We start from the raw sequence: 54,159 nt of genomic DNA, 5'->3' as shown, positions 1-54,159 counted from the left end.
GCCGGTGCGCTTGAGCGCCGCCGCGCCGAGGGCAAGCTGGTCAATCTGGAGACGCGCCTGCGCGACGAGCCGCTGGCCGGCACGATCGGCATCGCCCACACACGCTGGGCGACCCATGGTGCACCGACTGAGCGCAATGCCCATCCGCATTTTACCGACGGTGTTGCCGTCGTCCACAACGGCATCATCGAGAATTTTTCCGAGCTGAAGGACGAACTGATCGCCGACGGCGCCAAGTTCGAGACGCAGACCGACACCGAAGTCGTGGCGCACCTGCTGGCGAAATTCCGTCGCGATGGCCTTGGCCGGCGCGAGGCCATGCATGCGATGCTGAAGCGGGTGACGGGCGCCTACGCGCTAGCCGTCCTCTTCCAGGACGATCCCTCTACGATCATGGCGGCCCGCAACGGTCCGCCGCTGGCGATCGGCCACGGCAAGGGCGAGATGTTTCTGGGGTCAGACGCGATTGCGCTGTCGCCCTTTACCAACGAGATCACGTATCTGATCGACGGCGACTGGGCGGTGATCGGCGCCAATGGCGCCCATATCTTCGATCTCGCCGGCAATGCCGTCGATCGCCCCAGACAGATCTCGATGGCGGCCGCCTACATGATCGACAAGGGCAACCACCGGCACTTCATGGAAAAGGAGATCTATGAGCAGCCGGAGGTGATCTCCCACGCCCTCGGCCACTACATCGATTTTGCCGAAAACCGGGTGAAGGCACCCACGGGTGCGATCGACTTTGCCGGCGTACCCAGCCTAGCGATCTCTGCCTGCGGCACCGCCTATCTCGCCGGTCTTGTCGGCAAGTACTGGTTCGAGCGTTACGCCCGCCTGCCGGTTGAAATCGACGTGGCCTCCGAGTTCCGCTACCGCGAAATCCCGCTGTCGCCGCAGTCTGCGGCCCTGTTCATCTCGCAGTCGGGCGAAACCGCCGACACGTTGGCTTCGCTCAGATATTGCAAGGACCACGGCCTGAAGATCGGTGCGGTCGTCAATACCCGTGAATCGACCATCGCGCGTGAATCCGATGCCGTGTTCCCGATCCTTGCCGGGCCCGAGATCGGCGTCGCCTCGACCAAGGCGTTTACCTGCCAGCTGGCTGTGCTGGCGGCCTTGTCGATCGGCGCCGGCCGCGCCCGAGGCACGGTGTCTGCCGACGAGGAGCAGGCACTGGTTCGCCACCTCACGGAAATGCCGCGCATCATGGGGCAGGTGCTGAACGCCATCCAGCCGAAGATCGAGATGCTGTCGCGCGAGCTGTCGAAGTGCCGCGACGTGCTTTACCTCGGACGCGGCACCAGCTTCCCGCTAGCGATGGAAGGCGCGCTGAAGCTCAAGGAGATTTCCTATATCCACGCCGAAGGTTATGCCGCCGGCGAACTGAAGCACGGTCCGATCGCTCTGATCGACGAAAACATGCCGGTGATTGTCATCGCTCCGCATGACCGCTTCTACGAGAAGACCGTGTCGAACATGCAGGAAGTGGCAGCCCGCGGCGGTCGCATCATCCTGATCACCGACGAAAAGGGTGCCGCCGCCTCGAAACTCGAGACGATGGCGACGATCGTACTGCCGAACGTCGACGAGATCATCGCGCCGATGATCTTCTCGCTGCCGATCCAACTGCTTGCCTATCACACCGCCGTGTTCATGGGCACCGACGTCGACCAGCCCAGAAACCTCGCGAAATCGGTGACGGTGGAATGATCACCATACGGCCGGAAAGAGCGGGCGACGAGCAGGCGATCCATGACGTGACGGCAGCCGCCTTCGACGGGCACCCGCACAGCGACCAGAGCGAGCCTTTCATCATCGAACGCCTGCGGGTGCAGGGCGCGTTGACGCTATCGCTCGTCGCCGAAGACGAGGGCAATATCGTCGGCCATGTCGCCTTCTCGCCGGTGGCACTGACGCCGCCGGTGCCCGGCTGGTTCGGGCTCGGTCCTGTTGCCGTGTCACCGGACCACCAGGCGAAGGGTGTCGGCAGCCGGCTGATCCGCGAAGGACTTGCAATGCTTGTCGCCGACGGCGCCGCGGGCTGCGTGGTCATGGGTGATCCTGAATATTACCAAAAGTTCAGATTCCGAAACGAATCTTCGCTTGTATTCCCCGGTTGTGCGCCGCAATATTTCATGGCGCTGGCCTTCTCCGGCGCGGTGCCTGAAGGCACGGTTGCCTATCATCCGGCTTTCGGCGCGGAGTGAGGTTTAAACGGAAAAGGCATGAGCGAGAATTCGAAGAGCGGCTATATTGCGACCCGGTTGCGCAACTATTTCCTGACGGGGCTGATCATCTGCGCGCCGTTGGCGATCACCGTCTGGTTGGTCCGAACCTTCATCGAATGGGCCGATGGATGGGTGAAGCCCTACCTGCCGAATTTCTATAATCCGGACACCTATTCGCCGGTGGCGATTCCCGGCTTCGGACTTCTGGTCGCGCTCATCGTCATCACCCTGGTCGGCTTCCTCACCGCCAACCTGGTCGGGCGCTCGATCGTTGCCTTCGGCGAATCCCTCGTCAGCCGGACGCCGCTCGTCCGTACCATCTACAAGTCGCTGAAGCAGATTTTCCAGACGGTGCTGCAGGAGCAATCGTCCTCGTTCAAGAAGGCGGGCCTGATCGAATATCCGAGCCCCGGCCTGTGGTCGCTCGTCTTCATCGCCACGGATGTCAAAGGCGAGGTCGCCGCCAAATTTTCCGAACGCGGCATGGACATGGTGACGGTGTTTCTGCCGCCGACGCCAATCCCGACCGCCGGCTTCCTGTTGTTCGTGCCGCGCGACAAGATCATCCCGCTTGAAATGAGCGCGGAGGATGCAGCCAAGCTGTTGATTTCCGGCGGCCTCGTCGCACCGGACTACAAGCCTCTCGCCAACGCGCCGCCACGCAAGATTGCCCAGCAGAAGACGGCCTGATCTACTGGTTCTCGCGCATTTCCTGTAGGAAGCCGTCTCGCACCTTTTCTGGAAATGGGTCAGCCGGCGCGCAGGAAGCGGATCGCTTCGTCACGGCGATGCAGATAGAGCAGGGTGCGAAGTGCCTCGCCACGGGCTGTTGTGAGATCAGGATCCCGCTCGATCATATAAGCGGCGTCCTTACGGGCGATCTCAAGCAAGTCTCCATGCGCTTCGAGACTTGCGATGCGAAAACCAGGCGTGCCCGACTGACGCGTTCCGAGCAACTCGCCTTCGCCACGCAGCTTCAGGTCTTCCTCGGCGATCAGAAAGCCGTCTTCGCTGTCGCGCAGGATCGAAAGCCGCGCCCGACCGGTCTCACCGAGCGGGCTCTTGTAAAGGAGGATGCAGGTCGACGCTTCATCGCCACGACCGACGCGGCCGCGCAACTGGTGCAACTGCGCCAGACCGAAGCGTTCCGCGTGTTCGATCACCATGATCGTGGCATCGGGCACGTCGACGCCGACCTCGACGACGGTGGTGGCGACGAGCAGGCGGATTTCGCCGTTCTTGAACGCAAGCATGACGGCGTCCTTTTCCGCGCCGTTCATGCGACCGTGGACAAGGCCCACATGTCGACCGAAGCGCTGGGAGAGACCCTGATAACGCTCATCGGCCGACATCACGTCGATCGCTTCGGATTCCTCGACGAGCGGGCAGATCCAGTACGCCTTCTTGCCTTCCTTGAGCGCCGCGGCGAGGCGGTCGACGATCTCGTCGGTCCGCTCGGTCGGGATGGTGACCGTTTGGATCGGTTTTCGCCCGGCCGGCTTTTCCGTGAGCTTGGAAACGTCCATGTCACCGAAGGCCGCGAGCACCAGCGTGCGCGGGATTGGCGTCGCGGTCATGACCAGCATATGGGGTGAGATGCCCTTGGCGGTCAGCCGCAAGCGCTGGTGGACGCCGAAGCGGTGCTGTTCGTCGACAACCGCAAGGGTGAGTTCCCGATAGTTCACCGTATCCTGGAACAGGGCATGGGTGCCAACGACGATCCGCGTCTCGCCGGAGACGATGCGTTCCAGGATCGCGTTGCGCTCTTTGCCCTTGGTGCGACCGGTCAACACATCCATGGTGATGCCCGCGGGAGCCGCCATTTTCGACAGCGTGGCGAAATGCTGCCGCGCAAGGATTTCCGTAGGTGCCATCAGCACGGCCTGGCCGCCCGATTCGACCGCCGCCAGCATCGCCATCAGCGCGACCATGGTCTTGCCAGAACCGACGTCGCCCTGCAGCAGCCGCAGCATCCGCTCGTCCCCGGCCATGTCCTTGAGGATGTCGGCAATCGCCGTCGACTGGCTCGCTGTCAGCGAGAAGGGCAGTGCAGCGGCAACGGGGCCGGAGAGCTTGCCGGTCGCCTGCACCGGCGTACCGGCAACCTTGCGAAGGCGCTGGCGCACAAGAGCAAGCGACAGTTGGCCAGCCAGGAACTCGTCATAGGCGAGCCTTCGACGCGCCGGCGCCTGCGGGTCAATGTCCAATGCGTCGCGCGGCTCATGCAGGGCACGGAAGCTGTCGGCCGCGCTTTGAAAACCTTGCTGTGAAGCGAGCGTCTCGTCGATCCACTCCGGCATCTCAGGGACGCGGGCGACCGCCGCTTCGATCGATTTGCGCAGGATGCGGGCGGATAGCCCGGCCGTCAGCCCATAGACGGGTTCGACGAGGGGCAGGTTGTCCGCCTCGCTCGCCTTGACCATATAGTCCGGGTGAACCATCGACGGCCGACCGTTGAACCAGTCGACCTTGCCACTGACGATCACGGTCTCGTCGACTGGCAGCGATTTTTCCAGCCAGTTGCCTTTGACACGGAAGAAGGTGAGAGCCAATTCGCCGGTGTCGTCATGCAGGAAGATGCGGTAGGGCAGGTTCTGTTTGCCCGGCGGCGGTGGCTGATGGCGATCGACGCGGCCGGTAATCGTCACGACGACGCCTTGTGGCGCATTGGCGATGCCCGGCTGTTGCCGGCGGTCGATCAGCGAATGTGGCGCATGGAAAACCAAGTCGACGACGCGGCAGTCTTCGATAGTTTCCCGGCCAAGAAGTCGGGCATACAGCTCGCCGATCTTCGGACCGATACCGGGCAAAGTGTTGAGCGGTGAAAAGAGCGGGTCGAGCAGGGCAGGGCGCATGGCGATGAAATTGCGACGACAATTCGGAGTTTGGCAAGGCTGACAATCATCTATTCAGCGTTTATAGAGCCCATGGACGCAAACCGTACCTCCTCGGACGGCAGGAAGGAATCCCCATGACTGGCATCTCACGCACCAGCGCCGATCTTGATCCGCGTCGCCGCCGGATCTTGTTTCGCGCCTGGCATCGCGGCATCCGCGAAATGGATCTCGTCCTCGGACAGTTCGCTGAAGCGGAGCTGTCCGGCTTGTCCGAGGTTGAGCTGGATGAGCTTGAGATCATCATGGCCGAGGAAGACAACGATCTCGTCAAATGGATCATCGGCGAAAAGCCGGTGCCTGAGCGTTACCAGACGCCGATGTTCGAGCGCATCGCCGCCTACCGTCCAGATTTCGAGCGGCTCCCCGAAGAGATGAAGTAGATCGATGCTGGCTGGCCTTGACCCGAAGAAGATTGTCGCTGCAACGCGTGAAGTCACGATTGGCCCGGTTCCTTCAGGCGCCGAGGCGCTGGTGCTTGCCGATCTGGCGCGGGCCGGCACGCCGGTTGCCTACATTCTCTCGGACGGCCAGCGCATCGCCGATCTGGAGCAGGTCCTAGGCTTTGTCGCTCCCGATATTCCGGTGCTGACGCTTCCGGGCTGGGATTGCCTTCCCTATGACCGAGTATCCCCGAGTGCCGATACCTCGGCGCGCCGGCTTGCGGCGCTCAGCGCTTTGATCGCCCACCGCAAGAAACCGCATGCGGCCATCGTGCTGGTGACGGTCAATGCGGCCCTGCAGAAGATTTCGCCGCAGGACGTGATCGAGAGCCTCGCCTTTTCCGCGCGCCCGGGCAACCAGGTGCGCATGGATGACGTCGCAGCACGGCTGGAGCGCAACGGCTTCGAGCGTGTGCCGACCGTTCGCGAAGTCGGAGAATATGCCGTGCGCGGCGGCATTCTCGATGTCTTCGTTCCCGGCAGTGGCGATCCGCTGCGGCTCGATTTCTTCGGTGACACGCTCGAGACCATCCGCTCCTTCGATCCGGCCAGCCAGCGAACGACCGGCCAGGTCCGCTCCCTCGACCTCAATCCGATGAGCGAAGTGTCGCTGACGCCGGATACGATCAGCCATTTTCGTACGCGATATCTGTCGCTGTTTGGCGCCACGACCCGGGATGACGCGCTCTACCAGGCCGTCTCCGAAGGGCGGCGCTATGCCGGCATGGAGCATTGGCTGCCGCTCTTTTACGATCGCCTGGAGACCGTCTTTGACTATCTCCAGGGCTTCCGCATCGTCACCGATCATCTGGCGCGGGAAGCCGCAGCCGAACGGTCGAAGCTCATTCTTGACTACTACGATGCCCGTCACACCGCGGCATCGCCGGGCAGGTCGCTGGCGACCCAGGGCACACCCTATAAGCCCGTGCCGGCGGAGTTCCTGTATCTGAACTCTGAAGGATTTGCGGCCGCGCTCGCTGAGCGTAACGCTGTCCGCCTCACGCCCTTCAGCGAGCAGGAAGGCGAGGCTCGCCAGGTCGTGACCGTCGATGCCCGCCAAGGCGTGCGATGGGCAAAGGCGGCCGGTGAAGGTGAAGCCGAAGGCGATCGCGTCAACGTCTTCGATCAGGCGGTGACGTACATCGCGGAGAAGCGGGCCAAGGGCTCCAGGGTCATCGTCTCGGGCTGGAGCGAGGGTTCTCTTGACCGGCTGTTGCAGGTTCTGGTCGAACACGGTCTCGGCAACATCCGCCAGATCAAGGCACTCGCCGACGTCAAGACCCTGAAGCCGGGCGAAGCCGCATCGGCGGTCCTCAGCCTCGAAGCCGGTTTCGAGACGGGCGATCTCGTCGTTATCGGCGAGCAGGATATTCTCGGCGACCGCATGGTCCGTCGTTCCAAGCGGCGCAAGCGCGGTGCCGACTTCATCGCCGAGGTCGCGGGCCTCGACGAAGGCAGCTACGTCGTGCATGCAGAGCACGGTATCGGCCGGTTCGTCGGACTGCGCACCATCGAAGCGGTCGGCGCGCCGCATGATTGCCTCGAACTCGTCTATGCCGACAACGCCAAGCTCTTTCTGCCGGTCGAAAACATCGAGCTTCTTTCCCGCTACGGTTCCGAGGGGACGGATGCGATCCTCGACAAGCTCGGCGGCGTCGCCTGGCAGGCCCGCAAGGCGAAGCTCAAGAAGCGCCTGCTCGACATGGCGGGCGGTCTGATCCGCATCGCTGCCGAGCGCCACACCCGCCATGCCCATGTGCTGGTGGCGCAGGATGGCGTCTACGACGAATTTGTCGCGCGCTTCCCCTATGACGAGACCGAGGATCAGCTGAACTCGATCGACGCCGTGCGCGAAGATCTCGGCAGCGGCCGGCCGATGGACCGCCTGGTCTGCGGCGACGTCGGCTTCGGCAAGACCGAGGTCGCACTGCGGGCAGCCTTCATCGCCGCCATGAACGGGGTTCAGGTCGCCGTCGTCGTGCCGACGACGCTGCTGGCGCGGCAGCATTTCAAGACATTTACCGAGCGGTTCCGCGGTCTGCCGATCCGCATCCAGCAGGCATCGCGCCTTGTCGGCTCCAAGGAGCTGGCGCTGACCAAGAAGGAAGTGGCCGACGGCAAGACCGACGTCGTGGTCGGCACCCATGCCCTGCTCGGAACGTCAGTCAACTTCGCCAATCTCGGCCTGCTCATCATCGACGAGGAGCAGCACTTCGGCGTCAAGCATAAGGAACGGCTGAAGGACCTGAAGTCGGACGTGCATGTGCTGACGCTTTCGGCAACGCCGATCCCGCGCACGCTGCAGCTGGCGCTGACGGGCGTACGCGAGCTGTCGCTGATTACGACGCCGCCGGTCGACCGCATGGCGGTCCGGACCTTCATCTCGCCCTTCGATGCGCTGGTGATCCGCGAGACCCTGATGCGGGAGCATTATCGCGGTGGCCAGAGCTTCTACGTCTGCCCGCGCCTCAGCGATCTCTCGGAGATCCACGACTTCCTGAAATCCGATGTGCCGGAGCTGAAGGTGGCGGTTGCCCATGGCCAGATGCCGGCAACAGAACTCGAAGACATCATGAACGCCTTTTATGAAGGGCAGTATGACGTGCTGCTGTCGACGACCATCGTCGAATCCGGTCTCGACGTGCCGACGGCCAATACGTTGATCGTGCATCGCGCCGACATGTTCGGTCTCGCGCAGCTCTATCAACTTCGCGGCCGCGTCGGTCGTTCGAAGGTCCGCGCCTTCGCGCTGTTTACGCTGCCGGTCAACAAGACGCTGACGGCAACGGCCGAGCGGCGGCTGAAGGTGCTGCAGTCGCTCGACACGCTCGGCGCGGGCTTCCAGCTGGCGAGCCACGACCTCGACATTCGCGGCGCCGGCAATCTGCTCGGCGAGGAACAGTCCGGCCACATCAAGGAAGTCGGCTTCGAGCTCTATCAGCAAATGCTCGAGGAGGCTGTTGCCGAACTCAAGGGCGAGGAAGAGGTCCACGATACCGGGTGGTCACCGCAAATTTCCGTCGGTACCCCGGTGATGATCCCGGAACATTATGTGCCGGATCTGCATCTGCGACTTGGCCTCTATCGCCGGCTTGGCGAATTGACGGACCTCAAGGAGATCGACGGTTTCGGTGCAGAGATGATCGACCGCTTCGGTCCGCTGCCGATCGAGGTGCAGCACCTCCTGAAGATCGTCTACATCAAGTCGCTCTGCCGCACGGCCAATGTCGAAAAGCTAGATGCCGGGCCGAAGGGTGTCGTCGTACAGCTCCGCAACAAGGAGTTCCCGAACCCGGCAGCGCTGGTCGGCTACATCGCCAAGCAGGGCACGCAGGCAAAGATCAGGGCCGATCACAGCATCTTCTTCCAGCGTGAACTGGTGACGCCGGAAAAGCGCCTCTCGGGCGCGGCGATGGTGATGACCCAACTCGCAGGGCTGGCGAAGCAGGCTTGATCGCCTCCGCTCCAGGTGGCGGCGCGCGTGTCGATGCAGGAGATTATGCCGTGGCTTTCATCTGAGCGATTTCGCGCAGCGCATTGCTGAGCACGTCGACCGACTGCGCGCCCATCACGGCATATTGCCCGTCGATGATGAAACAGGGCACACCGGTCACGCCCATCTCGCGTGCCATGCCGATCTCTTCCTTCACCGCATCCTTGTCGGCATCCGAGTTGAGGAGCGCTGCGATGACTGGCCGGTCGAGGCCGGCCTCTGCAGCAATATCGAGCAGCACCGCGTGGTCGCCGACATTTTGGCCTTCCTCGAAGTTCGCCTTGAAGAGCAGGCTGACGACGGCCGACTGAGCCACGTCGCCATTGGTGGCTGCCCATCGAATGAGACGGTGCGCGTCGAGCGTATTCGGGCTGATCTTCACGGCATCGAAATCGAACGCGATACCATCGGCATGGCCGAGGGCGTTCAGCGTTTCATGCGCCCGGTCGACCGCTGCCTGACCACCAAGCTTGGCGGCCAGGTGCTGCTTGTGGTCCACGCCTTCAGGCGGCAGGTCGGGGTTGAGCTGATAGGGACGCCACTGCACTGCGACCTGCAGCTCCGAGCCGACATTGGCAATCGCTTGGTCAAGCCTGGCCTTGCCGAGATAGCACCACGGGCAGACGACGTCGGAGACGATATCTATGCTGACGGTTTGCATGATGCGGGGTGCCTTTCCTCTTGGACAAAGCTGCGAGATAAGCCAGTTTCCACCGGCTTTCAATGCGTTACCAAAAGGGAACCATCCCTTTACTGTACGTTCTCATCCCACCATGCTGGCAGCTGGTAGCCGTAGAGTGGCACAGCGGCGGGCCGCCCTATGTGTTTGCGCCTTGCGACCCACTGAGCATCCAGGTGGTAGAGAGGCACGAGATAGGAATTGTTGACCAGCAACCGGTCGTGGGCGCGAACGGCTGCGGTAAAATCCTCAGTCGTTCTGGCCTGCAGGATGTTCTCGACCAACCGGTCGACATCCTTGTCCGCAACGCCGGCGAAGTTGTCGCTTCCCTGGCGATCGCGCGACTGCGAGGTCCAGCGACCGACCTGTTCGATGCCCGGAGAGAGCGTGGACGGGAACGACTTGATGATGACGTCATAGTCGAATGACTGGCTGCGCTGCTGATACTGCGAATCGTCTACAGTGCGCACCGAGGCCTTGATGCCGAGCGGCGCCAGGAAGCGCTGGTAGGCAAGCGCGATTTTTTCCTGGCCGGCATTCTGGCTCATGATCTCGAAGGCGAGCGGCGCGCCGTTGGCGTCGACCATCTTGCCGTCCTTGATCTGATAACCGGCCTCGCGCAGCAGCGAGACGGCCACGCGCAGCACGTTGCGGTCGCGCCCCGATGCATCCGTCACCGGCAGGCGATAGGTGCCGTCGAGGATCGCCGGGTTGATATGCTCGCGTGCATCGCCGATCAAACCGAGTTCACGGTCATCTGCAGCGGCACCCAGAAACGAAAGCGTCGAGTTCTGCCAGTAGCTCTGGGTACGGGTGTAAGCGCTGTCGAACAGGTTCTTGTTGACCCACTCGAAGTCGAAGACCAGCGCCAAGCCCTGGCGGAGCTTGAGGTTGTCGAACATCGGCTTGCGTGTGTTGAAGACGATGCCAAGCATGCCCGATGGTGTCTTCGGCGTGAATGTCTCCTTGACGACATCACCGGAGCGAACCGCAGGAAAGTCGTAGCCGCGGGCCCATTTGGTGGCGCTGCCTTCGGGGTAGATGTCGATTTCGCCCTTCTTGAACGCCTCGAACAGGGAATTCTCCTGCAGGAAGTACTCGACGGAGATCTCGTCATAATTGTCGAAGCCGACCTTGGAAGGAAGGGTCTTTGCCCAATAGTCCGGGTTGCGGCGGTAGACGATGCGTTCGCCGGGCTTGACCTCGGCAACGCGATAAGGACCCGAACCAAGCGGGGCTTTCAGTGTCGTCTGGTCAAACGTCGCCACATCGGTCGCGTGTTTCGGCAGGACCGGAGAGAGCCCAAGCAGCAGCGGCAGTTCGCGATCGGCGTCTTCGGTGAAGGTGAAACGCACGCTGAGGTCGCCGACCTTCTCGAGCTTGGCCACCTTCGCCATGCGGTTGGCAAAGGGTACGCGACCCTTGTCGCGCATCAGCTCGAAGGTGAAGATAACATCGTCTGCGGTTACCGGCTGCCCGTCAGCCCAGCGCGCGGCCGGATTGATATTGAACTGAATGAACGTCCGATCGTCGTCCCATTCTACCGACTGGGCCAACAGACCGTACATCGTGAAGGGTTCGTCGCGGGAGCGCTGCATCAGTGATTCGTAGACGAGATTGCCGTATTCCGGATCCCACATACCGCGCGCCGTCGTGCGCATGCTCTTCAGGATGAATGGATTGAGGCTGTCGAAGGTCCCGACCACGCCGTAGGAGATCTTGCCGCCCTTCTTCACATCGGGATTAACGTAGGGGAAATGCTTGTAGTCCGCCGGCAGCGCGGGCTCGCCATGCATCGAGATGGCATGTACGGGAGCGGCCATCGCGGCATCGCCAAATGCGGTTGCGGCCAACAGGATGGCCAGACCGGAAAGAATTGTGCGCAACGTTATCTCCAGTAAAGTGGCAATTGGCCGATTCCTGGCACGTTACCAATGCCAGTCGACAATTCCAACCGACGCTATACCCAAATTCCGGCGGGCAAGAGGTCAAAAAAAAGCAAGAAACACTGGATAAACCGCACGAGCCAATGTAACAGGTGTTTCCGGAAACGGGGTCATGCATTTGCCTTATTTGGCCAACAGGACAACGGCGGCTGACGATACTCACCTGCGGAACGAATTGTTCCGTTACCGGATTTCAGGAGACGGAATCACAATGATCTTCAAGTCGAACTTCACCAAGCGTGCGGGACTGGCAACGCTGGCGCTCTCAGTAGCAGCTGCAGGTGTTCCGGGCGTTGCATCTGCCCAGCAGGCAGGTGGCAAGCCCCCGCAGGGTTGGTTCAAGGTCTGCACCAAGCAAGAAGACAACGATGTTTGCATCGTTCAGAACCTGCTGACGGCAAACAACGGTCAGCTCCTGACCGCAGTTGGCCTCATCACTGTATCGGGCAAGGTCAACCGCAAGGTTCTGCAGGTTTCCGTGCCGTCTGCACGATTGATCCCGACCGGTGTTCAGATGCAGATCGACGGCGGCAAGCCGGTCAAGCTCGACTACGCCATCTGCATGCCGGACAAGTGCGTGGCCGAAGCCCCGCTGTCCGACCAGCTGATCGCCAGCCTGAAGAAGGGCAACGAGGTGGTCTTCACCTCCGTCAACTTCCAGCGCGCACCGAACCCGATCAAGATGGGCCTCGAAGGCTTCACCGGCATTTTCGACGGCGAGCCGATCGAACAGTCGCAGCTCGAAGAGCGTCAGCGCCTGCTGCAGGAAGAAATGCAGAAGAAGGCCGAAGACGCGCGCAAGAAGCTTGAAGACGCCCAGAAGGCCGCCAAGCAGAACTAAGCGCTTCGGCTCTCTCATCAATAAAAGAAACGCCCGGACGATGTCCGGGCGTTTTTCATTTGAGCAAGTGCGACAGCACGATTGCTAGTGACGGAACGTCACCTTGGGCTTGTAATGGCCAATGTCGTCCTTTTCGAACAGGGCGTCGACCTGGGCGTGGCGTATCGGCCGATCGCTCTCGTCGGAAACCAGGTTCTGCTCGGACACGTAGGCGACATACTCGCTGTCGTCGTTCTCGGCGAACAGGTGGTAGAAGGGTTGATCCTTGCTTGGGCGGATCTCCTGCGGGATGGCATTCCACCATTCCTCGGTGTTTGCGTATTCCGGATCGACGTCGAAAACGACGCCGCGGAACGGGAAAACCCGATGGCGAACCACCTGTCCGATCTCGAATTTCGCGTTTCTCTGTTTCATGACGCAACACATCCTTTCAAGGGATTATCTGGGTTGCCAAACCCAAAACATCAATAGGGTGTCATGCACGGCTTCGTGTACGCCTTCCTTGCCTTCCTGTTTCTCGTGGCGACTTGCCCCTAAAAAACAAGCCGGCGGGGTCCCTTGAACTCCGCCGGCTTGCCACGTCGTTTCGCACCGGATGCGGCATTGCCGCCCGGCCCGTCGGTCTTAGACCGAGTAGTACATGTCGTACTCGACCGGGTGCGGGGTCATTTCGTAACGCATGACTTCCTGCATCTTCAGTTCGATGAAGGAATCGATCTGATCGTCGTCGAACACGCCGCCGGCGGTCAGGTACTTGCGATCCTTGTCGAGGCTTTCGAGCGCTTCGCGCAGCGAGCCGCAGACGGTCGGGATCTTCTTCAGTTCTTTCGGCGGCAGGTCATAGAGGTCCTTGTCCATGGCCTTGCCCGGATGCAGCTTGTTCTTGATGCCGTCGAGGCCGGCCATCAGCATCGCTGCGAAGGCGAGGTAGGGGTTGGCGGTCGGATCCGGGAAGCGGACTTCGACGCGCTTGGCCTTCGGGTTGGTGCCGAACGGAATGCGGCACGAAGCCGAACGGTTGCGAGCCGAGTAGGCAAGCAGAACCGGAGCTTCGTAACCCGGGACGAGGCGCTTGTAGGAGTTCGTCGACGGGTTGGTGAAGGCGTTCAGCGACTTGGCATGCTTGATGATGCCGCCGATGAAGTAGAGGCAGGATTCCGACAGGCCCGCGTACTCGTCGCCGGCGAAGGTCGGCTTGCCGTCCTTCCAGATCGACAGGTGAACGTGCATGCCCGAACCGTTGTCGCCGAAGATCGGCTTCGGCATGAAGGTAGCGGTCTTGCCGTAGGCATTGGCGACCTGATGCACAACGTACTTGTAGATCTGCATCTTGTCGGCGTTGCGAACCAGTGCGTCGAACTTGACGCCGAGTTCGTGCTGGGCAGCGGCGACTTCATGGTGATGCTTTTCGACCGTGACGCCCATTTCGGACAGAACCGTCAGCATTTCGGAGCGCATGTCCTGGCAGCTGTCGATCGGCGGAACCGGGAAATAGCCGCCCTTGACGCGCGGACGGTGGCCAAGGTTGCCGGTCTCATAGTCGGTGTCGTCGTTGGACGGCAGTTCCGAGGAGTCGAGCTTGAAGCCGGTGTTATAGGGATCGGCCTTGTACTTGACGTCGTCGAAAACGAAGAATTCGGCTTCCGGGCCGACGAAGACGGTGTCGCCGATACCCGATGCCTTCAGGTAGGCTTCTGCCTTCTTGGCCGTACCGCGCGGGTCGCGGTTGTAGGATTCGCCCGATACCGGATCGAGAATGTCGCAGATGATGACCATCGTCGACTGCGCGAAGAACGGGTCCATATGCGCTGTTTCCGGGTCGGGCATCAGCACCATGTCGGACTCGTTGATGGCCTTCCAGCCGCCAATCGAGGAGCCGTCGAACATGACGCCATCGGCGAACATGTCTTCGTCGACACAGACGACATCCATCGTTACGTGCTGCAGCTTGCCCTTGGGGTCGGTAAAGCGCAGGTCGACGAACTTGACGTCGTTGTCCTTGATTTGCTTCAGAATATCGCTTGCAGTCGTCATTTTCCGTAATTCCCTGTGTGAGATGACGAGGTTTTAAGGTGAAAGGGCCGGGCGGCCCTTGAGGATCAGATGGCGTCGAGGCCCGTTTCGCCGGTACGAATTCGGATGACTTCCTCCACGTTGGAAACGAAAATCTTTCCGTCGCCAATCCGGCCGGTTTGGGCAGCATTGCGGATTGCCTCGATGACGGCCTCCGCGTTTTCGTCCGCCAGCACCACCTCGACCTTTACCTTGGGCAGGAAGTCCACGACGTATTCAGCGCCGCGATACAGCTCCGTGTGACCCTTCTGTCGACCGAAGCCCTTTGCTTCCGTGACGGTAATGCCCTGCAGGCCGACTTCCTGAAGGGCTTCCTTCACTTCGTCGAGCTTGAAGGGCTTTATGATCGCTTCGATCTTTTTCATGAGAAAATGTCTCTCCGCTTCTCCCTTTAAAGCAGGATCATGCCCGCTCACCCGTCAATATGCACGTTGCATGCCAGTTTTTCTGCAAAATGATTGCCGAGCAGCAAAATTTCTTGGGATTGAGCAATGGTGGCTGCATTCCGTGCCTTTGGCTTCGGTCGGTCTGCCTATTTTTTGTAAGGTTTCTGCCCGGGTTGATCGGTTTGGGTCGAAGGTTGTGGCATCTGCACTGGGGAAGCACGTTATTTGAGCAACAAATATGTGCAAATGCATCATTATAGGGCAATCCGGAATCGGTGGATACCACTTGCCGCGGGCTGATGGACGGGGGTAAGTCTGGACCATGCACTCTTCTCTTCGTGATCTGTTGATTACCCCGGCCGAAATGGCCGCAATAGACCAGGCAGCTGCGCGATCGGGGATCGACAGCTTCCTGTTGATGCGCAGCGCCGGGTTGGCTGTCGCTGCGGCTGCGCTCGGGCGTTTTCCGCAGGCACAACGCTATGCCGTTCTGTGCGGACCCGGTAACAATGGTGGTGACGGCTATGTCGCGGCCTCGGCGCTTGTCGAGAGCGGTGCGAACGTTGCTGTTTTTGCCTTCGGAGATCCAGCCGCACTTTCCGGCGACGCCGCCCGTGCACGGCAGCTGTGGAATGGCACTATAGATCCACTTGCTTTCTTCTTGCCGCAGCCGGCAGATGTCATCGTCGATGCACTCTTCGGCGCAGGCCTTTCGCGCGATCTGCCGGGACCGGTGGTGGAAGCGATCGATCGGATCAACGGGCGGGACTTGCCCATCATTGCCGTCGACCTGCCGACCGGCGTCGACGGGCGGACGGGGCAGATCCGCGGTGCGGCATTCGCTGCGAGCCACACGATCACCTTCATGGCGAAGAAGCCAGGCCACCTGCTGCTTCCGGGTCGTTCGCGGTGCGGCAATCTCGACGTCTTCGACATCGGTATTCCGGCCCGTATCGTGCTTGCGGGAGGGAATGGGATGCGCGTCAACACACCGGCGCTCTGGTCGGATCATGCAGCAAAGCTCGATGCATCGAGCCATAAGTTCCGACGTGGCCATCTCGTCGTCTTCTCAGGCGGGGCGCAGGCGACGGGTGCCGCGCGGCTGGCGGCCGCGGCCGGTCTCGCTGCCGGGGCCGGCTTGGTGACGGTGGCATCACCGACGTCGGCGCTCGCCATCAATGCCGGGCAACTGACCGCCGTCATGCTGAAAGCGATAGACGATCCACCGCAGCTCGCGCGCTGGCTGGACGACACTCGGCTCGGCGCATTTGTGCTTGGTCCGGGATTTGGAGTTGGTGAGCGCGCGCGCGCCTTTGCGCTTGCGCTCTGCGACCGCGCGCTGGTTCTCGATGCCGACGGGATAACGTCGTTTCAGGAGCACCGGTCGCAGTTGTTCGCCCGACTGGCGGCGGCAACGGGCAGGGCGGTGATGACACCGCATGAGGGCGAGTTTGCCAGGCTGTTTCCCGAGATCGCTCGCGACGAAAACCAGTCGAAGGTCGAGAAGGCGCAAGCAGCGGCACAGATCAGCCACGCGACGATCGTCTACAAGGGCGCCGATACGGTGATCGCCAGCCCGGACGGGAAGGTTGCCGTCAATGCCAACGCTCCGCCGTCACTGGCGACAGCCGGATCCGGAGACGTGCTTGCAGGCATTATCGGCGCGCACTTGGCGCAGGGCATGCCAGCGTTCGAGGCTGCTGCCGCTGGTGTCTGGCGCCATGGGGCCGCCGGCGCGCAGGCCGGTCCTGGGTTGACGGCCGAAACTTTGGTGGCGTCCATACCGCCACTTGGCTGACGGTCACATCGTCATTCGAGCGTGAAAAGAATACGCCTTCGACTTGTTACAGCGCCGCGCGTCAAAGATGACGCACGGCGTTGTAACAAATTAAATTTGCAGCATAATTTTCGCGTCAGATCGATTCCGACTTAAGGAATTGTGCAGTAGCGCGTGACAACGGCGTACAGGACTGTATGGGATCAGCCGCGGGTTCCCTTGGCGATAGGCTCCTGATAGGTGAAGCCCAGATCCCACGGGAAGTAGATCCAGGTGTCCTGGCTCACTTCGGTGACGAACGTGTCGACCATGGGCCGACCTTTGGGCTTGGCGTAGACGGCGGCAAAATGCGCCTTCGGCAGCATGGCGCGAACTTCGGCCGCGGTCTTGCCGGTATCGGTCAAGTCGTCGATGATCAGTACGCCTTCGCCGCCATCCTTGGCGATCTCAGGTGCAATGCCCTTCAGGACCTTCATCTGACCCTGCGTGTCATAATCGTGATAGGAGGCGATGCAGACCGTCTCGATCATGCGGATGTTGAGCTCGCGGCAGATGATCGCCGCCGGCACGAGGCCGCCGCGGGTGATGCAGACCATCGCGCGCCATTCCTGCCCCTGATCCGCCAGCCGCCAGGCAAGCGCACGCGCGTCGCGGTGGAACTGATCCCAGGAAACGGGGAAAGCTTTATCGGGCAGGGACATTGATGGGCTCCGGCTTGTCTGGACGAGATAAAGGCGAAGCATCCGGCAGATCGGGCAGGCGCGGACGCTTCATCCTGATTTGCCGACATGCAATAGCGGCAATGACGGCTAATGTGCAAGAGCTTCGCGTCCATGCCATACCCGCCGTCTGTTTCCCGCCGGGTCGTCAGCCTTTTGCGCGGGATGCGGTAATCGCATCGATCATTGCCTGAACATCGTCGGCAGCCGCCGACAACGCCTGAGGATTGCGCGCGCGCACGACGATATCGGTCGAGAAAACCTTGCCGTCGAACTTGGGGTAGGAGCCGATGCTTGTCTCCGGGTGGTTCTTCTGCACTTCGGTGAGCGGCGTGCCGATATCGCCTTCGCCATAGGGCGAGCGAACCGATTGCGAGAGAAGCGGTGTACCGGTCTGCAGTTCCGGCATGGTCGCATCGAGCATTGCCTGGAAGACCTGCGGCACGCCAGCCATCACGTGCACATTGCCGATCGCAAAGCCCGGCGCGGTGGAGACCGGGTTGGGGATCAGCCGTGATCCCTCCGGCATGCGGGCCATGCGTTTGCGAGCGTCCGAAAACTCCATGCCGCGTCGTTCGTACATCGCGGCGAGCAGCGCCATGGCCCGCTCATCATAGATGCATTCGACTGCGAAAGCCTTTGAGACCGCGTCGGCGGTGATGTCGTCGTGGGTCGGGCCGATGCCACCTGAGGTAAAGATGTAGTCGTAGCGCGCGCGCAGCGCGTTGATCGCTTCAACGATCGAAGCTTCCTCGTCGGGGACGATACGGACTTCGCGCAGATCGATGCCGACCATTGTCATCATGTCCGCGAGGTGGCCGATGTTCTTGTCCTTGGTTCTACCGGACAGCAGCTCGTCGCCGATGGCGACCATGGCGGCAGTAACGATCTTGGGGCTGCTCATTGGCGATCCTGCTTATGTGAGGCGATTGTTCAGTAGCATCTCGTGATTGTTCGAGAATCGAGAACGCTCTGTTGACCGTACGGCTTCTGGCAACCGGACGCATTTTGATAAATCCTGCGGGCAACGGTAATCAAGCGGAATTGCCTGAATCCAAAGGAGCATTTATGGCCAAGGTTCTCGTTCTCTACTATTCGGCATACGGGCACATCGAAACGATGGCTTATGCGGTTGCGGAAGGCGCAAAGTCGACAGGCGCTGATGTCGTCGTCAAGCGCGTTCCCGAACTGGTGCCGGAAGACGTTGCCAAGGCATCGTACTACAAGGTGGATCAGGCAGCGCCGATCGCAACCGTCGACGAACTGGCGGATTACGACGCCATCATTTTTGGCGCCGGCACGCGCTACGGCACGGTCGCCTCGCAGATGCGTAACTTCATTGACCAGACAGGCGCGCTTTGGGCCCAGGGCAAGCTGGTCGGCAAGGTCGGCTCGGTGTTCACGTCGTCGGCGACGCAGCACGGCGGCCAGGAATCGACCATTCTCGGCTTCATCCCGACCCTGATGCACCACGGCATGGTCGTCGTCGGTCTTCCCTATGCCTTCCAGGGCCAGATGGGCCTCGAAGAGATCAAGGGCGGCTCGCCCTACGGCGCCTCGACCATCACCGGCGGCGACGGTGCACGCCAGCCTTCGGCGGTCGAGCTTGATGCCGCTCGTTATCAGGGTGCGCATGTCGCGAAGATTGCAGCCAAGCTTTCGGCCTAAGTTTCAGAAAAGACTTGAAAGATCGCAAGGAGAGCGGCCCCCGCAAGGGGCCGCTTTCTCGATTCTGTACGCCCTGTCACATTCTGATTCGTGAAAGTGGCCTATCGGCCCATTCCTGTGTTAATATCCGCCGCGTTCGGCATGAGAATGCCATTGACGAGGAGGAATATTGGGCCGTGCGGCAACGGTCCGCGGAAGGCGGAAACACCTTTCGGAGTGCAGGGAGAGAAGCATGGCGCGCATTACGTACTCCATCGTTCCCCATGACGGCGGTTGGGCCTACAAGGCAGCCGACGCCTTTTCGGAACCCTTTCCCAGCCGAGAAATGGCGCTGGCGGCCGCCAAGGCCGCCGCAGCCGAACAACAGGTCGGCGGCGACGACGAGGATATCAGTTTCCAGGACGAAAAAGGCGACTGGCACTTCGAGCACACCGATGGTGGCGACCGGCCTGAGGCAACCGTCGAAGACGGTTGATAGACTTTTCGGACGATTTGAGCGGTCCGTTCCATATCAGCATTTGCGAGAGTATTGCGTCCACTGCGTCGGCATTAGCGGAGGATTTTCAATGCAGCATTATAGCGTTCAGATCTTCACCTGGACCGCCCGCAACGGCGTGCAACAGGTCGGATCGGCAATTGAAGTCGATGCCCTCAATCCGAAGGCGGCAGCCGTCTCGCTGCTGGGCCTGCGTTTGGAGGATAAGGGAGCCTGCACGAAACTGGCGGTCAGGGTGTGGCACGACGATACGCACATGGCCGAATGCGACTGCTTCTACTACCACTGAGCGGCAAATCGATCCCAAGCGACATCGCGCAAACCGTTCGTTGAACGGGCGTACGATCTTTTGCGCGCGGAAAGTCTCCAGCAGACCATCATCTGGTGCGGGCGGCGGGGATCGAACCCGCACAGCCGAAGCCGAGAGATTTTAAGTCTCTTGCGTCTACCAGTTTCGCCACGCCCGCACTGAGTGTTTTCAGTACCTTGCGCTCCTCGGTTTTGGAAGGCCCGGACAACGGATTTTTCGGTGATGGCGTCAGACACTGCGTATCGTCGATGTGCCGTGCTGCGGCGGGCATCCGCAAAGAGGTGGGGCAAGGCCTTGCCCACGGCGGCAAACGCGCGCGCATTGGATAAGGATCGGGAGGACGTCCGGGCGGCCAGAGCCGCCCTTCCGTATCTTAGGAACGTGATTTCTTGCTTGCCGGGCTTGGGGCGTTGTTCCGGTTGCCCGAAGTGCTGATTTGCAGATCGCGACTCCGCCCAGCGGCCAGTTCAATCTCGTTCTTTGCCTTAGCCAGGGCCGGCTTTTCGACCGGTGCCGACGGTGCAGCGGCGAAGCCAGAGCTTGCAAATGCGAGCGAGGCCAGCGCAACAATGATGATTTTCATTGGTAGTCTCCTTGGTTCGAACCCGGCGCACAAATGTTAGCAAGCGGGGAACCTTGGCGTAGAACGGTCGGTCATCCAGAGACATACGGCAGATGCCGTACTTCGACCGGGTCGAGCTTGCGAAATCCAGGAATGGTTATGAAAAGCTTGAGGAGATGCCTCCCATCGCCTGCTCTATGCTCGACGGGTCTAGATCAGAAGTTGGTGGTGATGCTGTGGTTGTATATCCGGCTCTGTTCCGCCTTCTTGGCGGCAAGGGGCACCACGACAATGAATGCGACGAGTGCGAGAATGAAAGCCGGTCCAGGAAGTGCCACCAGAAATTTCCCCGATTTATGATTGTCCCCACTATTCGGGAATTAGGCTTAATTGAAGCTGAATGAAGCCTGTCGAAATGCTGTCGAGAAGGGAGAATATTGCCCTGACGGGTCGACGGAATAGCCGCGCCGATTGTCAATTTTCATGGGTGTTCGGGTGGTTGTCGTGTCTTGAACACGGGATCCGGAAGGAAGAATTTCGACGGGCAGCGACGTTTCCGAACTTGGATTCAGGATGGTCGCGACAACGTCCGTAGATGCTGCAACGTCGCTGCTTTCACCAATTGTTCTTCCCTCAAATGGGTTAGCGGGGCAAGAATAGACCGGGTTCGTACTGTGGATGTTCGCCCCTCGTTCGACATGTTTTAGGTGTCGCTTGAGAGTGGGCGCGACCAATTTTCAGCTTCGATGTCGGCTAGATTCGGCGCACTGGCGGCTGAAGATGGAGCGACATCTCGAAGAAAGGTGTTGAACAGAGACTATGCGGAGCAGTCGTTGCAATTGCCTTGAAAAGAATTCGTAAAGTCTGGTCATGATGGCAAGGAACGGTCCGTTGGGCGCCGGAAAGCCCACTAACCGCCCGTGAGCTCTTCGGGCGTTGCGACGATCGCTGAATTCCCCAAGGCGCCATCGGCGTACTTGAAGGCAAGTATGCTCATGACGGAGGCGACTATGACCAACAGGATGATCCGCATTCTTGTTTTTCCGGTTCGTTGCTCTGCCTAGCAACTCCGGTGGAGGCGCGTTGTTCCCCCTCGGCGCTCGACGACCTGCATCGGTCACCTCGACACGATACTGGACGCAGCCGCTGGTGCCACGGTGCCCGACAGCGCCGCGCGTCTCACCAGACGCGTAGAGCATGCAGTCGCTTGCCCGTGGCGGCAGACGAATGATTATTCCTGGATGGCAATCCCTGCTTCACGCGCGGCATCGATGAAGGCCTGACGGGCGGTTTCAGCCGATTGCTTGCCCTCGATCACCGCCGCGCATGTATCAAGCGCGCGCGTCAGGAGCGCACTGTCGTCGATCGGCCAGTCCTCGATCATTGCCCAGGATGCTTCGGTCGTATTCGAGATGGTCGTAAATTTCCCCGGCCCCTCCAGGGCCAGGGTTACGGGCTTGTCCCAATTTTCGGCCATGTCGGTCACCTCAATTTCAGTTGATGGCGGCCCTTAACACAGATCCGGGCGATTCCGCGAGCAATGCGATCGATACTTATGTTGCCCCGAAGTCGAGCCATCCGCACCGTAATTTCCGTCACGCAACCGCATGGGCGAACGTTACCCGGACATCGACCGGAGCGGCCCTTTTGAGTTCCCTACGATGGCTGACGCTTCGATCGTGAGAAATAGAAGATTGCGCCCGCGATCAAGGCACCAAGGCCGTAGGTGAAAAATGCCTGAAAGTATGGAGTGCCCGACGCCAGAAAATAGAGCGCCGGCGCAATGAACATCATGATCGTCAAGCCGATAAGGCGAGAGGCAAAGATGCTCATGTCCGAGCGTTTCCGGATAATCCACCCGATCAATATGCTGGTGAATGCCATGACTATGCTGGCTCCCATGAGCTGCGCCATGCTGGTCCTCCATCAAGGTTCCCTCACGACTCCTGCACATTTCTCCGGTTTGCAAAAGACTAATCGCTCCTCCGGCCAGCATTTGATGGTTGCGTTGACGTGCCGGTTGGTGCCGGGCTGCCACCTGCACAGTTGGTCGCGGTCACTTCGGTTGTGGCGCGCTCGCTATTTGTCCAGCGTCTGCAGCACATCCCGCAGTCCACCGAGATCGACAATCTCACGAAAACGCGGATGGCTGTCCGGCTTGTCGTGATGTTCGAACGCCCAGGTGAGGGCATGCGGCACGTAGATTCCCCAGCTGCCGGCGTCGAGCGCGGGCACAATATCCGATTTCAGGGAGTTACCGACCATCAGGCTTTTTGATGGGCCGTCGCCGTGGTGTCTGAAAATGCGATCATAGGTGGCGACGGTTTTGTCGCTGACGATCTCGACCGCGTTGAAATAGTCGCCGAGCCCCGAGGCGGCGAGCTTGCGCTCCTGGTCGAAGAGGTCGCCCTTGGTGATCATCACCAGACGGAAGGCACCATGAAGCGCTTCGAGCGTTTCTTTCACATGCGGCAGCGGGTCGACCGGGTGGACCAGCATTTCGCGCCCTGCGGCGAGAATCTCTGCAATCACCGATGACGGCACCCGGCCGTCCGTGACCTCGACGGCTGTCTCGATCATCGACAACACGAACCCCTTGATGCCGAAACCGTAGAGGCCGAGGTTGCGCTTTTCCGCGGCGAGGAGCCGTGCTGGCAGGTTTTCCGTGTCGGCGTGGTCCTTGAGCAAGTCAGTGAAGCGCGCCTCGGTCAGGCGAAAGAACTGTTCGTTTTGCCAAAGCGTGTCGTCGGCATCGAAGCCGATTGTCGTAATGATGTCGGGCATTGTCTCACTATCCGGCGATCTTGAACGGCTGATCGATCGTCGCCGTCTTGCCGCTATTGATATCGTTGAAGTGGAAGCGCAGCACGTAGTCGCCTGCCGGCGCTCCGGAAACGTCGATTGTCAGGGTCGAATAGATTTCCTGGTTCCTGAGGTAGCCGGTGAAGGTGAAATCGCCGAAGGCCTTCTGGCCGGCTAGGATCTTGCCGGCGGGATTGAGGATATCGAAATCGACAGTGAAGCGTGTTTCCAGTTTGTCCTTTGCAGCCGCTTGCTTCCAGGTCAGTCCGACTGGCTCGACATAGGAAACGATGGCTTCCCCTGTCTTGAAGACAGTACCGTCCTTGGGCTCGTACATCGCGTAGCCGGCAGGTTCCTTGGTGATGAAGACGGCTTTGCCGATGGAAAAGGGCAGGGTCTGCGAAAAGTCGCCGATCGCCTGCCGCAGGAGCTCCCGCGCCTTGGCCGGGTCGCCGGAGGTTGCCAATTGTTCGGCCTTGGTGGCAGCCTCGACGAGCGGTCCGGCCAGTGCCTCGATGCTTATGCAGAGCATGCTCGCGGCGGTCAGCACCGCCAGCAGTGACCGATCTATCGCCATGACGCCCCCCTTTGTCCGGTTGATCCGACTGTCGGCATTTGCCGCATCGAGTCAAGACGATAGCGCCGGCGCAGCGATGGTCAATGTTTCCAGAAGATCGGCGTCAGAATAACGAGCACCGTCAGCACCTCCAGACGACCAAGCAGCATCATCAGCGATAGAAGGTAAAGCTCGGGATCCTGAAGCGTCGAAAAATTGCCGGCCGGGCCGATCAGGCTGCCAAGGCCCGGGCCGACATTGGAAAGGCAGGTGATCACCGCCGACGTCGCGGTAATGAAATCGTAGCCGAGCGCACCCATGCCGAGACTGCCCAGCACCCACAGCAGGATATAGGTGGTGAAGAACAGGAAAATGGCGCGCTGCGTATCGGCATCGACAGTGTTGTTGCCGTAGCGCACGGCATAGATCGCATTGGGATAGATGAGTTTGTTGAGGCCGAAGCGAATGGCGTTGAAGAGCACGACGAAGCGATAGGCCTTGATGCCGCCTGAGGTCGAGCCTGAACAGCCGCCCATGAAGGTGGCGATGAAGGCGACCATCACCACGAAGGGTCCCCACAGACTATAGTCCTCGCTCGCATAACCGGTGGTCGACAGGATCGAGGTGATGTTGAAGAAGGAATGGGCGAGCGCCAGGTGAAATTCGACGCCGTTGGCAAGGCGGTGATAGATCGCAACCGCAATCGAGAAGGTGGAGAGATAGCCGAGGAAGACAATGATTTGCGGATCGCGCAGTGCATCGAGGCGGCCACGCACCACGAGCACGATCAGGATCGAGAACGGCAGGCTGCAGAGCGCCATGAAAAACGTGGACGTCCACAGGAGCGGAATGCTGCTGAAATAGCCGAACGACGCATCATGGGTGGAGAAGCCGCCGGTCGCTACTGTCGACATCGCATGGTTGATGGCGTCGAACCGGCTCATGCCCGCCATGCTGTAGGCGATGGCGCAGAGAAGAGTGATCGAGATGTAGATGACGAGGAAGGCACGGCTGAAGCTTGCAAGGCGCGCAAACGGTTTGTCGCTGGTATCGGACGATTCCATCTTGAAGAACGACATGCCGCCTACCCGGAGATAGGGAATGATGAACAGGCCAAGCACGACGATGCCGATGCCGCCGAGCCAACACAAGAGCGAACGCCAGACGAGCAACCCGGGCGGTGCGTCGTCGAGGCCGACAATGACGGTCGATCCGGTGGTGGTGATGGCGGAGACGGACTCGAACAGGGCCTGTGCGAAGTCGAGCTTCAGCGAAGATAGCCACAGCGGGATTGCGCCGACGACCGAAAACACCGCCCAGAGAAGATTGACCAGCAGAAACCCGAACTTCTTCGAGAATGGCGGCGGCCCCATCCGCGTTGCCATGAACGTCGCTGCCGACAGGCCGCCTACCAAGAAGGCGGAGACGGCAAAGATCTGCCAGTCCGGATGGCCAAAATAGAGATCGACCATCGCAGGCACGAGCATCGCCAGCGAGAGGTACAGGCCGAGTATCGCCGCGATATGCACGGCGTGCCGGATCAGGGTTGCGTTCAAGTGCTCGATTTCCTGGAAATGAAACTTCGTGATCTGGCGAGGCCGCAACATTGTCCACCGCCGGGCGATTCGTGTCAAAGCGATGGCCTCAGGCGCTATGATGTGCAATAGCGGCTGCCATCGGCAAACTCAATGGATGACCTCACGTGACGAAGCAGGACGTTGACAACGCAACCACGGCGATGCGCGATATTTTTCCAGCCACCCCGCTGCAATTGAACGAGCATCTGAGCGGCCGCTACGGCGCCAATATCTTCCTCAAACGCGAGGATCTTTCGCCGGTTCGTTCCTACAAGATCAGGGGCGCATTCAATTTCTTCCGCAAGGTGCTTGCCGCCGGTGCCACAGGCAAGACCTTCGTTTGTGCCTCGGCCGGCAACCACGCCCAAGGCTTTGCCTTCGTCTGCAGGCATTTCGGTGTCCCCGGTGTCGTATTCATGCCTGTGACCACGCCGCAGCAGAAGATCGACAAGACCCGCATGTTCGGCGGCGAGTTCATCACGATCCGTCTCGTCGGCGACATTTTCGACCAATGCTACAAGGCAGCCCGCGACCACGTTGAAACGATCGATGGCGTCATGGTGCCACCGTTCGATCACCTCGACATCATCGAGGGACAGGCAACCGTTGCCGCTGAAATCGCCGAGCAATTGCCCGAAGGCGTCAGGCCGGATCTTGTCGTGCTTCCCGTCGGCGGCGGCGGTCTGTCGGCCGGTGTCACCGGCTATCTGAAGGATGAGGTCGCCGCTGACCATTTCGTCTTCTGCGAACCATCCGGCGCGCCGAGCCTCAGGCAAAGCCTTGAAACCGGCAGTCTCGTCACGCTCGACCAGGTCGATAACTTTGTCGATGGCGCAGCGGTCGGGCGGATCGGCGATTTGAATTTCGCAGCGTTGCGGCGCTTTTCAGCCGACCAGGTCATGCTTTTGCCGGAAAACGCAATCTGCATGACAATCATCGACATGCTGAATGTCGAAGGCGTCGTGCTCGAGCCAGCGGGTGCCTTGTCGATCACGGCGCTGGATGCGATCGGGCGCGACAAGCTGGAAGGCAAGACCGTAGTCGCGGTCGTCTCCGGCGGAAATTTCGACTTCGAGCGCCTGCCGGACGTCAAGGAACGGGCGATGCGGCATGCGGGGCTCAAGAAATACTTCATCCTGCGCATGGCGCAGCGTCCCGGTGCCTTGCGCGACTTCCTCAACCTCCTTGGCGATGAGGACGATATCTCGCGCTTCGAGTATCTGAAGAAGTCGGCCCGCAACTTCGGCTCGATCCTCATCGGCATCGAGACCAGGCACGCGGAAAACTTCCCAATCCTGAAATCGCGGTTCGACGCCGCCGGCCTGCGCTATCAGGACATCACCGAGAACGAGATCCTGTCCAATCTGATCATCTGACGGTTGGTGGACCGGAGGCAAAGCCAGAGTGCCAACATCGACACTTTGGCTTTGACAGCTTTCGCCGTCGCGTCTAAGTCTTGCTCATGGCATCATTTTTCTCAAAACTGTTCGGCCGCTCCGGCTCCACCGAAAACGAAGCCCAAGGCGCATCGGGCAAAACCGAAGCCTATGCGGAATGCACGATCCGTGCGACGCCGATGCGTGAGGGCTCGCAGTTTCGCTTGGCTGGCACCATAGAGAAGACAGCCTCAGGGGGTGACGTTCGCGTGCGCAGCTTTATCCGCGCCGACCTATTCACCTCCGAGCAGGATTCGATCGACGCGACGTTCCGCAAAGGGCGCCAGATCATCGATCAGACCGGACCGTCGCTTTTCGCCGATGACGCCCCTTCGCGGCAGGTCTGATTCCAAGCTGTCGTCCGCGTTGGCCTCGTTTCCTGAAAAATGAAGACAATACAGCCTGTTGTATCTGACAGTTCATGTTGATCGTCAGAGCCGCGCGCTCATTCGCGCTGGATAGCCATTGGCCGCTCCGGCTCGCGTTTCACGCGTTCCGCCAACAGCGAAATGCCTGTCTTGTGCTGGTGAGAATGTGCCCCCGTCTTGCGGGGGCACGATGGATCAGAGCTTGATGCGGAAACGGGCAAACCCCTCGGCTGCTTCGCCGGCATCCTCGATCGTCACGCCCTTGACCTCCGACAGAAACTGCCGCGCCTTCGGACCACTGTCGAAGGTGACGCTGGTATTGGCGAGCGGGACGAAGGTCCAGTTGGCATCAGCCGCCGGATTGATGGTCCCCTGGTCGATGATGTAGCGCACCACGACGTCGCGGTTGGTATCCGGGGCCACAAAGACCACCTTGTCGGCAGCGATATCGGGGAAATGGCCGCCGCCACCCGCGCGATAGTTGTTTGTAGCGACGACAAATTTCTGCGCTGCGTCAATCGGTTGCCCATTGAAGCTCAAGTTCTTGATCCGATTGGCTGACGGGTTGACCGCATTTCCGTCCTTGTCGAACTTCGGCGGCTCGGAAAGGTCGATCTGGTAGGTGACACCGTCGATGACATCGAAGTTGTAGGACGGGAACTCACCGTTGATCAGCGCGGCGTCCGTGGCCCCGACCTTGACCTGGTTGAAGATGCCTGCGGACATTTCCAGCCAGTTGCGCACCTGCTCGCCGGTGATGACGACGGCCTGGACCGTGTTGGGGTAAAGATAGAGGTCGGCGACGTTCTTGATGGCGATGTCGCCCGCCGGAACGTCGGTGTAGTAGTCGGCGCCGCCGCGGCCACCCGCCTTGAACGGCGCTGCCGCCGAAAGCACGGGCAGGTCCTTATGCTCCGTCTCCTTCAGCATGTCCTTGATGTACCAGGTCTGCGCCTGACTGACGATCTGGACCGACGGGTCGTCGGCGACCAGGGCGAAGTAGGAATAGAGCGGCACCGCGCTCTTGCCGACGGGGGTGCGGACATAGGCAAGTGTTGCTTCGTGCTCCTTTTGCGCCGCTGCCAGCACCTCCGGCTTGTCGGCGACCTCCGCGATTACCTTCTTTTCCTCGCGGCGGTAGATCGGGCGCGCTTCGCTGGTGGAACTGACGACGCGCCAGGCGCCGCCGTCGCGTTCGATGAGTAGATCGATCAGGCCGAGATGCGAACCCCAGAAGCCGCCCATGACGCCGGGCTTGCCCGAAATCAGCCCCTTGGCATTGTCGACGCCGGCAATCTTGTCGAACTTCGGACCGGGGAAGTCGAGGTGGCTATGGCCGGTGACGATGGCGTCGATGCCATCGACTGCCGCGAGCGGCACGGAGGCGTTTTCGAGATTTTCGGCGTAGTCCTGCTTACCGATGCCTGAGTGGGAAAGCGCAATCACGATATCGGCACCTTCCTCGCGCATCTGTGGAACCCAGGCTTGTGCCGCCTTGACGATGTCGCGGGCATTGGCCTTACCCTCCAGGTGCTTCGCATCCCAGCTCATGATCTGCGGCGGGACGAAACCGATGAGGCCGACCCGGATCGCGTGTTCGGCACCGGTACCGTCCTTCACCTTGCGGTCGAGAATGACATAGGGCTTGAGGAACAGTTGATCCTGGCGGGCATCGGCGGCGAGTGCGCCCTTTGTCAGGTTGGCGCACACGAGCGGGAAGTTGGCGCCGTTCAGCACCTTGAACATGAAATCGAGGCCATAGTTGAATTCGTGGTTGCCGAGCGTGCCGCAATCATAGCCGAGCACGTTCATCGCTGCGATAACAGGATGGATGTCGCCATCCTTCATGCCGCGCTGATAGGCGATGTAGTCGCCCATCGGATTTCCCTGCAGGAAGTCACCGTTATCGACGAGGATAGAGTTGGTGGCTTCGGCCCGAATGGCGTCGACGATCGAAGCCGTGCGTGCAAGCCCCAGCGTGTCGTTCGGCTTATCGCCGTAGTAGTCGTAGGGGAAGACGTGAACGTGGAGATCCGTCGTTTCCATGATGCGCAGGTGCGCCTGGTTGGCCGCCGCGCGCGCGGAGAAAGGATGAAGCATCACGAGGGCCGAGGAGGCCACGACACCCGACAAAAGCGAGCGGCGCGAGAGGTGGAACGGGGATGTCGTCGATTGCATGCTTGCCCTCCGTTGATGGATGTCATTGCAGTTCGGTCGATTGCAATCCGCGGTTTCGTCTGTTGAATGCGGACCACGATGGGTTGGTCGCGACTATGCCGCAAAGGCAACACTTCGCAAAGCAGTTGATTCTCGCATGCCAATTCCACGCAGCCCGTCGGCAAGGTAGAGTTTTCTTTAAGCTTTCCGCCTAACGGTTTGCGTGGCGAAACCGGAACTTTTCTTCACGAGCATGCCCAACGCCAATCTCATTCTTTTCGTCGGCGAAGCACTGGTCTACGTCACGGCGATGATCTGGCTGTTACAGCTTCGTGCCCGGTTGGGGCTCGGCGTCTTCGTCGCTGCTCTCGGTGTGATGCATTTCATCGAGACTTATCTGGCAGCGGTCTTTTACGTGCAGCTGCCGTTCGGGATCGTCTCGCCGGGATCGGTCGTGCTTTTTTCCGGAAAGCTCATGATCATCCTGCTTCTGTACGTGAAGGAGGATGCTGCTACCGTCCGCCAGCCGATCTACGGTCTGCTTGCCGGCAACCTGCTCACGGTCGTCCTCAGCCTTCTGCTGCGCCAACATGAAACGGTTTCGATCGTCTCCGGCCGCTCGGCCGACATCGGCTTCATCGACGAAATGGGCGTGCTGATGGTGTGGGGGACGCTGATCCTGTACCTCGACACCCTGCTGATTATCCTGCTTTACGAGCGTCTCGGCAAATGGTTGCGCCGCTTCGTAACCGTCCGTTTCCTGATCTGCGGCCTTGTGATCCTCAGTTTCGATCAACTGGCATTCTTTGCTGCCCTGCACTGGCTGAACGATGCGCCCACCGAAGTTCTGTGGGGCGGATGGATCGCCAAGATGCTGGCCGCCACCTTTTACGCCATCGCGATTGGCGTTTACCTCAATGTGTCGCGCCATCCTTTCCTGGCGATGTCGGACCGGCCGCTCGGCGACATCTTCAACGATCTGACCTTCCGCGAACGCTACGAAGACCTGCTCTCAAGGTCTGGCCAGGACAAGCTGACGGGATGCCTCGACCGCAGCCGTTTCGATATCGAAGGTCCGCAAATGCTGCGCGCCGCTGTGGGCTCAAAGGCTCCAGTCAGCCTGTTGATCATCGACGTCGACCATTTCAAGGGCGTCAACGACCGCTTCGGCCACCAGGAAGGCGACCGCATTCTGCAAAAACTGGTCGAGGTGATGAAGGCGCACCTGCGCGAGGGCGACCGGCTGTTTCGTTACGGCGGCGAGGAGTTCGTCGTCTTGTGTCCGGGATTGTCGCATGCCGACGCGCTGAGCCATGCCGAGACCATTCGGCTGGCGGTATCGGCCGGTGTGTTCACTCCCGACAATGCGCCTGTAACCGCCAGCATTGGCTTGTCCTCCACTCCTGACGATGGCGCTGCGATCGCGGATCTTTTGTCCGAGGCCGATCTCAGGCTCTATGCGGCAAAGGGACGTGGCCGCGATTGTATCGTTGGCCGCTAGCGCTACAGGTCATATCCCGACATTTGGCCGATCGATGACTTCCCGCAGCGAGAAGCTGGAGTTGATCTTGACCACATGGGGCAGGGCGGAGAGCCAGTCCCGATGGATGCGCTCGTAGTCCTGCAGATCCTTGGCCGCGACCCGGAGAATATAGTCGTATTCACCCGACATCAGGTAGCAGACGAGAACATTGGGACAAAGCTTCACCGCCGCCTCGAACTCGGTCAGCGTCTTGGCAAATTGTCCGGACAGCGAAATGTGCACGATCACCATGATCTGGTAGTCGAGTGCCTTGTGCGCCAGGCGGGCATGGTAGCCGCTGATGGTGCCGGATTTCTCCAGGATATCGACTCGGCGCGAACAGGCTGAAGGCGACAGCCCGACCTTGGCGGCGAGATCTGCATTCGAAATCCGGCCGTTCTGCTGAAGAATGCGCAGAATCGCATGATCGATGGCATCAAGTTCACTCATTCGCGTTTTCCATCACTATCTGACACTGGAACGCAATCTTCTTCGAAATTGATGCCTTCGCAGAGGCATCTTTGCAAGGACATTCGTTCCGCTGCGTGTTTTGCTGAGTGGGCGTCAATGAGGCGAAATTGCCCACAACAGGAGAGGAACGCTCGATGCGTGTCGGTTGCCCGAAGGAAATCAAAAACCATGAATACCGTGTAGGACTGACCCCCGGGTCGGTACGTGAATATGTCGCTCACGGCCACGAGGTTATCGTTGAAACCAAGGCAGGAGCGGGGATCGGCGCGGATGACGATACCTACCGTGCCGCTGGCGCGAAGATCGTCGCGACGGCAAAGGATGTGTTCGAAAAGTCGGACATGATCGTCAAGGTCAAGGAGCCGCAGCCGTCCGAATGGGCGCAGCTGCGCGAAGGCCAAATTCTCTACACCTATCTGCACCTCGCTCCGGATCCGGAACAGACCAAGGGTCTCATCAATTCGGGCGTCACGGCCATCGCCTATGAAACCGTCACGGACGAGCGTGGTGGATTGCCGCTTCTGGCGCCGATGTCCGAAGTCGCCGGACGCCTCGCCATTCAGGCCGGTGCCACTTCGCTGCAGAAGGCCAATGGCGGCCGCGGCATTCTGCTCGGCGGCGTGCCAGGCGTGCTTCCGGCGAAGGTCGCGATCATCGGCGGCGGCGTCGTTGGCCTGCACGCGGCCAGAATGGCGGCCGGACTTGGCGCCGATGTCAGCATTCTCGATCGTTCGATCCCACGCCTGCGCCAGCTGGACGATATCTTTGGCGGCCGCGTTCATACGCGCTTTTCCACCATCGATGCGCTTGAGGACGAAGTGTTCTCCGCCGATCTCGTCATCGGCGCCGTCCTCATTCCGGGCGCTGCCGCACCGAAGCTCGTGACGCGTGAAATGCTGACCGGCATGAAGAAAGGTGCGGTCATCGTCGATGTCGCGATCGACCAGGGTGGCTGCTTCGAGACATCGCACGCAACCACCCATTCCGATCCGACCTACGAGGTTGACGGGATCGTGCACTACTGCGTCGCCAATATGCCTGGCGCTGTTCCGGTGACGTCGGCCCATGCACTCAACAACGCGACATTGTACTACGGTCTGCAACTGGCCGATCGCGGGCTGAAAGCCATTGCAGAAGATCGCCACCTGCGCGCAGGCCTCAATGTCCACCGTGGACGTGTGACCAACGCGCCCGTTGCCGAGGCGCTCGGCTACGACGCCTATGCGCCGGAAGCGGTGCTCAACGTCGCCTGATAGCCTTCGCGGCGTCGGTCCGGCTTTGGTCGGACCGACGTTTCAGGCGCTTTCTATCCTGCACTGATAACAATTGTTCTTCGCCGATCGCACATGCACGCTCGCCACGTCAGGCATGGCGAGCAGGGCTTCGGCGCGGGATTCGAGCTGTTCGGTCGGAATCACTCCACCGGTGCCATAGATGATGCGTTCGTTGCTGCCATAGCCGCGCAGCAGATAGTCCTTGCTCGCATTAAGGACGGGTGGGCGTACGCTCTCGCTATATGCGGGGCACTCTTCGGCATGCATAAAAGCCGGACCGGTCTCCGCGTAGGGTTGCAGCGACGTGAAAGGCCGCAGCGCAAAGATCAGATACGCGTCGCCCGCCGCCACGTTGCGAAGGCAATGCCGACAAGGAACGCCATCGCCGTCGGATATCTGCCGCTCCGGCAGGTTGCCGTAGGCATCTTTTCCACCTTGCCACAGGTGTCGGGCGGCATCGGTAGACATCGGAACATAGCGCAGAGCCATCGTGCATCTCCAGATCGATTGGATCATTCGAGGCACACTGTGCGACGGCCACTGTCGAGGCGACACCCGTTCCTTGCGGCGGTGTGCCGTCAGAGGTTTTTCGCGAAGGTAAGCAACTCCTCGTCGGTCAGCGGTTCGATGGTCGCCTCGCGGGTGGCGACAGGCGAAAAACCGAATTGCTGATAGAGCTGGAGCGCGCGCGGGTGATCGAGATTGTTGGTCGTCACCGTCACTTTGTTCGGATTCAGGGTCCAGGCGGCAAACAGCGTCTGCAGAAGGAACCATTTGCCGAGGCCAAGCCCAAGCGCATGCTCCATCAGCCCGAAATGGGTAAGCTCGACGACATCGTCCTCGGCCTGGTGAAGCTCGAAGAAGCCGGCAGGCGCACCGTTGACATAGAGCACGGTGACACTGGTCCGTTTGTCGGCAAGCAGTGCGGCCAGCTTGTCATCGCTCATGCGGATGCGATCGGCCCAGTGCCAGCGCTTGCCGACGCGCAGATAGAGGAACCGATAATAATTGAGCGGGATGTCCGACACGCGAAGGATCGCCGTCTGGATATTGACCGGGATCGGCAGGCTCTGCTTGGGCGGTGCGGTCATTTCCAGTTCGGTGACATGGGCTGTCAGGGAGGCGAGCTTGGGAGGGCGCATGGTGTCACTCGCTGCCGGTCACGACGGGGGTATCGGAACGTCCGCCCCATTCTGACCAGGAGCCGTCATAGAGCGTGTTGTCGGTATGGCCGAGGGATTGCAGCGCCAGCGTGATGATCGCCGCGGTGACGCCCGAGCCGCAGGTCGTGACCACAGGTTTGGAAAGGTCGACGCCCGCTTCGGCAAACGTCTTTCGCAGCGTGTCGAGATCCTTGAGCTTGCCGTTCTCCGAGAACGTGGTGGACGGCAGGCTACGCGCACCAGGCATGTGGCCGGAGCGCATTCCGGCGCGCGGCTCCGCCTCGACGCCGAGGAAGCGTCCGGCGCCCCTCGCATCGGCAATCTGGATCGTGCCGGACGTGACGATGTCCTGCATGCGTTCGAATGAGGTGACTGCCGCGGGCGTGAAGGTGACGTTGAACGTGACGGGCCTAGGCGAGGGAACGTCTGTTGTGACCGGGCGCCCGTCTTTCTTCCAGCAGTCCATGCCGCCATCGAGCACGTAGACGTCCTTTGCCCCCATGATGCGCAGCATCCACCACACGCGCGGCGCAGTCATGATGCCGGGGCCGTCATAGACGACGATCGTATCGGTCTCGCTGACACCAAGCGCACCTACGGCATTGGCGAAGGCTTCCGGCGTCGGCAGCGTGTGCGGCAGGCCGCTTGCATGATCGGCGATCGCATCCTGGTCGAAGAATACGGCGCCAGGGATGTGGCCCGCGTCGTATTCCGCTTTCGGGTTTCTGTTCTGTGCCGGCAGATACCAGGCGGCATCAAGGACGCGGACGGAGGGGTCGTCGAGGCGCTGTTGCAGCCAGTCCGGAGAAACGACGAAGGCGCTTTTGGTGTTGGTCATGGTCGTATCTCCTGTTCAGATTGCCTGGCGGTCGTCTGGTGTGCCGAAGCGGATGCGGAAGCGGCGGTTTTCCTTGCCCTTCTTCTCGATCTTGGCGATGTGGATCGCACCGACCTCCTGGGTTTCCGACACATGCGTGCCGCCGCATGGCTGGCTGTCGACTGCCGAGTTCTCGCCGATACAGACGAGGCTGACGCGGCCAAGGCCGATTGGCGGGCGGACGTTCTTTGATTTGACGATGCCGGGGTTGGCTGCGAGTTCCTCGTCGGTGATCCACTGCAGGTAGACCGGGTGGTTCTCGTCGACGAGCTTCTTCAGGGCTGCCGTCACCTCGTCCCTGTCGATCGTTTCGCTCATGTCGAAATCGACGCGGCTTTCATCTTCGCCGACGGCAGCGCCGGTGATCGGGAAAGGGCAGACGACGGAAAGCAAATGGCAGGCCGTGTGCATGCGCATCAGCCGGTAACGGCGTGGCCAGTCGATATGCAGGACGAGCTTTTCGCCGACAACAGGCGCCGGCTGCCCTTCCGCCGGCATGTGAATGATGACGTCCTTGGTGGTGCCATGGCGGGCAACCGCAATGTCGATGCGGCTGCCGTCGCTGCGCTCCAGAAAACCGCTATCGCCGGGCTGTCCACCCGATGTGGCGTAAAAGCAGGTCTGATCAAGCTCGATCCCGCCATCCTCCAGAATTCCGGTGACACTTGCTTCGCAAGTCGAGAGATAGAAATCTTCGCGGAAGAGGGCAGTCACGGTCTTGGTCATCGCAAATCTTATCCGACTGATTCGTATGGAACGGTGATGCTTGAGGATCCCTTCAACCAGGCCGGAACAGGCAGGCCCTTCGAGGCCAGGAAGTCCGGGTTGAAGAGTTTCGATTGATAGCGGTTACCATAGTCGCAAAGGATCGTCACGATCGTATGTCCCGGGCCGAGCTCCTTGGCGAGCCTGACGGCGCCGGCAATGTTGATGCCCGTCGATCCACCGACGCAGATGCCTTCCCGTTCGATCAGGTCGAAGACCAGCGGCACGGCCTCGGAATCCGGGATCTGGTAGGAAAAGTCCGGAGTAAAGCCTTCGAGATTGGCGGTGATTCGGCCCTGACCGATGCCCTCGGTGATGGAGCTTCCGCTCGCCTTCAACTCCCCATGGGCGTAGTAGTTGTAGAGTGCGGCACCATCCGGATCGGCAAGGCCGATCTTGATGGCGGGGTTTTTCGCCCGCAGGCCCTGTGCCACGCCGGCAAGCGTGCCGCCGGAACCGACCGCGCAGATGAAGCCGTCGACCTTGCCGTCCGTGTCGCGCCAGATCTCGGGCGCAGTCGTCGCAATGTGCGCGTCACGATTGGCGACATTGTCGAACTGGTTGGCCCAGATCGCGCCATTCGGTTCGGTTTTGGCAAGTTGAGCGGCCAAGCGTCCTGAGATCTTCACGTAATTGTTCGGGTTCTTGTAGGGCACAGCCGGTACTGCAACGAGCTCAGCCCCAAGAAGACGCAGCGCATCCTTCTTCTCCTGGCTCTGGGTTTCCGGAATGACGATGACGGTCCGGTAGCCGAGCGCCTGGGCGACGAGCGCAAGGCCGATGCCGGTATTGCCTGCCGTGCCTTCGACGATGACGCCGCCCGGCTTCAATTGCCCTGCCTTCTCCGCCTCGCGGATGATCCAGAGTGCGGCGCGATCCTTCACCGACTGTCCCGGATTGAGAAACTCCGCCTTGCCAAGGATGGTGCAGCCGGTCGCGTCGGAAACGGTCTTCAGCCGGATCAGGGGCGTATTGCCGATTGCTTCAAGAACGGACGGAAGAATGGCCATTTGCAGAACCTCGTGCTTGAGAACGGCCGCCGAAGCGGGCCGCGTTACCGAAGAAAAACGCCGAGTGGCCGGCGAACATTGAGAACGACGCCGGATCGCCGAAATATTGGCGTGTTTTCGGCTCAGCCTGTTTCCCAGGCAAGAAATAGCGTTTCACCGCTGCCCTGTCCCGAACAAAAAACGTCTTCAAGGGGAAAGCTCAGGGTTGAGGCAGCTCTGCGCGTGCGCTGGGTATTGGAGGGGGTTGGTCTGGGCCGGGTGTCAGGTTTCTCGGCCCCTTGAGTTGAGCGTGCACCGGGTGGGTGCGTGCCGAGGTATGGGCAATGAGTATGCACAAGATGAAATCCGAGCATGGGCTGGCCTGGGTAACGGGCGCGAGTTCGGGAATAGGCCGAGCGCTGGCTCTGCGCTTGGTTCGCGGCGGATATTCGGTGGTCGTCACATCAAGAAATCACGCCAAACTGGTGGCCTTGCAACAGGAGGCTGCTCCTGACGGTCGCATCCTCGTTCTCGACGGCGATGTCACCGACCCGCAGGACATGGAGCGTGTGCTTGCATCGATCGAATACGACCACGGCGATCTGTCACTGGCCGTATTTACTGCGGATGTGACGCTGCCTGTGCGAGGCGACGACCTGCATCGCGAGGCTTTCGAGCGTAGCTTTTCGGTCAACGTCAACGGTGTCGTCAACTGTCTGCTGCCGGCCGTTGCCCACATGAAGGCGAGGGGGCATGGCCATATCGCCATCATGTCGGGAGCGGCCGGCTATGGCGGCTTGCCGGGCAATGCCGCCTATGGTGCAACGAAGGCGGCTCTCCTCAACATGGCGGAGAGCCTGAAGTTGGACCTGGACCGGATCGGCATTCGCCTGCAAGTCATCAGCCTGGGGCTCGTCGAGGCCAGCGGATCGTCTCGTCTTGGATTTCCAGCATCCGGCTCGGTCAGCGTTGACGCAGCCGCCGAGCATATCGTTGCGGGCTTGAAGTCGAAGCATTTCGAAATCAACTTGTCGAAACGCGCGAACGCCGTAGCAAGACTGTCTAGATGGCTGCCCTACGGTGCATACTTCGCACTGGTCGACCGGTTGACTCGCCAAGGTTCGGCACCGGCGGTGGCGACGACGAAACACGCCAGCGCCGAGAATCAGCCGCATCAGGCCGTGTGAAGCACCAGCACTGCGCCGAAGATCAGCGCGAGGCCGACCCAGCCGATCGGCTTGAGCTTCTGGCCGAAAAGCAGGCGGCCGCAGATGGCCGTGCCGAAAATCCCGGTTGCACCGAGAACCGCGTAGGCAATGGCAAGTTCCATGCCCTTGACGGCTTCCGCCAGGAAGGCAAAGGCGGCAAGCACGAGAACGATGGAAAGCGCTCCCCAGCCACGACGCGCAAAGCCATTGGATTTGGTCGAGGCCAGATTGGCGGCGATGTCGAGAACGCCCGCGATGACGGCAAAGACGAAGTAGATGCTAGGCGCGCTCATCGACGGCTCCTTCGGTGGCCGGTGCTTCCTCTTCGCGGTGTTCGCCGGCATTGACGAGCAGGATGCCCGCGACCGCCATCGACAGGCCCAGCATTTCCCGGCCGGTCAGCACATGGCCGAACACGAACACCGAAATGAGCGTGATGATCGCGACACCTGATCCCTCCCAGATGGCATAGGCAACGCCGACGGAGATGGTCTTCACGGCCTTTGCCAGGAAGACATAGGAAAGCGCGATGGAGACGTACATCACCACGTGGCCGATGTAGGAGCCATTGGCGGATGCGGCCTTCATTGCCGTCAGGCCCGCCACTTCGGTTGCGATGGCGAGCGCCAGGAAAAACCACGCAAGGCGCATGAGGAACCTTCAAGAAGAAATCTGGATCGGTTGCCTCATAGGCTTTGCCGCGCGAACGGTAAAGCCTGCACTTGGGCCGGCTTACTCGAAGACGATCTGGCGGACATCGATGTTTCGCGCGCGGAAGCCAGCTTCGCAGTAGTAGAAGTAGAATTCCCACAGCCGCTTGAAGCGCAGATCGAAACCGAGCGGTTCGATCTTGCCCCAGACAGACCAGAAGCGCTGACGCCATTCACCGAGCGTGCGGGCGTAGTCGCTACCGAACCCGAAATCGTTGATCATGCGCAGGCCGACATTGCGCCCGAGGTCAACCAGATGGTCGCGCGTCGGCAGCATCCCCCCTGGAAACACGTATTTCTGAATGAAGTCCGGATTGGATCGGTATTCCTCATAGGCTTCGGGCTTGATCGTGATGATCTGGAGACCCGCTTTGCCGCCGGGTTTCAGGCACCGCTTCAGTTGAGAAAAATAGGTCGACCAGAATTTTTCCCCGACGGCCTCGAACATCTCGATCGACACGATCCGGTCGTATCGTCCGGTTTCCTCCCGATAGTCCTGGAACTTCAGCTCGACGCGATCGGCAATCCCGGCCTTGTGCATGCGCTCGCGGGCAAATGCGAGCTGTTCACGGCTGATGGTCAGGCCCGTGACCTTGCAGCCGATCTCGATTGCGGCAAATTCTGCGAAACCGCCCCAGCCGCAGCCGATCTCGAGCACATGGTCACCCGGCCGTAGATTGGTCGCCTCGGCCAGCGCCCGGTATTTGGCGGCCTGAGCGGCCTGAAGATCGTTTGCGCCACTGGCGTAAAGCGCCGACGAATAGGTCATGCTCGGGTCGAGCCATTCACGGTAGAAGGCGTTGCCGAGGTCGTAATGGGCGGAGATGTTGCGCTCAGCACCCGTCTTGGTGTTGGCATTGCGCCAATGGAGGAACTTTTCGACCAGCCGCATCAGGCCGCGCGCCCGGTTCGGGAAGCGGTTGCCGATATCGGCGTTGACAAGGAAAAGCTCGAGAAAAGCGCCGACGTCGGGGCTGTCCCAGTCGCCGTCGATGTAACTTTCCGCAGCGCCGATCGTGCCGCCGGTGATGGCGCGGTGCGGGAGGTTCCAGTTGTGCAGAGTGACGGTTGCGCACGGTCCCGCCACCTTTCCCTTGACGACCAGTCGGCGGCCATTGGGCAGAGAGAGCGCCAGTGCGCCCGCCTCAAGGTGAACGAGGCCGCGAAGGACCACCTGGGCCTTGAGCGGAAAGTCCTTCAGCACCCGTGAGAGATTTTCAGTCGAAAGCAGCTCGGCATTGTCGAAATCGGCAAAGCAGGCTTCAGTATCATGCATAAACCACCCTCCGGCAATCGTTGCATCCGTAACGTGAGCCTAGCGACAATCCTGTCAGAGGCCAACCACGGATTTGTACCGGCGGTGGTTCAGTTGTAGCGATTTTTAACTGGCGTTTCTGATTTCCTGAAACGCGGCCAGCGCGCGGTCGCGCGCAAAGGCATGATCGATGATAGGGGCAGGGTAGGTCACCCCAAGCGTAATACCGGCAGCAGCAAGCGCGGGTTGGGGGGCCGAGAACGGGCGATGAATGTAGCGTGCGTCGAGATCGGCCAGTTCGGGAACGAAGCGCTTTACATAGTCCCCATTCGGATCGAATTTCTCCCCCTGAAGCACGGGATTGAAAATACGGAAGAATGGCGAAGCGTCGGCGCCGGAACCGGCCACCCACTGCCAGCTGGCGGCGTTCGAAGCCGGGTCAGCATCCACCAGCGTGTCCCGAAACCACGCCTCTCCGCGGCGCCAGTCGATCAGCAGGTCCTTGATCAGGAAGGAGGCGGCAATCATCCTGACGCGATTGTGCATATAGCCATGGCGCCAGAGTTGCCGCATGCCGGCGTCGACGATCGGGTAGCCCGTGAGGCCCTTTGTCCACCGCTCGAAGTGGTCGTCGTTGTCGAGCCAGCGAAAACCGTCAAAGCGGCGATCGAGGTTCCGACGCCCCAGGTCAGGATTGTGAAACAGCAGATTGTACGAGAATTCTCGCCACGCGAGTTCCTTGCGGAATGTGACGATATCGTCGACCGGCGTCCCCGTCAGGCCGCGCGTGGCGTACCAGATCTGCGCCGGAGAGATCTCGCCGAACGCAAGGTGAGGCGAGAGCAGGGAAGTGCCGGCATCCGCCGGAACATTCCTGGCGGTCGTGTAGCCGTCGAGCGTATCTTCGATGAATTTCTGCAAGCGATCCGCAGCCCCGACCTCGCCCGGTGTCCAGATTTCGGTGAAGGTCGACGCCCAGTTCGGTTGCGTCGGCAGGAGGTTCCACCGTTCAAGGTCTTCGGATGCAGGCCAGCATTCCGGCGCCGCTATTCTTTCTGGCGGATCGATCGGTGCCGGCGGCTCGCCGCTTGCTTCGAGCGCGCGCCAGAATGGCGTAAACACGCGATAGGGGCCACCGGTCTTGTTGAACAGGCGGGTTGGTTCGTGAAGCAACTGGCCGGCAAAGCTGTTGACGGTAAAAACGCGATCCACGAGCGCCTTCTTCAACGGCGCATCCGTCACCGTTCCGTTCGGATCATAGCGGCGATTCCAGAAGATGGTGGCGCTGCCTGTTTCCCGCGAAATATCGGAGATGACATCGAGCGGATCGCCGGAGCGAAAAACAAGATCCGATCCGATCCGCTGCAGCGATTCCCGAAACGCCGAAAGGGAATGGTGCAGCCACCATCGCTGCGCATCGCCGAGCGGCCCGTTGCCGCTGTCGGCCGGCTCGCGAATGTAGAGGGGAATCACCGCTGCGCCATGGGCTGCTGCGGCTGCAAGGGCATGGTGGTCGGCAAGCCTGAGGTCTTTGCGAAACCAGACTAGAATGGGCGATGACGAATTCGCGCGCATGACATCCCGGGGCGAGGGCAAGGTGGCTTCTGCGCCACCATAGCCGCAAAATGAAAAAGAGCCATTCGGGCGTTACCGCGAATGGCTCTTTTAGAAACTGGCTCCCCGGGCCGGATTCGAACCGGCGACCTGTCGATTAACAGTCGAATGCTCTACCGCTGAGCTACCAGGGATCATCTGCGGTTTGTGTCCTGCAGAAGTTCTGCTCGGTTTGTGTCCTGCAGAAGTGAGGCTGCTAATACAAATGCTTTTCCGATTTGCCAAGCGGTTTTTTCAAAAAAAGTGAGAAGTTTTGTTGCGAGCCTGTGGAGAAGTCCCCAATTGTGGGAAACGCAGGCGGATAGGGAATGATGAATAAAAACAGAAAACAGACGCATTTCGGCATAGACCCCCACACCCGGCAGATCGTGCTGGGCAAATGGCGCCTGGCGCTTCCGGAATCACCGCTGCTGCGTATGCTTGTCGGCGGTTTGCTGATTTTCGGTGGCTTTCTCGGCTTCCTGCCGGTGCTCGGCTTCTGGATGGTGCCCCTGGGGTTGCTCATCCTCTCGCACGACATTCCCGCGGTTCGCCGTCGCCGTCGCCGGTTCGCCGTCTGGTGGGCACGCCGCCGCGGCCGGACGGGCTCTTCGAGGGAGCCATGAGCCTCGAGCCTGCCGCTCAAAGCTTCGAGCGAGTGCAAAAATCCTGAAAAGCCGATTCTGATGTGGGGATGAGTCGGTCATGCGCGCACTGTGTCAGTGTGTGTTTACCGAATTCCCGGGGTTGGGCTGCAGGTGAGATAACTGGTCGACTGATTCTCAAAATCGTCCGTCAGCAACGTCGTGCCTCTGTCCGAACTGGGCGCGGTATCCGGTTGCGGTCGGCGGGATAGGCGAGGTTGCACATTCCGCAGATGAATCCCAGGGACTTTGCTGGTGAACCTCCGGATCAAGTGGCCGCTGAAAACCATTCGGCAACGGATCGCCAGCATAATGCCGGCCGGATCAAGGATGAGGCGGAATGGGTAAAGCCACAACAAGCCGTGGGCGTCGCCGCGGCAGCCGGACAAAGAAACAGGGCGGCATGCTGCCGTGGTATCTCGCCGCTGTGCTGACGGTCGGTGGCGTCGTTGCCTACGATCACCGTGGACAGTTGCGCGATCTGCCGGCCATTTCGGAGATATTCGCATCGGCTCCCAAGGCCAAATCGACATCCAGGGCAGAGGATCGGCCGAAGGCGGTAGTGCGTGCGGCCGTACCGCCCGCCGCAAACAGGACGAAGACTGTTGATGGACCAATACCTGCTGTCAACGTCGGATTGGCCGCGCCGACCCCGGTCGAACGGCCTGTGGTGCAGCCGGCTGCGCTTCAACCTCAGGCGAACCAGTTTTATTTCTGCGGTATCCGTAACGACAACTGCGTCATCGACGGCGCGACCTTCCGATATCACGGCGAAATAGTCCGGGTCGCCGATATCGACGCGCCGAGAACCAAGCAGGCAGGTTGCGATGGCGAACGCGCACGCGGCTTCTACGCCAAGCAGAGATTGCGCGAGCTGTTGAACGCCGGAGATTTCAGGCTGATCGAAGCGATCGGCAGGGACGATGACAAGGCCAGTGAGAAGCTGCGCGTCGTGATGCGCGACGGCCGTTCGCTCGGAAGCATTCTCGTCTCGGAAGGGCTTGTGCGGCCGTGGAAGGGACAATCGACGCCGTGGTGCTAGGCGGATGGAAAAATCCGCGGATATGACTGCGTTGGGCGAAACCAGGCTTCAAACCGCTGGCGACCTGCTCGGCGAAACACTTCAGGAGAGCGGGATATCGCCGCCGTCGCGCAGCACCCAAAGACGGTCGTTCTTCGTTGTCGAGTAAAAGCCTGTGAGACGGCGTTTCCTTCAATGTGAGCGCCGCGCGCTCCATTATGCCCGCCCATCGATCCCACGTTGCTACATGAATAGCGCCCCAATCGCTCGCCTTGTTGTTCCGCTTGGGCGCGGTGAGGGGGTGACCGGCGATATGCATTCTTCATGAAAGAGCGAGCGGCGCAGCCGCATGCAGCAGCCATCCACAGAACGGAATAGAAACGCTTGTTCAAAATGAAAAAAGGATCGCATTCAGAATGAACCCTCTTGCACTCTTTCTATATTCATTCTAAACGCTCGCCACGACTTGATAATCTCAGTCGGTGAGGCCTCGTGGCGGAGTGGTGACGCAGAGGACTGCAAATCCTTGTACCCCGGTTCAATTCCGGGCGAGGCCTCCAAAGACACACCTAACGAACTGATTTCGTGAAGCAATTATTCGCGACGAAATCCACTGGACACCAGAATTTCCATTTGGTGTGGCAATTCGCTCCGTTTTCCTCCTCAGTATCTTCCCCCGCAGCCAACAGAAGATCACCGATTCCGTCGCATTTGATGCGGGCGACACTCTGCCGTGCTGGGCGGGCTCTCTCTGCATTCCGCGTCTAGATCTTCGAAGTCTTCCCGTCCGTACATCGTCGTCAGACCCTTCGGCCCAGGTGGCCTACGCGCAGAGGAAGACGGCCACCAGGCGGGCTTCACGCAGTCCTTTACCGGCAGGTCGGTAAAGGAAGGGATTGTGTCCACAATCGGTCTCCATTCTGCACGGAGCCGTTAAGCGGCCCATACCTATCGGTCTAGGGACAAATGTGATCGGTAAAATTTCGCTATAAACGTTGGTCGCCGAATGGTCGGCGAAAACAAAATCGCGACACAAAGTCACAAAATAAGTCCCGAACAACCCCTCTAGCTAGACATGCCGCAATCGCCTGCGCTACAAGGGTTCCGGAAAGCTGGCGCCCTCTCCTGGGGCAAAGGTGCTAGCCATACATGGCAATTTAACCTTTCTTGCAGACAATTGGTCCTGCAACGCTGAGAGGTGGACTTGGCAGGAATTCTTCTATTCAAACGCATGCCGAAACCACAGCCCAAGCTGCGGCTCGGCACTCGCTCGTTCGTAATAGATCCGATATGAAGGCTTCAACTGCCATCCCGCTTGCTCTGCTGCTCGGCGCTGCCACGATGCCATTTTTGGGAAAAACCGACGCGCAGGCACAGAACCGCGACGTCGATCAGTCGGTATTCGCCTTCGGCGGCGCGATGGTCGATGCGGACATGCTCCAGGCAGGCAATCCTTTCGGTGTCACATACGCTGACCTTCCGATCGTAGGCGTCGGCTACCAGTACTTCCCGGCAAGGATGGGCTCCTTCAGGTTCGGACTGGAAGCGGGGCTCGCCGGAAGATTCGGCGGGCATCCGAATGCGGAATTCTGGGGCGGCGTCGTCGGTCGCTACGACGGTTTCGAGATTGGCGATGCTGTCCGGATCTCGCCAGCCCTTACGTTTGGCATCAGCTATGTCACGCATACTCAGGAAGGACGGGAGCGCCAGAACGAGCTGGAACGTAACGGGAACGCCAGAACCCTGTTCTATCTCGGCCCCGAGTTGAACCTTTCCTTCGACACAATGCCCAACGTCGATTTCTTCTGGCGGGTTCACCACCGGTCCGGAGCCTGGGGGACGCTCGGCGACATGCACGGCGGCTCCAATGCAAATGTCCTTGGCATGCGGTTCAATTTCTGAAGGACCTTCTTCGCCTCCAAATCTTCCGAATGCCACGATTGTTGTTTCAATCGGTTGCGTCACTGCACGGCAGCCGATCGAATTCCTGGATGATCTCCGACAGCAAAAGAGGTGTGGCAAGCTGTGGCAGAGCCCTTTGCTTCTTAAAAGAAAACAATTCATGAAAGTGTGGCAACGTGCTGCCGTAAGTGATTGACATCCCGCCATTCCTCAAGTCCGGGCGAGGCCTCCAAAATTTCACCTAAAGCTTTATATTCGAAGCGCTCCTTCGGAACGCCGATCCTGCGTCGGCTTTAATTTCCGGGGAGCAGCAATCTATCTCGATTCCATCTATCGTTTCCCAGAACGGTTAAACCTTGCCTGAGATGCGCTCCTGCGGCTCAGTGCGGAGAACCGTGAGACGCAGGCAAGTCTTGCCTTGGGCGTTGGAGGAGCTTCGTCACGCCCCGACACTGATGTTTCGGCCGCAGTGACCGTCGCTCGTCGGGCGGACGGCAACGGTGGTGCTGTGGCGGCGCCATCACTCTCTTGCGCCGAATTGTCTGCGTGGGTCTGCTGGTGCCCTGACCGCGCCAGTCATTTTGCCCGAATGAACTTCAGTGTTCCCGGGAGCCTCGGCCCGGTCAAATCCATGGTGTCCAGCGGGTGATTGCTGCCGTCGTTGACAGGCAGTCCTTCGCAATCGAACGGGCTGATGCCTTGGAGGCATGCGGTGTTGACAAGGGGGCGGCCGATGAATGGCTGGGGCGATCGGGGAGCCGGGTCTCAATATATCGGTGCAGCCCATGCCAGCCCTCGGCAGTACCATCCGGGTATCCAGTGGATCTAAAGGCTGTCGCCGGCGGAACGTGCTGTCGCCGATCGGAAATCCACCTCCCGCTGCCTCGTTGGGAATATGCGCGGCCTGCTCAATTCTCCTGAACGGAAACGCCGTCCTCGCCAATCTTGATCTCGACACCGGCAGGTTTCGTTTCTTCGCGATAAGCATAGACGCCGAGCCCGATGACGGCGACAGCGAGCACGGCGATGACGAGATAAAGGCCATTACGGTTCATTCAGCAGTTCCTCACTTGGTTACGCGAATGGGTAACTAGGCTGCCATCGTCGAAAGGCAACGGTGCGATCGTCCGGTGCGGTCGGGTTAAAGGCAGCCATGGTTCGAATAAGCATCGGATCCGGTCTCCGTCCGTATGCGGTTTATAAGATTGCACCCGCACCCTTTGTGCCTGACGCGCTGACCTGCGCCCTCGATGGGCGAGCGACAATCGCTACAAATCCGATGCATGATTGCACCGCCATCTTATTCCACCGTGCTGGCTGTGCCGCGACGATATCACGTGGCCTGTCGATTCCGGCGCTTGCCGGTTGTGCCCTGCTTCGCGGGCCGTCAAGTTCCGGGCGCACCTGGCGCAGCTGTGGCGAAGTCTGCTTGCTACTGCTTCGCCGCCAAGGACGGTTGCTTTTCCTAGGCAATCCGCCGTCCGCGCGTGCGCTTCACGCGTCGGCGCAGCCAATAATCGTGCGCGCATCTGGTTTGCCGGCGACGTACCCCGAAATGGTGATTCTGCCTGTATTGTCAGTGCAAGGATAATTGTCTCTAGACGGGTTCAGGAATGAATATTCCGTCGATGCGAGCCGTATAGCTAGCGTCAAACAAAACCGACAATGGAGGAAATGACATAAAATGAAATGTAAGATCGCCCTGACCGCTCTTGCCATTTTTGCCGCAACGACGGCCACCGCAAGTGCTGAGGATCTCGTCTTTCAGCTGAAGAACAAGACGAAAGCCGTACTGACGAACTTCTATACGTCGCCGGTCGGCGTCGACCAGTGGGAAGACGATGTCTTCGGGCGGCAGGTGCTTAATCCGGGCGAGAGCATGGAAATTACCATCGCCGACGGACGCGATGTCTGCAAATACGACATGCGCTTCGAATTCGAGGAAGGCTCCGGTCTCGATACGACCGAAGACACGCAGGACCTCTGCGAGTTGGGCGAGTACTCCATACACGAATGAAAATTGTCGAGTGCTTAAAGCGCTCGACTTGATCACTTCCGTCTCGCTACCCCTTGAGGTGGCGAGACGTTCAAGCATAAGAAGGCCCTTCCAGCAGGAAGACAGCCAACGTCATCTGGCTTAGTGATAGCGGCGGATCAAGCCGACGAGCTTGCCCTGTATCTTGACGCGATCGGGGCCGAAGATGCGTGTCTCGTAGGCCGGATTGGCCGCCTCGAGCGCAATCGACGCGCCTTTGCGCCGGAAGCGTTTCAACGTCGCTTCTTCGTCATCGACAAGCGCGACGATGATGTCGCCGGGGTTGGCTGTGGTGGCATTGCGTATGATCACCGTGTCGCCATCGAAGATGCCGGCCTCGATCATCGAATCACCTTTCACTTCAAGGGCATAGTGCTCGCCGCTGCCGATCATATCGAGCGGCACCGTAATATCGTGCGTGTTGTTCTGTATCGCCGAGATCGGTACGCCGGCGGCAATACGGCCCATGACCGGAACCGAGACGGAGTTGTTGTCTGCCACCGGCGGCGCTTTTGCGGCAGCCGGGGCGGGCGCAGGAGGTTTGCCGAGGCTTCCCTCGATGACGCTTGGTGAAAACCCGCGACGCGGCTGAGCGTTTCCCGCGTAAGCTTCCGGCAGCTTGATGACCTCAAGCGCGCGCGCGCGATTGGGAAGGCGCCGAATGAAACCACGTTCTTCGAGCGCCGTAATCAGCCGGTGAATGCCCGACTTCGATGCCAGGTCGAGTGCATCCTTCATCTCGTCGAAGGATGGCGGAACACCAGACTCCTTCATGCGTTCGTGGATGAAAAGAAGCAATTCCTGTTGCTTGCGGGTCAGCATGGCAAGTCGCTCCAGAGGCGTGAAACAAATCAAGAACAGACACTATCTGTTCCATATGTGTTCCGCAAGTGCCTAAAATTCGGTGAATGTTGTATCAATTGTGCGCCTATCGGCTGCCTCGGTGCTGGGCATGCCATGCGGAGCTGCTATGCCTCGCGCTTTTCACGGAATGAGGGTGCAATGAAAAAGATGATTCGAATCCTGTTGACGATCGTCATCGCAACGACCGTCGTCCTCGGGTTTCGCTGGTATCAATACGTCGACAACAGGCAGAGCCCGTTCGATGAAGTCGGCATCGCATTGAACGCGATGATGCCGGGGCCGGTCCGCCAGTGGGGTTGTGGCCGGCTAAAGCGCACCTTCGGCAACGGACTGCCGCCGCACGGATGCGCAGCCAGTAACGGAAGCGAGTGGGAATAGCTCGGCAATAAGCCGTTGCAAGGCGGGCATCAAAGAAGGAGAGGGCGTTTCAAGCCGGCTGCGTTGCAGAACAGGCGTCCTCGAATTCCTTCACGGTCTCGGCCGAGTTGTCCTCCGGCAGCACCGCATCTGCCGCGTCGGTCGCGACCGGCGTGTCGCCTTGATAGACGAACGACTGGATATAATAGGCGATCGAGCCTTTCCAGACATTCCGACCGTCGATCTGCTGGCAGGGGATGGCCAATTCGAAGTCGGTTTGCAGGTCGTCGACCGTGGCCGCGCTGAGGGCGATGTGGGGCGATGCGATAATCGAGGCGATAAGCAAGGCTGCAAGCACGATGGACGTCCGCTAGGTCAGAAGTGGTGCCGATAGATTGGTTAACGATGTGAACCGTGCTTTCGTTCCGGAGTCCAGCAAGCAGACCGCGTACCGCGCGGTGTTCAACAGTTCTTTGCGAAAGACGATGACGACCCTTCAAGCTGTGGCCGCGAAGACACGAAGATTGGCGGGAAGAGCGAGCGTTTCGGGGCGTTTTTTACTCCTCCGGCATCGACCTCAGGCGGCATGGCTGGCGGCGGATCGATCTTCGCGGCTGCAATCGGGACGATTGGCAAGTGCCGCCGCCCGCAGTGTTCCTTGTGTCTGCGGGAAGGTTCACGCGCCGGTCGGGTGTCCTGCGGAGCCGGCATCATTTCTGGTTTCTCGTCGCGGGACCAGTCGCCCAGGATGTGCGGAGACGTGCACATCCCGTCCGACTGGCCACTGATAAAACGTACAGGCGTATTTGGTTCACGAAGTCGGAGCGGCTGCCTTACTTTTTGTCTTTCTTGCCCAAAGAGAAGCTGCTGCCTGCAAGCTTCACCTGGGAGCCTTCTGGCGTAACGGCGGCTTTGACGGTCTTGTCCTTCTTGGGCTTTCTAACCTCGCGGTTGCTTCGCACTTGACCTTTTGCCATGATCGTCTCCTTGGAAAGGCGTGCCGGGGAGCCCTTGTGGGCGCCGAATGACCGGCGGACTAGCGTGCATTGATACGGCCGGAAGTCAATGACGGCGCTCGGTGCGCATTGGTTCGGGCGGGCGGCATGGCCTGCAATGAAGTCAGTGTTCCGCTGGTGTGATTGTAACACCGATTCGGCTATTTGCCGCGACCCTGAGATGCTGTCGTAGGCCCAATCACGGCGGCGACTTCGGTGATCCTGTTGGCCGGAAATCCGCTTCTTTCTGCATGTTCGCGAATAACGTCGGCGGTTGGCGCCTCGTGGACGCAATAAATCTTGTCGCCGGCGACGTAGCTGGTGATCCATGTGTAGGGCACGCCAAGATCTGCAACGACCGCGTTGGATTTCGCCGACAGCGCGCAGAGGTCGTCCTGACTAAGCTTGTCGGCTCCGGGTACTTCACGCTCTATGATGAAGGTGGGCATCGCTCAGTTCCTCAACTGTTGGATGACCACATATGAAGGCGCCCTAATGAAGCGGGAGTCAACGTTTTCGGTTACCATAAGCCGTATCACGGCGATTTTACCGGAAGTCTCCGGAGCCCGGTCGAAAGTCGCTTTTCAGTTCGCTTTCAAGCGAGCCGGATCGAGCGGTTGGAGCGTTCGCAACCCTTGTCATATCGAGATTGGTGGGGTGCCCGATCGCGTTCGATAGCCCCAGCTCAACCTTTTCGGACCTTGCGCCAAGAATTGGCGGTTGGGCAGACGGGCTGACACTTTCTATGGCGAGAAACAACGACTGCAACTCAGTAGCTGAGACGGAAGCCGCCGGGACTTGCTGCCGATGGGTCCGGCACCGGCGATGGGCCTTGCCATTGGGCGTAGGTCGTGTTGGCGTCACCAGTGCTTGCGCATCCGGAAAGGGTCAGAAGGGCGAGAAAAGCGGCTGTCGTCAGATGTTTAAGAGGCATGGATTTCTCCAGTTGCGGGAGATTGCCCAGGCCTCGATAGGCCGGAATCAGACTTTCCCTCAAATCCTCGGGGATGGCAAGCAGACCTGGCGGCCGCCTTCCAAATGCACGCTTGAACACTGGCGCGACGGCAGGGCGTGCGCACGCCAAATCGACAACAGGACACCGCCAAAACGTTCACCTTGCGGTCGAGCACGATATTGAATGGCAAGAAATGAGACAGTTGATGGCGGAGGAGGTGGGATTCGAACCCACGGTACGCTTTCACGCACGCCGGTTTTCAAGACCGGTGCCTTAAACCGCTCGGCCACTCCTCCGGGCAGGGCGTTATTGCGCGAAGGCTTGTCACTTTGCAAGATTTAACATGCGTCGGCGGCAAGATTTTCTGAGCGCGTCAGCTTGCCCTTCCGTCTCGATAACCATTCGTAAACCATAACCGGAGATTTCGGGCGGCGGGCTGTCCGCCGGTTCGCAATTTTGCCTTGTTGCTGTCATGATTAATCGACTGTCCCGTTTCGGGACGCCGAGATTTCCGCTTGGGGGCAAGAGTGGAAGGTTTCGAGTACGGCTTGTTCGAATGATGTTGTGGGACAGATGACATCCAGTAAAAATGCGGCATATCTGATCAAGGGACTGCGCCTTGCGGCGGTTCCCGTGCTTTGCGCAACGCTTGCGGCGTGCGGATCGACGTCCAGTATCAAGAAGAGCAAGCCGAGGAGCAAAGAATACTTTGCCGAGTCGGTTTATGGCGTGAAGGCGAGCCCCCGTGTCGCTACCGGCAAGAACATCCCGAAGGGCGGTGGCCGGTTCCAGGTCGGTAAAGCCTATCAGGTCAAGGGCAAGTGGTATCAGCCGAAGGAAGATTTCGGCTACAACAAGACCGGTGTCGCGTCCTGGTATGGTTCGGCTTTCCATGGACGCCTGACCGCCAATGGCGAGGTCTACGACAAGCTCCATCTTTCGGCGGCCCACCCGACATTCCCGTTGCCGAGCTATGCGCGCGTCACCAATACTGAAAACGGCACCTCCGTCATCGTTCGGGTGAACGATCGCGGCCCCTATGAATATGGCCGGATCATTGACGTATCCTCGAAGACGGCGGATCTGCTCGACATCAAGCAGAAGGGCAGTGCCAAGGTTCGTGTGCAATATGTCGGTCGTGCACCGCTCGAAGGCAACGACATGCCCTATCTCATGGCGTCCTACGTCAAGAAGGGCGACCGGAGCCCGGGCGTAATGCCGGAGGGCCAGATCGCGACCGGCGTGATGGTTGCCTCGAATGAGCCGATGCGCAATCAGCTCGGCACGCTCACCATCCCGTCCAAATCGTCGCTCGATGCAAGCAGCCCGGTGACAGCCCTTGCGGCACCCGTTCCGCAGTTTTCCGCACCGCAGTCGCTGGAAGAATTCGTGATGCTGCCGGAGATCGGTCCCATCCCGCGCGAGCGGCCGGAATACATTCCGATGCCGGACGGCAACATGGCCTATGCGGCAGCCTATGTGGAAGTGCGGGTGAGCGATGCCAAATCGCCGTTTGAAGCGGTCATGGTCGAGACCAATCCGCTTACGCCCGATGCAATCGTTGCCCATGCCAGGCGTGAAGGCAGAACCGGCTCGATCCGGTAGCTCGGGACGTTGTGCCATTCTGACGACGCTGCTATGCCCAACGGGAAACCGGAGTTTCCCATGCGCTTGAAGATGCTTTCGGTCGTGTTTGGTTGCGCGGCGTTGCTTGCGGGCGCTGCTGCGGCCCAGACGCCACCGGTGGCGTTCGACACCAAGGCCAAACAGATTCTGTTGGTGGATGCCGAAACCGGCACCGTCCTGTTCTCCCGTGCCGAGAACGACCCCGTTCCACCCGCCTCGCTTGCGAAGTTGATGACGATGGAAGTCGTCGCCGAGGCGATCGCCAAGGGTGAGCTGTCGGCCGAAACTGTCTTCGAGGTTTCGGAACACGCCTGGCGCACCGGCGGCGCACCGTCTGGCACCTCGACGATGTTCGCAGCGTTGAAGTCACGCGTCCGCGTGGCCGATCTGCTGCAGGGTGTCGCCGTTCAGCTTGCCAATGATGCCTGCATCATCCTTGGTGAGGGGATGGCCGGCAGTGAAGCCGCCTTTGCCGAAAAAATGACGGCCCGTGCCCGCGTGCTCGGGATGCCAATAGCCACCTTCCGCAATGCGACCGGTCTGCCGGATCCGCAGAACCAGATCACCATGAGCGAACTGGTGGCTTTGACCCGTCATCTGCACGAGGCGCACCCCGAACTCTATCGGCTCTACGCGCAGCCTGAGTTCGAGTGGAACAAGATCCTTCAACGCAACAAGAACCCGTTGATTGCGGCCAATGTCGGGGTCGACGGTGTGGCGACGGGGTTTGCGGAAGGCTACGGCTTTTCGCTCGCGGCCTCGATGCAGCGCGGCGATCGCCGTGTCTATCTCGCGATGGGGGGCCTTGAGACCGATAAGGAACGCACCGAGGAAAGCCGCAAGGTGCTCGATTGGGCAATGACGGCGTTTGAAAAGCGGCGGATCTTTGCTGATGGCGAAGCGATCGGCGAAGCCAGCATCTACGGTGGCGCCGCGCCGCATGTGGCGCTTGTTGCCGGCGGGCCGGTCGATGTGCTGTTGCCGGTCAACAACCCGGAGCGCCTGACGGCCCGCGTCGTCTACAAATGGCCGCTGCGCGCGCCGGTCGAAGCGGGTGCCGAAGTGGGCGTCGTGCGACTTTGGAACGGCGAAAAGCTGTTGCGCGAGGTGCCCGTCAAAACCGCCGAGGCTGTGGGGCAGGGCACCTTGGCAAGCCGTGCGCTCGATGCGCTCCAGGAATTGCTCTTCTTCTGGCTGTAACAAAACCGGTCCCAGTGGTTTCATCGTTTGGGCCAATCGGCTAAACAGGGCAAAATTGCATGCCGATATAGGAAAGCACCGTGCCGCTGGCAAAAGGTCTGTTTGTAACATTCGAGGGCGGGGAAGGGGCCGGTAAGTCGACCCAATTGCGCCTGCTCGCCGATTCTCTGCGATCGCTTGGCTATGAAGTGCTGACGACGCGCGAGCCCGGCGGATCTGTCGGTGCCGAGGCGGTGCGCCACGTGTTGCTGTCGGGGGCTGCCGAAGCCTTTGGCGTGCGAATGGAAGCTATTCTGTTTGCAGCGGCGCGCAGCGATCATGTCGAAGAGGTCATCCGGCCGGCGCTGTCCAGGGGAACGATCGTGCTTTGCGACCGGTTCATGGATTCCTCGCGCGTCTACCAGGGCATCACCGGCAATCTGGAACCGGCCTTCGTCGAGACGCTCGAGCGGGTAGCGATCAACGGTGTCATGCCTGATCGAACCGTTATTTTCGATCTGCCGGCGAATATCGGTCTCGACCGTGCCCAGCGCCGCGCCGGCGATGACAGGCCAGACCGGTTCGAAAAGGAAGAACTGGAGACGCACGAAAAGCGCCGCGAGGCTTTCCTCGACATCGCAAAGGCCGATCCAAACAGGTGTCGCATCATCGACGCGACGCAATCCGCCGAGGCGATTGCCGCCGAGGTGCTCGGTCTCCTTGAAAACTTGCTCGCAAACGCCGAAATGTCCGAGCCTACATCCACAGGTTCCGCACCATGACGACGGAGACGCCCGGTGTGCTCGAAGGGGCAATTGCCCCGGTCCAGAACGACCGGCTGTTTGGCCATGAGCAGGCGGAAGCATTTCTGGCGCAGAGCTACCGATCGGGCAAGGGGCACCATGCCATCCTGATCGAAGGACCGGAGGGGATCGGTAAGGCAACGCTTGCGTTTCGGTTCGCCAGCCACATCCTCAATCACCCGGATCCGGCGACAGCGCCCGAACGGCTTGGGGATCCCGACCCTGCGTCGATCGTCAGCCGGCAACTGGCCTCCGGCGCGTCACATAACCTTTTGCATCTGACGCGGCCGGTTGACGAAAAGACCGGCAGGGTCAAGGGCGCGATCACCGTCGACGAAGTGCGAAGGGCCGGCAAGTTCTTCGCCCAGACATCGGGCACCGGCAACTGGCGTATCGTCATCATCGACCCGGCCGACGATCTCAACCGGAACGCCGCCAACGCCATTCTGAAAATTCTGGAAGAGCCGCCGCGTCGGTCGTTGTTCCTGGTGCTGACGCATGCGCCGGGTAAGCTGTTGCCGACGATCCGTTCGCGTT

The 54,159-nt window shown here is 60.2% G+C and carries 57 protein-coding genes, 4 tRNA genes and 1 pseudogene (2 of these 62 only partly in view); 25 read left to right on the top strand and 37 right to left on the bottom strand.

Going from position 1 to position 54,159, the window contains the following annotated elements:
* The 3 genes in view from glmS to BLJAPNOD_RS14425 are tightly spaced (at most 18 nt apart) and all read left to right on the top strand, a layout consistent with a single transcriptional unit that may run on beyond the window.
* Positions 1–1,713, top strand: the 3' portion of a protein-coding gene (glmS, locus tag BLJAPNOD_RS14435; protein WP_115420289.1) for a glutamine--fructose-6-phosphate transaminase (isomerizing). It extends 114 nt beyond the left edge of the window; 1,713 of the gene's 1,827 nt are visible here — the last part of the coding sequence; the start codon falls outside the window, past its left edge; the stop codon is at positions 1,711–1,713.
* A complete protein-coding gene (locus BLJAPNOD_RS14430; protein WP_199566000.1) occupies positions 1,713–2,210 on the top strand; it encodes an N-acetyltransferase in 498 nt (165 codons plus the stop codon). Before glmS ends, BLJAPNOD_RS14430 begins: the two co-directional genes overlap by 1 nt.
* Before the next feature lie 18 nt (positions 2,211–2,228).
* A complete protein-coding gene (locus BLJAPNOD_RS14425; protein WP_077503497.1) occupies positions 2,229–2,921 on the top strand; it encodes a DUF502 domain-containing protein in 693 nt (230 codons plus the stop codon).
* 59 nt (positions 2,922–2,980) lie between these two features.
* Here BLJAPNOD_RS14425 and recG read toward each other — a convergent pair whose 3' ends face one another.
* Complete coding sequence (gene recG, locus BLJAPNOD_RS14420; RefSeq protein WP_115420287.1) at positions 2,981–5,086, bottom strand: ATP-dependent DNA helicase RecG; 2,106 nt, start codon at positions 5,084–5,086, stop codon at positions 2,981–2,983.
* Positions 5,087–5,202: 116 nt separating this feature from the next.
* Here recG and BLJAPNOD_RS14415 point away from each other — a divergent pair, with 116 nt between their 5' ends.
* Together BLJAPNOD_RS14415 and mfd are read left to right on the top strand one after the other, a co-directional pair.
* Positions 5,203–5,508: a succinate dehydrogenase assembly factor 2 gene (locus BLJAPNOD_RS14415; RefSeq protein ID WP_077503499.1), complete on the top strand. Its 306-nt coding sequence runs from the start codon at positions 5,203–5,205 to the stop codon at positions 5,506–5,508.
* A 4-nt stretch (positions 5,509–5,512) separates the two neighbouring features.
* Positions 5,513–9,022, top strand: coding sequence for a transcription-repair coupling factor (gene mfd, locus BLJAPNOD_RS14410; protein ID WP_115420286.1), 3,510 nt, complete (start codon positions 5,513–5,515; stop codon positions 9,020–9,022).
* Between the two features lie 43 nt (positions 9,023–9,065).
* Here the strand turns inward: mfd and BLJAPNOD_RS14405 are convergent, their stop codons facing one another.
* Both BLJAPNOD_RS14405 and BLJAPNOD_RS14400 read right to left on the bottom strand, forming a co-directional pair.
* A complete protein-coding gene (locus BLJAPNOD_RS14405; RefSeq protein WP_115420285.1) occupies positions 9,066–9,722 on the bottom strand; it encodes a DsbA family oxidoreductase in 657 nt (218 codons plus the stop codon).
* A gap of 89 nt (positions 9,723–9,811) precedes the next feature.
* Positions 9,812–11,626 carry an extracellular solute-binding protein gene (locus BLJAPNOD_RS14400; protein ID WP_077503502.1) on the bottom strand — a complete coding sequence of 605 codons (1,815 nt, stop codon included), beginning with the start codon at positions 11,624–11,626 and terminating at the stop codon, positions 9,812–9,814.
* A gap of 271 nt (positions 11,627–11,897) precedes the next feature.
* Here BLJAPNOD_RS14400 and BLJAPNOD_RS14395 point away from each other — a divergent pair, with 271 nt between their 5' ends.
* A complete protein-coding gene (locus BLJAPNOD_RS14395; protein ID WP_077503503.1) occupies positions 11,898–12,527 on the top strand; it encodes an invasion associated locus B family protein in 630 nt (209 codons plus the stop codon).
* Between the two features lie 84 nt (positions 12,528–12,611).
* Here BLJAPNOD_RS14395 and hspQ read toward each other — a convergent pair whose 3' ends face one another.
* The 3 genes from hspQ to BLJAPNOD_RS14380 form a co-directional block, all read right to left on the bottom strand.
* A complete protein-coding gene (gene hspQ / locus BLJAPNOD_RS14390; protein WP_025427014.1) occupies positions 12,612–12,941 on the bottom strand; it encodes a heat shock protein HspQ in 330 nt (109 codons plus the stop codon).
* Between the two features lie 210 nt (positions 12,942–13,151).
* Positions 13,152–14,561, bottom strand: coding sequence for a type I glutamate--ammonia ligase (glnA, locus tag BLJAPNOD_RS14385; RefSeq protein ID WP_077503504.1), 1,410 nt, complete (start codon positions 14,559–14,561; stop codon positions 13,152–13,154).
* A 65-nt stretch (positions 14,562–14,626) separates the two neighbouring features.
* Positions 14,627–14,965, bottom strand: a complete 339-nt coding sequence (locus tag BLJAPNOD_RS14380) for a P-II family nitrogen regulator (RefSeq protein WP_003528058.1) — start codon at positions 14,963–14,965, stop codon at positions 14,627–14,629.
* A gap of 343 nt (positions 14,966–15,308) precedes the next feature.
* On the opposite strand from BLJAPNOD_RS14380, the gene BLJAPNOD_RS14375 reads away from it, so the two are divergent.
* Positions 15,309–16,784: an NAD(P)H-hydrate dehydratase gene (locus BLJAPNOD_RS14375; RefSeq protein ID WP_115420284.1), complete on the top strand. Its 1,476-nt coding sequence runs from the start codon at positions 15,309–15,311 to the stop codon at positions 16,782–16,784.
* 182 nt (positions 16,785–16,966) lie between these two features.
* Here BLJAPNOD_RS14375 and gpt read toward each other — a convergent pair whose 3' ends face one another.
* Together gpt and BLJAPNOD_RS14365 are read right to left on the bottom strand one after the other, a co-directional pair.
* Entirely contained in the window at positions 16,967–17,464 is a 498-nt protein-coding gene (gene gpt / locus BLJAPNOD_RS14370) for a xanthine phosphoribosyltransferase (protein WP_025427018.1), read from the bottom strand.
* Between the two features lie 166 nt (positions 17,465–17,630).
* Entirely contained in the window at positions 17,631–18,386 is a 756-nt protein-coding gene (locus BLJAPNOD_RS14365; protein WP_077503506.1) for a competence/damage-inducible protein A, read from the bottom strand.
* Between the two features lie 164 nt (positions 18,387–18,550).
* Between BLJAPNOD_RS14365 and wrbA the strand changes: the two genes are divergently transcribed.
* The 3 genes from wrbA (at position 18,551) to BLJAPNOD_RS14350 (ending at position 19,935) form a co-directional block, all read left to right on the top strand.
* On the top strand, positions 18,551–19,150 hold the full coding sequence (gene wrbA / locus BLJAPNOD_RS14360) for an NAD(P)H:quinone oxidoreductase type IV (RefSeq protein ID WP_115420283.1): 600 nt from the start codon (positions 18,551–18,553) through the stop codon (positions 19,148–19,150).
* A gap of 232 nt (positions 19,151–19,382) precedes the next feature.
* Positions 19,383–19,625, top strand: a complete 243-nt coding sequence (locus BLJAPNOD_RS14355; protein WP_025427021.1) for a DUF2188 domain-containing protein — start codon at positions 19,383–19,385, stop codon at positions 19,623–19,625.
* A gap of 91 nt (positions 19,626–19,716) precedes the next feature.
* The gene (locus BLJAPNOD_RS14350; protein WP_077503508.1) at positions 19,717–19,935 is read left to right on the top strand and encodes a hypothetical protein; all 219 of its coding nucleotides are present in this window, start codon (positions 19,717–19,719) and stop codon (positions 19,933–19,935) included.
* Between the two features lie 93 nt (positions 19,936–20,028).
* Here BLJAPNOD_RS14350 and BLJAPNOD_RS14345 read toward each other — a convergent pair.
* The 8 genes from BLJAPNOD_RS14345 to BLJAPNOD_RS14315 form a co-directional block, all read right to left on the bottom strand.
* Positions 20,029–20,113: transfer RNA gene (locus BLJAPNOD_RS14345), tRNA-Leu, on the bottom strand.
* 216 nt (positions 20,114–20,329) lie between these two features.
* On the bottom strand, positions 20,330–20,539 hold the full coding sequence (locus tag BLJAPNOD_RS14340) for a hypothetical protein (protein WP_115420282.1): 210 nt from the start codon (positions 20,537–20,539) through the stop codon (positions 20,330–20,332).
* A 194-nt stretch (positions 20,540–20,733) separates the two neighbouring features.
* Positions 20,734–20,856 carry a hypothetical protein gene (locus BLJAPNOD_RS36385; RefSeq protein ID WP_256372324.1) on the bottom strand — a complete coding sequence of 41 codons (123 nt, stop codon included), beginning with the start codon at positions 20,854–20,856 and terminating at the stop codon, positions 20,734–20,736.
* Between the two features lie 893 nt (positions 20,857–21,749).
* Complete coding sequence (locus tag BLJAPNOD_RS14335) at positions 21,750–21,995, bottom strand: DUF982 domain-containing protein (RefSeq protein ID WP_115421297.1); 246 nt, start codon at positions 21,993–21,995, stop codon at positions 21,750–21,752.
* 179 nt (positions 21,996–22,174) lie between these two features.
* Positions 22,175–22,432, bottom strand: a complete 258-nt coding sequence (locus BLJAPNOD_RS14330) for a hypothetical protein (RefSeq protein WP_115420281.1) — start codon at positions 22,430–22,432, stop codon at positions 22,175–22,177.
* 165 nt (positions 22,433–22,597) lie between these two features.
* The gene (locus BLJAPNOD_RS14325; RefSeq protein ID WP_115420280.1) at positions 22,598–23,302 is read right to left on the bottom strand and encodes an HAD family hydrolase; all 705 of its coding nucleotides are present in this window, start codon (positions 23,300–23,302) and stop codon (positions 22,598–22,600) included.
* A gap of 7 nt (positions 23,303–23,309) precedes the next feature.
* On the bottom strand, positions 23,310–23,897 hold the full coding sequence (locus BLJAPNOD_RS14320; RefSeq protein WP_115420279.1) for a hypothetical protein: 588 nt from the start codon (positions 23,895–23,897) through the stop codon (positions 23,310–23,312).
* 80 nt (positions 23,898–23,977) lie between these two features.
* Entirely contained in the window at positions 23,978–25,432 is a 1,455-nt protein-coding gene (locus BLJAPNOD_RS14315; RefSeq protein WP_077503897.1) for a TrkH family potassium uptake protein, read from the bottom strand.
* 146 nt (positions 25,433–25,578) lie between these two features.
* On the opposite strand from BLJAPNOD_RS14315, the gene ilvA reads away from it, so the two are divergent.
* Both ilvA and BLJAPNOD_RS14305 read left to right on the top strand, forming a co-directional pair.
* Positions 25,579–26,829: a threonine ammonia-lyase gene (gene ilvA, locus BLJAPNOD_RS14310; RefSeq protein ID WP_077503513.1), complete on the top strand. Its 1,251-nt coding sequence runs from the start codon at positions 25,579–25,581 to the stop codon at positions 26,827–26,829.
* Positions 26,830–26,915: 86 nt separating this feature from the next.
* Positions 26,916–27,236 carry an HlyU family transcriptional regulator gene (locus tag BLJAPNOD_RS14305; protein WP_115420278.1) on the top strand — a complete coding sequence of 107 codons (321 nt, stop codon included), beginning with the start codon at positions 26,916–26,918 and terminating at the stop codon, positions 27,234–27,236.
* A 216-nt stretch (positions 27,237–27,452) separates the two neighbouring features.
* On the opposite strand, the gene BLJAPNOD_RS14300 is transcribed toward BLJAPNOD_RS14305, so the two are convergent.
* Positions 27,453–29,435 carry a bifunctional 2',3'-cyclic-nucleotide 2'-phosphodiesterase/3'-nucleotidase gene (locus tag BLJAPNOD_RS14300; protein WP_115420277.1) on the bottom strand — a complete coding sequence of 661 codons (1,983 nt, stop codon included), beginning with the start codon at positions 29,433–29,435 and terminating at the stop codon, positions 27,453–27,455.
* A 232-nt stretch (positions 29,436–29,667) separates the two neighbouring features.
* Between BLJAPNOD_RS14300 and BLJAPNOD_RS14295 the strand changes: the two genes are divergently transcribed.
* Positions 29,668–30,915, top strand: a complete 1,248-nt coding sequence (locus BLJAPNOD_RS14295; protein ID WP_199565941.1) for a GGDEF domain-containing protein — start codon at positions 29,668–29,670, stop codon at positions 30,913–30,915.
* Between the two features lie 9 nt (positions 30,916–30,924).
* Here BLJAPNOD_RS14295 and BLJAPNOD_RS14290 read toward each other — a convergent pair whose 3' ends face one another.
* Positions 30,925–31,386 carry an Lrp/AsnC family transcriptional regulator gene (locus BLJAPNOD_RS14290; RefSeq protein WP_077503517.1) on the bottom strand — a complete coding sequence of 154 codons (462 nt, stop codon included), beginning with the start codon at positions 31,384–31,386 and terminating at the stop codon, positions 30,925–30,927.
* Positions 31,387–31,541: 155 nt separating this feature from the next.
* Here BLJAPNOD_RS14290 and ald point away from each other — a divergent pair, with 155 nt between their 5' ends.
* A complete protein-coding gene (gene ald / locus BLJAPNOD_RS14285) occupies positions 31,542–32,660 on the top strand; it encodes an alanine dehydrogenase (RefSeq protein WP_077503518.1) in 1,119 nt (372 codons plus the stop codon).
* Positions 32,661–32,702: 42 nt separating this feature from the next.
* Here ald and BLJAPNOD_RS14280 read toward each other — a convergent pair whose 3' ends face one another.
* The 6 genes from BLJAPNOD_RS14280 to BLJAPNOD_RS35180 all read right to left on the bottom strand — a co-directional run bounded on the left by BLJAPNOD_RS14280 (position 32,703) and on the right by BLJAPNOD_RS35180 (position 36,653).
* Positions 32,703–33,170: a DUF1203 domain-containing protein gene (locus BLJAPNOD_RS14280; protein ID WP_077503519.1), complete on the bottom strand. Its 468-nt coding sequence runs from the start codon at positions 33,168–33,170 to the stop codon at positions 32,703–32,705.
* Positions 33,171–33,259: 89 nt separating this feature from the next.
* Positions 33,260–33,823 (bottom strand): GNAT family N-acetyltransferase, encoded by a 564-nt coding sequence (locus tag BLJAPNOD_RS35970; RefSeq protein WP_244610939.1) that lies wholly within the window; start codon positions 33,821–33,823, stop codon positions 33,260–33,262.
* A 4-nt stretch (positions 33,824–33,827) separates the two neighbouring features.
* On the bottom strand, positions 33,828–34,682 hold the full coding sequence (gene sseA / locus BLJAPNOD_RS35965; RefSeq protein ID WP_244610938.1) for a 3-mercaptopyruvate sulfurtransferase: 855 nt from the start codon (positions 34,680–34,682) through the stop codon (positions 33,828–33,830).
* 15 nt (positions 34,683–34,697) lie between these two features.
* Positions 34,698–35,447, bottom strand: a complete 750-nt coding sequence (locus tag BLJAPNOD_RS14270) for an alanyl-tRNA editing protein (RefSeq protein ID WP_077503520.1) — start codon at positions 35,445–35,447, stop codon at positions 34,698–34,700.
* Between the two features lie 8 nt (positions 35,448–35,455).
* Complete coding sequence (locus tag BLJAPNOD_RS14265) at positions 35,456–36,496, bottom strand: cysteine synthase A (protein WP_115420276.1); 1,041 nt, start codon at positions 36,494–36,496, stop codon at positions 35,456–35,458.
* Complete coding sequence (locus tag BLJAPNOD_RS35180) at positions 36,471–36,653, bottom strand: hypothetical protein (RefSeq protein ID WP_147294550.1); 183 nt, start codon at positions 36,651–36,653, stop codon at positions 36,471–36,473. The genes BLJAPNOD_RS14265 and BLJAPNOD_RS35180 overlap by 26 nt, the downstream gene beginning before the upstream one ends.
* A gap of 166 nt (positions 36,654–36,819) precedes the next feature.
* Between BLJAPNOD_RS35180 and BLJAPNOD_RS14260 the strand changes: the two genes are divergently transcribed.
* Entirely contained in the window at positions 36,820–37,662 is an 843-nt protein-coding gene (locus tag BLJAPNOD_RS14260; protein ID WP_115420275.1) for an SDR family NAD(P)-dependent oxidoreductase, read from the top strand.
* Here the strand turns inward: BLJAPNOD_RS14260 and BLJAPNOD_RS14255 are convergent.
* The 5 genes from BLJAPNOD_RS14255 to BLJAPNOD_RS14235 all read right to left on the bottom strand — a co-directional run bounded on the left by BLJAPNOD_RS14255 (position 37,650) and on the right by BLJAPNOD_RS14235 (position 41,396).
* Entirely contained in the window at positions 37,650–37,976 is a 327-nt protein-coding gene (locus BLJAPNOD_RS14255) for an SMR family transporter (protein ID WP_115420274.1), read from the bottom strand. The genes BLJAPNOD_RS14260 and BLJAPNOD_RS14255 overlap by 13 nt on opposite strands.
* Positions 37,963–38,334 carry an SMR family transporter gene (locus BLJAPNOD_RS14250; RefSeq protein ID WP_115420273.1) on the bottom strand — a complete coding sequence of 124 codons (372 nt, stop codon included), beginning with the start codon at positions 38,332–38,334 and terminating at the stop codon, positions 37,963–37,965. Before BLJAPNOD_RS14250 ends, BLJAPNOD_RS14255 begins: the two co-directional genes overlap by 14 nt.
* Positions 38,335–38,415: 81 nt before the next feature.
* The gene (locus BLJAPNOD_RS14245; RefSeq protein ID WP_115420272.1) at positions 38,416–39,669 is read right to left on the bottom strand and encodes a cyclopropane-fatty-acyl-phospholipid synthase family protein; all 1,254 of its coding nucleotides are present in this window, start codon (positions 39,667–39,669) and stop codon (positions 38,416–38,418) included.
* 105 nt (positions 39,670–39,774) lie between these two features.
* Positions 39,775–41,223 (bottom strand): deoxyribodipyrimidine photo-lyase, encoded by a 1,449-nt coding sequence (locus tag BLJAPNOD_RS14240; RefSeq protein ID WP_115420271.1) that lies wholly within the window; start codon positions 41,221–41,223, stop codon positions 39,775–39,777.
* Positions 41,224–41,321: 98 nt separating this feature from the next.
* Positions 41,322–41,396 (bottom strand) — tRNA-Asn (locus BLJAPNOD_RS14235).
* A 177-nt stretch (positions 41,397–41,573) separates the two neighbouring features.
* On the opposite strand from BLJAPNOD_RS14235, the gene BLJAPNOD_RS14230 reads away from it, so the two are divergent.
* The 4 genes from BLJAPNOD_RS14230 (at position 41,574) to BLJAPNOD_RS14215 (ending at position 44,808) form a co-directional block, all read left to right on the top strand.
* Positions 41,574–41,867 (top strand): hypothetical protein, encoded by a 294-nt coding sequence (locus BLJAPNOD_RS14230; protein ID WP_115421294.1) that lies wholly within the window; start codon positions 41,574–41,576, stop codon positions 41,865–41,867.
* 358 nt (positions 41,868–42,225) lie between these two features.
* Positions 42,226–42,927 (top strand): thermonuclease family protein, encoded by a 702-nt coding sequence (locus tag BLJAPNOD_RS14225; protein WP_115420270.1) that lies wholly within the window; start codon positions 42,226–42,228, stop codon positions 42,925–42,927.
* A 465-nt stretch (positions 42,928–43,392) separates the two neighbouring features.
* Positions 43,393–43,466, top strand: a tRNA-Cys gene (locus BLJAPNOD_RS14220).
* Positions 43,467–44,196: 730 nt separating this feature from the next.
* Positions 44,197–44,808 carry a hypothetical protein gene (locus BLJAPNOD_RS14215; protein ID WP_115420269.1) on the top strand — a complete coding sequence of 204 codons (612 nt, stop codon included), beginning with the start codon at positions 44,197–44,199 and terminating at the stop codon, positions 44,806–44,808.
* Between the two features lie 576 nt (positions 44,809–45,384).
* Here BLJAPNOD_RS14215 and BLJAPNOD_RS36475 read toward each other — a convergent pair.
* A pseudogene (locus tag BLJAPNOD_RS36475) lies at positions 45,385–45,528 on the bottom strand (GFA family protein); the annotation flags it as partial.
* 188 nt (positions 45,529–45,716) lie between these two features.
* Positions 45,717–45,863: a hypothetical protein gene (locus BLJAPNOD_RS14205; protein WP_115420268.1), complete on the bottom strand. Its 147-nt coding sequence runs from the start codon at positions 45,861–45,863 to the stop codon at positions 45,717–45,719.
* 629 nt (positions 45,864–46,492) lie between these two features.
* Between BLJAPNOD_RS14205 and BLJAPNOD_RS14200 the strand changes: the two genes are divergently transcribed.
* A complete protein-coding gene (locus tag BLJAPNOD_RS14200; protein ID WP_077503529.1) occupies positions 46,493–46,825 on the top strand; it encodes a hypothetical protein in 333 nt (110 codons plus the stop codon).
* Between the two features lie 120 nt (positions 46,826–46,945).
* On the opposite strand, the gene lexA is transcribed toward BLJAPNOD_RS14200, so the two are convergent.
* Positions 46,946–47,665, bottom strand: a complete 720-nt coding sequence (gene lexA / locus BLJAPNOD_RS14195; protein WP_115420267.1) for a transcriptional repressor LexA — start codon at positions 47,663–47,665, stop codon at positions 46,946–46,948.
* A 180-nt stretch (positions 47,666–47,845) separates the two neighbouring features.
* Here lexA and BLJAPNOD_RS14190 point away from each other — a divergent pair, with 180 nt between their 5' ends.
* A complete protein-coding gene (locus BLJAPNOD_RS14190) occupies positions 47,846–48,085 on the top strand; it encodes a hypothetical protein (RefSeq protein WP_115420266.1) in 240 nt (79 codons plus the stop codon).
* 49 nt (positions 48,086–48,134) lie between these two features.
* Here BLJAPNOD_RS14190 and BLJAPNOD_RS14185 read toward each other — a convergent pair whose 3' ends face one another.
* From BLJAPNOD_RS14185 to BLJAPNOD_RS14175, 5 genes are all read right to left on the bottom strand, one after another.
* Positions 48,135–48,422: a hypothetical protein gene (locus BLJAPNOD_RS14185; RefSeq protein WP_077503532.1), complete on the bottom strand. Its 288-nt coding sequence runs from the start codon at positions 48,420–48,422 to the stop codon at positions 48,135–48,137.
* 475 nt (positions 48,423–48,897) lie between these two features.
* Positions 48,898–49,041 carry a hypothetical protein gene (locus BLJAPNOD_RS35625; RefSeq protein ID WP_171986879.1) on the bottom strand — a complete coding sequence of 48 codons (144 nt, stop codon included), beginning with the start codon at positions 49,039–49,041 and terminating at the stop codon, positions 48,898–48,900.
* Between the two features lie 179 nt (positions 49,042–49,220).
* Positions 49,221–49,508 (bottom strand): DUF4242 domain-containing protein, encoded by a 288-nt coding sequence (locus BLJAPNOD_RS14180; protein ID WP_077503533.1) that lies wholly within the window; start codon positions 49,506–49,508, stop codon positions 49,221–49,223.
* Between the two features lie 320 nt (positions 49,509–49,828).
* Positions 49,829–49,993 (bottom strand): hypothetical protein, encoded by a 165-nt coding sequence (locus BLJAPNOD_RS35620; RefSeq protein WP_171986880.1) that lies wholly within the window; start codon positions 49,991–49,993, stop codon positions 49,829–49,831.
* A 227-nt stretch (positions 49,994–50,220) separates the two neighbouring features.
* Positions 50,221–50,310 (bottom strand) — tRNA-Ser (locus BLJAPNOD_RS14175).
* Positions 50,311–50,587: 277 nt separating this feature from the next.
* Between BLJAPNOD_RS14175 and BLJAPNOD_RS14170 the strand changes: the two genes are divergently transcribed.
* From BLJAPNOD_RS14170 to BLJAPNOD_RS14155, 4 genes are all read left to right on the top strand, one after another.
* Entirely contained in the window at positions 50,588–51,619 is a 1,032-nt protein-coding gene (locus tag BLJAPNOD_RS14170; protein WP_115420265.1) for a septal ring lytic transglycosylase RlpA family protein, read from the top strand.
* A 60-nt stretch (positions 51,620–51,679) separates the two neighbouring features.
* Positions 51,680–52,840, top strand: coding sequence for a D-alanyl-D-alanine carboxypeptidase family protein (locus BLJAPNOD_RS14165; protein ID WP_115420264.1), 1,161 nt, complete (start codon positions 51,680–51,682; stop codon positions 52,838–52,840).
* Positions 52,841–52,920: 80 nt separating this feature from the next.
* Positions 52,921–53,601, top strand: a complete 681-nt coding sequence (gene tmk / locus BLJAPNOD_RS14160; protein ID WP_077503536.1) for a dTMP kinase — start codon at positions 52,921–52,923, stop codon at positions 53,599–53,601.
* Positions 53,598–54,159: the 5' portion of a DNA polymerase III subunit delta' gene (locus tag BLJAPNOD_RS14155; RefSeq protein ID WP_077503537.1), read on the top strand. Its footprint extends 470 nt past the window's final position; the window shows 562 of its 1,032 coding nt (coding positions 1–562); its start codon is at positions 53,598–53,600; its stop codon lies beyond the right edge, outside the window. The genes tmk and BLJAPNOD_RS14155 overlap by 4 nt, the downstream gene beginning before the upstream one ends.

Origin of the sequence: Ensifer sp. M14 (assembly GCF_003355565.1) — a bacterium.
In the GTDB taxonomy this organism is placed as follows: Bacteria; Pseudomonadota; Alphaproteobacteria; order Rhizobiales; family Rhizobiaceae; genus Ensifer.
The sequence above is the reverse complement of the archived record's forward strand: the minus strand, read 5'-3'. Positions and strand labels throughout refer to the sequence as shown.

Bases quoted from the DNA above. Each gene is read 5' to 3' on its own strand.
- BLJAPNOD_RS14425 (WP_077503497.1), top strand. From the start codon at position 2,229: ATGAGCGAGAATTCGAAGAGCGGCTATATTGCGACCCGGTTGCGCAAC.
- recG (WP_115420287.1), bottom strand. From the start codon at position 5,086: ATGCGCCCTGCCCTGCTCGACCCGCTCTTTTCACCGCTCAACACTTTG.
- BLJAPNOD_RS14415 (WP_077503499.1), top strand. From the start codon at position 5,203: ATGACTGGCATCTCACGCACCAGCGCCGATCTTGATCCGCGTCGCCGC.
- mfd (WP_115420286.1), top strand. From the start codon at position 5,513: ATGCTGGCTGGCCTTGACCCGAAGAAGATTGTCGCTGCAACGCGTGAA.
- BLJAPNOD_RS14405 (WP_115420285.1), bottom strand. From the start codon at position 9,722: ATGCAAACCGTCAGCATAGATATCGTCTCCGACGTCGTCTGCCCGTGG.
- BLJAPNOD_RS14395 (WP_077503503.1), top strand. From the start codon at position 11,898: ATGATCTTCAAGTCGAACTTCACCAAGCGTGCGGGACTGGCAACGCTG.
- hspQ (WP_025427014.1), bottom strand. From the start codon at position 12,941: ATGAAACAGAGAAACGCGAAATTCGAGATCGGACAGGTGGTTCGCCAT.
- glnA (WP_077503504.1), bottom strand. From the start codon at position 14,561: ATGACGACTGCAAGCGATATTCTGAAGCAAATCAAGGACAACGACGTC.
- BLJAPNOD_RS14380 (WP_003528058.1), bottom strand. From the start codon at position 14,965: ATGAAAAAGATCGAAGCGATCATAAAGCCCTTCAAGCTCGACGAAGTG.
- BLJAPNOD_RS14375 (WP_115420284.1), top strand. From the start codon at position 15,309: ATGCACTCTTCTCTTCGTGATCTGTTGATTACCCCGGCCGAAATGGCC.
- gpt (WP_025427018.1), bottom strand. From the start codon at position 17,464: ATGTCCCTGCCCGATAAAGCTTTCCCCGTTTCCTGGGATCAGTTCCAC.
- BLJAPNOD_RS14365 (WP_077503506.1), bottom strand. From the start codon at position 18,386: ATGAGCAGCCCCAAGATCGTTACTGCCGCCATGGTCGCCATCGGCGAC.
- wrbA (WP_115420283.1), top strand. From the start codon at position 18,551: ATGGCCAAGGTTCTCGTTCTCTACTATTCGGCATACGGGCACATCGAA.
- BLJAPNOD_RS14355 (WP_025427021.1), top strand. From the start codon at position 19,383: ATGGCGCGCATTACGTACTCCATCGTTCCCCATGACGGCGGTTGGGCC.
- BLJAPNOD_RS14350 (WP_077503508.1), top strand. From the start codon at position 19,717: ATGCAGCATTATAGCGTTCAGATCTTCACCTGGACCGCCCGCAACGGC.
- BLJAPNOD_RS14340 (WP_115420282.1), bottom strand. From the start codon at position 20,539: ATGAAAATCATCATTGTTGCGCTGGCCTCGCTCGCATTTGCAAGCTCT.
- BLJAPNOD_RS14335 (WP_115421297.1), bottom strand. From the start codon at position 21,995: ATGGCCGAAAATTGGGACAAGCCCGTAACCCTGGCCCTGGAGGGGCCG.
- BLJAPNOD_RS14330 (WP_115420281.1), bottom strand. From the start codon at position 22,432: ATGGCGCAGCTCATGGGAGCCAGCATAGTCATGGCATTCACCAGCATA.
- BLJAPNOD_RS14325 (WP_115420280.1), bottom strand. From the start codon at position 23,302: ATGCCCGACATCATTACGACAATCGGCTTCGATGCCGACGACACGCTT.
- BLJAPNOD_RS14320 (WP_115420279.1), bottom strand. From the start codon at position 23,897: ATGGCGATAGATCGGTCACTGCTGGCGGTGCTGACCGCCGCGAGCATG.
- BLJAPNOD_RS14305 (WP_115420278.1), top strand. From the start codon at position 26,916: ATGGCATCATTTTTCTCAAAACTGTTCGGCCGCTCCGGCTCCACCGAA.
- BLJAPNOD_RS14300 (WP_115420277.1), bottom strand. From the start codon at position 29,435: ATGCAATCGACGACATCCCCGTTCCACCTCTCGCGCCGCTCGCTTTTG.
- BLJAPNOD_RS14295 (WP_199565941.1), top strand. From the start codon at position 29,668: ATGCCCAACGCCAATCTCATTCTTTTCGTCGGCGAAGCACTGGTCTAC.
- BLJAPNOD_RS14290 (WP_077503517.1), bottom strand. From the start codon at position 31,386: ATGAGTGAACTTGATGCCATCGATCATGCGATTCTGCGCATTCTTCAG.
- ald (WP_077503518.1), top strand. From the start codon at position 31,542: ATGCGTGTCGGTTGCCCGAAGGAAATCAAAAACCATGAATACCGTGTA.
- BLJAPNOD_RS14280 (WP_077503519.1), bottom strand. From the start codon at position 33,170: ATGGCTCTGCGCTATGTTCCGATGTCTACCGATGCCGCCCGACACCTG.
- BLJAPNOD_RS35970 (WP_244610939.1), bottom strand. From the start codon at position 33,823: ATGCGCCCTCCCAAGCTCGCCTCCCTGACAGCCCATGTCACCGAACTG.
- sseA (WP_244610938.1), bottom strand. From the start codon at position 34,682: ATGACCAACACCAAAAGCGCCTTCGTCGTTTCTCCGGACTGGCTGCAA.
- BLJAPNOD_RS14270 (WP_077503520.1), bottom strand. From the start codon at position 35,447: ATGACCAAGACCGTGACTGCCCTCTTCCGCGAAGATTTCTATCTCTCG.
- BLJAPNOD_RS14265 (WP_115420276.1), bottom strand. From the start codon at position 36,496: ATGGCCATTCTTCCGTCCGTTCTTGAAGCAATCGGCAATACGCCCCTG.
- BLJAPNOD_RS14260 (WP_115420275.1), top strand. From the start codon at position 36,820: ATGAGTATGCACAAGATGAAATCCGAGCATGGGCTGGCCTGGGTAACG.
- BLJAPNOD_RS14255 (WP_115420274.1), bottom strand. From the start codon at position 37,976: ATGAGCGCGCCTAGCATCTACTTCGTCTTTGCCGTCATCGCGGGCGTT.
- BLJAPNOD_RS14250 (WP_115420273.1), bottom strand. From the start codon at position 38,334: ATGCGCCTTGCGTGGTTTTTCCTGGCGCTCGCCATCGCAACCGAAGTG.
- BLJAPNOD_RS14245 (WP_115420272.1), bottom strand. From the start codon at position 39,669: ATGCATGATACTGAAGCCTGCTTTGCCGATTTCGACAATGCCGAGCTG.
- BLJAPNOD_RS14240 (WP_115420271.1), bottom strand. From the start codon at position 41,223: ATGCGCGCGAATTCGTCATCGCCCATTCTAGTCTGGTTTCGCAAAGAC.
- BLJAPNOD_RS14230 (WP_115421294.1), top strand. From the start codon at position 41,574: ATGAATAAAAACAGAAAACAGACGCATTTCGGCATAGACCCCCACACC.
- BLJAPNOD_RS14225 (WP_115420270.1), top strand. From the start codon at position 42,226: ATGGGTAAAGCCACAACAAGCCGTGGGCGTCGCCGCGGCAGCCGGACA.
- BLJAPNOD_RS14215 (WP_115420269.1), top strand. From the start codon at position 44,197: ATGAAGGCTTCAACTGCCATCCCGCTTGCTCTGCTGCTCGGCGCTGCC.
- BLJAPNOD_RS14205 (WP_115420268.1), bottom strand. From the start codon at position 45,863: ATGAACCGTAATGGCCTTTATCTCGTCATCGCCGTGCTCGCTGTCGCC.
- BLJAPNOD_RS14200 (WP_077503529.1), top strand. From the start codon at position 46,493: ATGAAATGTAAGATCGCCCTGACCGCTCTTGCCATTTTTGCCGCAACG.
- lexA (WP_115420267.1), bottom strand. From the start codon at position 47,665: ATGCTGACCCGCAAGCAACAGGAATTGCTTCTTTTCATCCACGAACGC.
- BLJAPNOD_RS14190 (WP_115420266.1), top strand. From the start codon at position 47,846: ATGAAAAAGATGATTCGAATCCTGTTGACGATCGTCATCGCAACGACC.
- BLJAPNOD_RS35625 (WP_171986879.1), bottom strand. From the start codon at position 49,041: ATGGCAAAAGGTCAAGTGCGAAGCAACCGCGAGGTTAGAAAGCCCAAG.
- BLJAPNOD_RS14180 (WP_077503533.1), bottom strand. From the start codon at position 49,508: ATGCCCACCTTCATCATAGAGCGTGAAGTACCCGGAGCCGACAAGCTT.
- BLJAPNOD_RS35620 (WP_171986880.1), bottom strand. From the start codon at position 49,993: ATGCCTCTTAAACATCTGACGACAGCCGCTTTTCTCGCCCTTCTGACC.
- BLJAPNOD_RS14170 (WP_115420265.1), top strand. From the start codon at position 50,588: ATGACATCCAGTAAAAATGCGGCATATCTGATCAAGGGACTGCGCCTT.
- BLJAPNOD_RS14165 (WP_115420264.1), top strand. From the start codon at position 51,680: ATGCGCTTGAAGATGCTTTCGGTCGTGTTTGGTTGCGCGGCGTTGCTT.